Annotated in this window: 43 protein-coding genes and 2 pseudogenes (1 of these 45 running past the window's edge); 15 read left to right on the top strand and 30 right to left on the bottom strand. The window is 53.2% G+C overall.

Annotated features, from left to right (window positions below; genetic code table 11):
• Window positions 1-253: 253 nt before the first annotated feature.
• From C2U53_RS30370 to aspC, 8 genes and pseudogenes are all read left to right on the top strand, one after another.
• A pseudogene (locus C2U53_RS30370) lies at window positions 254-430 on the top strand (ATPase); the annotation flags it as partial.
• Window positions 430-792, top strand: a complete 363-nt coding sequence (locus C2U53_RS19065) for a hypothetical protein (protein WP_023063003.1) — start codon at window positions 430-432, stop codon at window positions 790-792. The pseudogene C2U53_RS30370 and the gene C2U53_RS19065, both read left to right, overlap by 1 nt.
• Before the next feature lie 146 nt (window positions 793-938).
• Window positions 939-1187 (top strand): excisionase family protein, encoded by a 249-nt coding sequence (locus C2U53_RS19060; protein ID WP_048998214.1) that lies wholly within the window; start codon window positions 939-941, stop codon window positions 1185-1187.
• Between the two features lie 44 nt (window positions 1188-1231).
• Window positions 1232-2524, top strand: coding sequence for a site-specific integrase (locus tag C2U53_RS19055; RefSeq protein WP_104446282.1), 1293 nt, complete (start codon window positions 1232-1234; stop codon window positions 2522-2524).
• A gap of 194 nt (window positions 2525-2718) precedes the next feature.
• On the top strand, window positions 2719-3921 hold the full coding sequence (gene pncB, locus C2U53_RS19050; protein WP_043001175.1) for a nicotinate phosphoribosyltransferase: 1203 nt from the start codon (window positions 2719-2721) through the stop codon (window positions 3919-3921).
• A gap of 162 nt (window positions 3922-4083) precedes the next feature.
• Window positions 4084-5493 carry an asparagine--tRNA ligase gene (gene asnS, locus C2U53_RS19045; RefSeq protein ID WP_044256319.1) on the top strand — a complete coding sequence of 470 codons (1410 nt, stop codon included), beginning with the start codon at window positions 4084-4086 and terminating at the stop codon, window positions 5491-5493.
• A 600-nt stretch (window positions 5494-6093) separates the two neighbouring features.
• A pseudogene (ompF, locus tag C2U53_RS19040) lies at window positions 6094-7202 on the top strand (porin OmpF).
• Window positions 7203-7385: 183 nt separating this feature from the next.
• Window positions 7386-8576, top strand: coding sequence for an aspartate transaminase (gene aspC, locus C2U53_RS19035; RefSeq protein ID WP_043001178.1), 1191 nt, complete (start codon window positions 7386-7388; stop codon window positions 8574-8576).
• Between the two features lie 49 nt (window positions 8577-8625).
• Here aspC and C2U53_RS19030 read toward each other — a convergent pair whose 3' ends face one another.
• The 7 genes from C2U53_RS19030 to cmoM form a co-directional block, all read right to left on the bottom strand.
• Entirely contained in the window at window positions 8626-9273 is a 648-nt protein-coding gene (locus C2U53_RS19030; protein WP_044256324.1) for an MBL fold metallo-hydrolase, read from the bottom strand.
• Between the two features lie 19 nt (window positions 9274-9292).
• Entirely contained in the window at window positions 9293-9841 is a 549-nt protein-coding gene (locus C2U53_RS19025; RefSeq protein WP_043001180.1) for a YcbK family protein, read from the bottom strand.
• A 176-nt stretch (window positions 9842-10017) separates the two neighbouring features.
• Window positions 10018-11868: a L,D-transpeptidase gene (gene ldtD / locus C2U53_RS19015; protein WP_044256326.1), complete on the bottom strand. Its 1851-nt coding sequence runs from the start codon at window positions 11866-11868 to the stop codon at window positions 10018-10020.
• 172 nt (window positions 11869-12040) lie between these two features.
• On the bottom strand, window positions 12041-16501 hold the full coding sequence (mukB, locus tag C2U53_RS19010; protein ID WP_104446281.1) for a chromosome partition protein MukB: 4461 nt from the start codon (window positions 16499-16501) through the stop codon (window positions 12041-12043).
• Window positions 16501-17205, bottom strand: a complete 705-nt coding sequence (gene mukE / locus C2U53_RS19005; protein ID WP_043001183.1) for a chromosome partition protein MukE — start codon at window positions 17203-17205, stop codon at window positions 16501-16503. Before mukE ends, mukB begins: the two co-directional genes overlap by 1 nt.
• A complete protein-coding gene (mukF, locus tag C2U53_RS19000; RefSeq protein WP_042320184.1) occupies window positions 17186-18508 on the bottom strand; it encodes a chromosome partition protein MukF in 1323 nt (440 codons plus the stop codon). Before mukF ends, mukE begins: the two co-directional genes overlap by 20 nt.
• Before the next feature lie 3 nt (window positions 18509-18511).
• Window positions 18512-19291, bottom strand: coding sequence for a tRNA uridine 5-oxyacetic acid(34) methyltransferase CmoM (gene cmoM, locus C2U53_RS18995; RefSeq protein ID WP_104446280.1), 780 nt, complete (start codon window positions 19289-19291; stop codon window positions 18512-18514).
• A gap of 135 nt (window positions 19292-19426) precedes the next feature.
• On the opposite strand from cmoM, the gene elyC reads away from it, so the two are divergent.
• Window positions 19427-20206, top strand: a complete 780-nt coding sequence (gene elyC / locus C2U53_RS18990; protein WP_104446279.1) for an envelope biogenesis factor ElyC — start codon at window positions 19427-19429, stop codon at window positions 20204-20206.
• Here elyC and C2U53_RS18985 read toward each other — a convergent pair.
• The 14 genes from C2U53_RS18985 to C2U53_RS18920 all read right to left on the bottom strand — a co-directional run bounded on the left by C2U53_RS18985 (window position 20183) and on the right by C2U53_RS18920 (window position 36028).
• Complete coding sequence (locus C2U53_RS18985) at window positions 20183-21076, bottom strand: YcbJ family phosphotransferase (protein WP_043001187.1); 894 nt, start codon at window positions 21074-21076, stop codon at window positions 20183-20185. The genes elyC and C2U53_RS18985 overlap by 24 nt on opposite strands.
• A 152-nt stretch (window positions 21077-21228) precedes the next feature.
• Complete coding sequence (kdsB, locus tag C2U53_RS18980) at window positions 21229-21975, bottom strand: 3-deoxy-manno-octulosonate cytidylyltransferase (protein WP_104446278.1); 747 nt, start codon at window positions 21973-21975, stop codon at window positions 21229-21231.
• Window positions 21972-22154 carry a protein YcaR gene (gene ycaR / locus C2U53_RS18975; RefSeq protein WP_042320194.1) on the bottom strand — a complete coding sequence of 61 codons (183 nt, stop codon included), beginning with the start codon at window positions 22152-22154 and terminating at the stop codon, window positions 21972-21974. Before ycaR ends, kdsB begins: the two co-directional genes overlap by 4 nt.
• A gap of 51 nt (window positions 22155-22205) precedes the next feature.
• Entirely contained in the window at window positions 22206-23438 is a 1233-nt protein-coding gene (locus tag C2U53_RS18970; protein WP_044265759.1) for a winged helix-turn-helix domain-containing protein, read from the bottom strand.
• A 41-nt stretch (window positions 23439-23479) separates the two neighbouring features.
• A complete protein-coding gene (gene lpxK, locus C2U53_RS18965; protein WP_043001190.1) occupies window positions 23480-24457 on the bottom strand; it encodes a tetraacyldisaccharide 4'-kinase in 978 nt (325 codons plus the stop codon).
• Window positions 24454-26202 (bottom strand): lipid A ABC transporter ATP-binding protein/permease MsbA, encoded by a 1749-nt coding sequence (gene msbA / locus C2U53_RS18960; protein ID WP_043001191.1) that lies wholly within the window; start codon window positions 26200-26202, stop codon window positions 24454-24456. Before msbA ends, lpxK begins: the two co-directional genes overlap by 4 nt.
• Window positions 26203-26238: 36 nt before the next feature.
• Window positions 26239-28503, bottom strand: a complete 2265-nt coding sequence (locus tag C2U53_RS18955; protein WP_104446277.1) for a ComEC family protein — start codon at window positions 28501-28503, stop codon at window positions 26239-26241.
• A gap of 204 nt (window positions 28504-28707) precedes the next feature.
• Window positions 28708-28992 carry an integration host factor subunit beta gene (ihfB, locus tag C2U53_RS18950; RefSeq protein ID WP_002463068.1) on the bottom strand — a complete coding sequence of 95 codons (285 nt, stop codon included), beginning with the start codon at window positions 28990-28992 and terminating at the stop codon, window positions 28708-28710.
• Between the two features lie 147 nt (window positions 28993-29139).
• Window positions 29140-30813 carry a 30S ribosomal protein S1 gene (gene rpsA / locus C2U53_RS18945; RefSeq protein ID WP_042320207.1) on the bottom strand — a complete coding sequence of 558 codons (1674 nt, stop codon included), beginning with the start codon at window positions 30811-30813 and terminating at the stop codon, window positions 29140-29142.
• Between the two features lie 113 nt (window positions 30814-30926).
• The gene (cmk, locus tag C2U53_RS18940) at window positions 30927-31610 is read right to left on the bottom strand and encodes a (d)CMP kinase (RefSeq protein WP_042320210.1); all 684 of its coding nucleotides are present in this window, start codon (window positions 31608-31610) and stop codon (window positions 30927-30929) included.
• Window positions 31611-31782: 172 nt separating this feature from the next.
• Window positions 31783-32544 (bottom strand): M48 family metallopeptidase, encoded by a 762-nt coding sequence (locus tag C2U53_RS18935; protein WP_043001193.1) that lies wholly within the window; start codon window positions 32542-32544, stop codon window positions 31783-31785.
• A gap of 143 nt (window positions 32545-32687) precedes the next feature.
• Window positions 32688-33971 (bottom strand): 3-phosphoshikimate 1-carboxyvinyltransferase, encoded by a 1284-nt coding sequence (gene aroA / locus C2U53_RS18930; RefSeq protein ID WP_043001194.1) that lies wholly within the window; start codon window positions 33969-33971, stop codon window positions 32688-32690.
• A gap of 72 nt (window positions 33972-34043) precedes the next feature.
• Complete coding sequence (serC, locus tag C2U53_RS18925; RefSeq protein WP_043001195.1) at window positions 34044-35132, bottom strand: 3-phosphoserine/phosphohydroxythreonine transaminase; 1089 nt, start codon at window positions 35130-35132, stop codon at window positions 34044-34046.
• A 203-nt stretch (window positions 35133-35335) separates the two neighbouring features.
• Window positions 35336-36028 (bottom strand): DUF421 domain-containing protein, encoded by a 693-nt coding sequence (locus C2U53_RS18920; RefSeq protein WP_043001196.1) that lies wholly within the window; start codon window positions 36026-36028, stop codon window positions 35336-35338.
• A 136-nt stretch (window positions 36029-36164) separates the two neighbouring features.
• Here C2U53_RS18920 and ycaO point away from each other — a divergent pair, with 136 nt between their 5' ends.
• From ycaO to pflA, 4 genes are all read left to right on the top strand, one after another.
• Entirely contained in the window at window positions 36165-37925 is a 1761-nt protein-coding gene (ycaO, locus tag C2U53_RS18915) for a 30S ribosomal protein S12 methylthiotransferase accessory factor YcaO (RefSeq protein WP_104446903.1), read from the top strand.
• Window positions 37926-38330: 405 nt separating this feature from the next.
• Window positions 38331-39188, top strand: coding sequence for a formate transporter FocA (gene focA / locus C2U53_RS18910; protein ID WP_043001197.1), 858 nt, complete (start codon window positions 38331-38333; stop codon window positions 39186-39188).
• A 56-nt stretch (window positions 39189-39244) separates the two neighbouring features.
• A complete protein-coding gene (gene pflB, locus C2U53_RS18905; RefSeq protein WP_043001198.1) occupies window positions 39245-41527 on the top strand; it encodes a formate C-acetyltransferase in 2283 nt (760 codons plus the stop codon).
• 204 nt (window positions 41528-41731) lie between these two features.
• The gene (pflA, locus tag C2U53_RS18900) at window positions 41732-42472 is read left to right on the top strand and encodes a pyruvate formate lyase 1-activating protein (RefSeq protein WP_043001199.1); all 741 of its coding nucleotides are present in this window, start codon (window positions 41732-41734) and stop codon (window positions 42470-42472) included.
• A 115-nt stretch (window positions 42473-42587) separates the two neighbouring features.
• Here the strand turns inward: pflA and C2U53_RS18895 are convergent, their stop codons facing one another.
• Window positions 42588-43736 carry an MFS transporter gene (locus tag C2U53_RS18895; RefSeq protein WP_044265771.1) on the bottom strand — a complete coding sequence of 383 codons (1149 nt, stop codon included), beginning with the start codon at window positions 43734-43736 and terminating at the stop codon, window positions 42588-42590.
• Between the two features lie 313 nt (window positions 43737-44049).
• Between C2U53_RS18895 and ycaC the strand changes: the two genes are divergently transcribed.
• Entirely contained in the window at window positions 44050-44676 is a 627-nt protein-coding gene (ycaC, locus tag C2U53_RS18890) for an isochorismate family cysteine hydrolase YcaC (protein WP_043001201.1), read from the top strand.
• Between the two features lie 192 nt (window positions 44677-44868).
• Here the strand turns inward: ycaC and C2U53_RS18885 are convergent, their stop codons facing one another.
• The 8 genes from C2U53_RS18885 to lrp all read right to left on the bottom strand — a co-directional run bounded on the left by C2U53_RS18885 (window position 44869) and on the right by lrp (window position 57110).
• Window positions 44869-45732 (bottom strand): dimethyl sulfoxide reductase anchor subunit family protein, encoded by an 864-nt coding sequence (locus tag C2U53_RS18885; RefSeq protein ID WP_104446276.1) that lies wholly within the window; start codon window positions 45730-45732, stop codon window positions 44869-44871.
• Window position 45733: 1 nt separating this feature from the next.
• A complete protein-coding gene (gene dmsB, locus C2U53_RS18880; RefSeq protein ID WP_043000749.1) occupies window positions 45734-46351 on the bottom strand; it encodes a dimethylsulfoxide reductase iron-sulfur subunit DmsB in 618 nt (205 codons plus the stop codon).
• Between the two features lie 10 nt (window positions 46352-46361).
• Window positions 46362-48806: a dimethylsulfoxide reductase subunit A gene (dmsA, locus tag C2U53_RS18875; RefSeq protein ID WP_044256344.1), complete on the bottom strand. Its 2445-nt coding sequence runs from the start codon at window positions 48804-48806 to the stop codon at window positions 46362-46364.
• Window positions 48807-49037: 231 nt separating this feature from the next.
• Window positions 49038-50330 (bottom strand): serine--tRNA ligase, encoded by a 1293-nt coding sequence (gene serS, locus C2U53_RS18870; protein ID WP_104446275.1) that lies wholly within the window; start codon window positions 50328-50330, stop codon window positions 49038-49040.
• A 92-nt stretch (window positions 50331-50422) separates the two neighbouring features.
• Window positions 50423-51766 carry a replication-associated recombination protein RarA gene (rarA, locus tag C2U53_RS18865; protein ID WP_043001204.1) on the bottom strand — a complete coding sequence of 448 codons (1344 nt, stop codon included), beginning with the start codon at window positions 51764-51766 and terminating at the stop codon, window positions 50423-50425.
• Between the two features lie 8 nt (window positions 51767-51774).
• The gene (lolA, locus tag C2U53_RS18860; protein WP_042320255.1) at window positions 51775-52386 is read right to left on the bottom strand and encodes an outer membrane lipoprotein chaperone LolA; all 612 of its coding nucleotides are present in this window, start codon (window positions 52384-52386) and stop codon (window positions 51775-51777) included.
• Between the two features lie 111 nt (window positions 52387-52497).
• Entirely contained in the window at window positions 52498-56481 is a 3984-nt protein-coding gene (ftsK, locus tag C2U53_RS18855; RefSeq protein WP_104446274.1) for a DNA translocase FtsK, read from the bottom strand.
• Window positions 56482-56615: 134 nt separating this feature from the next.
• The gene (lrp, locus tag C2U53_RS18850; protein ID WP_000228469.1) at window positions 56616-57110 is read right to left on the bottom strand and encodes a leucine-responsive transcriptional regulator Lrp; all 495 of its coding nucleotides are present in this window, start codon (window positions 57108-57110) and stop codon (window positions 56616-56618) included.
• Window positions 57111-57656: 546 nt separating this feature from the next.
• Between lrp and trxB the strand changes: the two genes are divergently transcribed.
• On the top strand, window positions 57657-57671 hold the 5' portion of the coding sequence (gene trxB / locus C2U53_RS18840) for a thioredoxin-disulfide reductase (RefSeq protein ID WP_043001206.1). It continues 954 nt past the right edge of the window; the window shows 15 of its 969 coding nt (coding positions 1-15); the start codon lies at window positions 57657-57659; its stop codon lies off the right edge, out of view.

Raw genomic sequence — 57671 nt, 5'->3', positions numbered from 1 at the left:
CTATAAGCGCGAAAACAGTGATACCTACGCTGTCGCGATCACCAATGGCAGCCAGGACTATCACGACGCCGTTCTGATGGCGACGATGGAACCGGATATGGCCGGTGATGATGTAGATACCTGGAGCAAAACCGGTTACTACATGGCGGCGGAGATTCAGCGCTTACGCCAGCAGTTGATCGCCCCTTTAAGTATTGGGGAGTTAATTCAGCGTCTTGAATCGCAGACTGGCGACCACTGGGAGAGAGTGGTTTGCGATGTCACTTCTGGTAAACCGTTGACCATCACCCTGCCAGATATCACGTCAAAGGCGTTCTGGAGCGGTACCGGGAAAAGCGAGGTATTCCATCCGGAAAGCTATAAGCGCTGGGTAAAGGAAGCTATAGAACGAGCCTGTGTTATCGCAGGGATCGGTGTGGAGGTGAAGTGATGCAAAAATCATTTATCAATACAGACAATCTGAACTCTGTAAATGACTGCCTCCAGCAACTGGTAATCGCTGAAGAAACACAACTGAGCATTGAAGACCAGTTGTCCAACTCAAACAGTAGTAGTGAATGGAGTGCGTGGCGCAAAAAGGCAGAGAATGCCTTACGGGTTGTAAAAGCGAAGCGTCGCATCATCACAGCCCGTCTTGCTGTTCTCCGCCAGATTGAAAAAGAAAACAACATGCAACTCCACCAGCGACACAACGATTACCTGGTTGCTGAGTTGAAAAAGATTGTTACGCCGTCGTCGTTTGAGCGTTGCGTTCGTCGGGTTGATGAAAAATTGGAGGGATCAATTGAATAAGGCATTTGAAACCTGGGTGCGCCAGCGGTACGGAAACCGCTACGACCTCTCGAGGGATCAGGAGGGGTTCTACTGCCGGGAAGTGGTTAAACGAATGTTTGAAGTCTGGTGCCACTGCCGTGGCCTGAATGTAGTGTGAGGTGGGTATGTCAAATGTGATTATGCTGGTACCTAACGACTGGGTAACTGAAAAAGTTTTGATATCTGTAACCGGGCTTAAGCCCGGTACCATCACCCGCGCTCGTAAGGAGTCATGGCTACTTGGCAGGGAGTACGTTCATGTCTCACCAGATGGAAATCCGAAGCCATCAAGTGAGTGCATGTACAACAGGAAAGCAGTCGATCTCTGGATCGAGGCGCAGAAAAAAAATCAACCAGGTGCGCAAAGAGCATGAAAAGCAGTACACTCGTTGATGCTCCTGGACGTCAGGAGGGCTTAATGGCTAATACATCATACCCGACAGGCGTCGAAAACCACGGCGGTTCACTCCGCATCTGGTTTCTGTATAAAGGTAAACGTGTCAGGGAAAACCTCGGTGTCCCTGATACTGTCAAAAACCGCAAGATAGCCGGTGAGCTTCGTTCCTCGGTTTGTTTTGCAATAAGGATGGGGAATTTTAACTATGCGGAAAAATTCCCAAACTCACCGAACCTTGCCAGGTTTGGTCAGGATAGAAAGGAAATTACTGTGCTGGAGCTTACCGAAAGATGGTCTGAACTGAAGAGAATGGAGATCAGCTCAAACACCATGAGTAGGTATGAATCCATCATAAAAAACATGCTTCCACGTATCGGCGAAAACAAAATGGTTTCTGCGGTGACCACTGAGGATTTACTGTATGTGAGGAAGGAGTTGCTGACGGGTTTTCATGTAATGAAGAAGGATCACCGGACACAGGTGAAAGGTCGAAAGTCGTCCACGGTGAATAATTACATGATGCTGATGGCCGAGATCTTCCAGTTTGGAGCTGATAATGGTTACGCAAAGGAAAACCCGTTTAGCGGAATTAACCGACTCAGGAAGGCAAAGGACGAACCAGATCCACTCACATCTGAAGAGTTCATCAGGTTCATTCAGTCATGCGGCCACCAGCAGATGAGGAATCTCTGGTCGCTTGCCGTCTATACCGGAATGAGGCATGGGGAGTTATGCGGTCTGGCATGGGAAGATATCGATCTAACTGCGGGCACCATTACGGTTAAGCGCAACCTCACTCAAACGTATGAGTTCACCCTGCCAAAAACCGAGGCAGGCACTGACAGGGTGATTTATCTCATTCAACCAGCTATTGATGCCCTGAGGAATCAAGCCCAACTGACGCGCCTTGGCCGGCAGTACGAGGTTGAAGTGAAGTTGCGGGAATATGGCCAGTCAGTCATACATCCATGCACTTTCGTTTTCAGCCCTCAATGCGTCAAACGTGGGCCCAGAAGAGGATATCACTACGCGGTTAATTCGATAAATAAAATTTGGGCGCCGATAATCAAGCGCGCTGGTATTCGTTACCGCAACGCATACCAGTCACGACATACTTATGCGTGCTGGTCATTGTCAGCAGGTGCGAACCCAAACTTTATAGCAACTCAAATGGGGCATACAGATGCACAGATGGTTTACAAGGTGTATGGAAAGTGGATGTCAGAGAAGAGCGCCGAACAGGTTACTCTGCTCAACCAGGCGCTTTCACACATTGCCCCATCACTGCCCCAAAGCATGAAAGTGGCGCAGTAGAAAACCTTAAATTCAAGTGGTTAGCAGACATGTTGCTACATTTTTATAACACGAGGCACGAAATGCACTCGACCCTAACGTCAGCTTATGGTGTGATCAGAGTTCAATAAATCGCTAAACAAGGTATACTCCAGCGGTTTTCTTAGTTGTTTATTGTACTAAACGCTCCCGTGAGAGGATGCTACTGCGCACCTATGACACAATTCGCTTCTCCTGTTCTGCACTCGTTGCTGGATACAGATGCTTATAAGTTGCATATGCAGCAAGCCGTATTTCACCACTACTATGATGTGCAAGTAGCGGCTGAATTTCGTTGCCGAGGCGACGACCTGCTGGGTATTTATGCCGACACCATTCGCGAGCAGGTTAATGCTATGCAGCATCTGCGCCTGCAGGATGAAGAGTACCAGTGGCTCTCCGGCCTGCCCTTCTTCAAAGCGGATTACCTCAACTGGCTGCGCGATTTTCGCTATAACCCGCAACAGGTATCCATCAGCAACGACAACGGGAAGCTGAATATCCGCTTAACTGGCCCATGGCGTGAAGTCATCATGTGGGAAGTCCCACTGCTGGCGGTGATCAGTGAGCTGGTCCATCGGTATCGCTCACCAGAAGTGGGTGTCGCGCAGGCCCTCGATACGCTGGAGACGAAACTAGTCGATTTCTCTGCTTTAACGTCAAGTCTCGATATGTCCCGCTTCCACCTGATGGATTTCGGCACTCGTCGCCGTTTTTCCCGTGAAGTGCAACAGGCTATCGTTAAGCGTTTACAGCAGGAGTCGTGGTTTGTTGGCACCAGTAACTACGATCTGGCGCGTCGTTTGTCGCTAACCCCGATGGGCACACAGGCGCACGAGTGGTTCCAGGCGCATCAACAGATAAGCCCTGAACTGGCAACCAGTCAACGCGCCGCTCTCGCCGCATGGCTGAATGAATATCCGGATCAGCTAGGTATTGCGCTGACCGACTGCATCACAATGGATGCGTTCTTACGCGATTTTGGCAGCGAATTTGCCACCCGTTACCAGGGACTGCGCCATGACTCTGGCGATCCGGTTGAATGGGGTGAAAAAGCTATCGCTCACTATGAAAAGTTAGGTATAGACCCGCACAGCAAAACGCTGGTCTTTTCCGACAATCTGGATCTGAATAAAGCCGTCGATCTTTACCGGCATTTCTCATCCCGCGTGCAGTTGAGTTTTGGTATTGGCACGCGTCTGACGTGCGATATTCCGCAGGTTAAGCCGCTTAACATCGTGATCAAACTGGTGGAGTGCAACGGTAAACCGGTTGCCAAACTGTCTGATAGTCCGGGCAAAACCATTTGCCACGACAAAGCTTTTGTTCGCGCATTGCGCAAAGCGTTTGATTTACCGCATATCAAAAAAGCCAGTTAATCCTGCCAGGGAGCCGCTTCGGCTCCCTTTTAGCATTTATTTCTGAATTCTTTTCTTTTCCTGTTAATTCTACTTGTCTGATTGCAGATGCCAGGTAACATAGGAAATCCCCATTCCGGGGAACATGTGTTTATATATCGGACTATTAACAGAGAGAATATTATGAGCGTTGTGCCTGTAGCCGACGTACTCCAGGGCCGCGTAGCCGTTGACAGCGAAGTCACCGTGCGCGGATGGGTACGTACCCGCCGAGATTCAAAAGCTGGCATCTCCTTCCTCGCCGTTTATGACGGTTCCTGCTTTGATCCTGTACAGGCCGTCATTAATAATTCTCTGCCCAATTACAATGAAGAAGTGCTGCGTCTGACCACCGGCTGCTCCGTTATCGTCACCGGCAAGGTTGTGGCCTCTCCGGGACAAGGACAGAGTTTTGAGATCCAGGCCTCTGAGGTTGAAGTTAGCGGTTGGGTTGAAGATCCAGACACCTACCCGATGGCGGCGAAACGTCACAGCATCGAGTACCTGCGTGAAGTTGCGCACCTGCGTCCGCGTACCAACATGATTGGTGCCGTTGCACGTGTTCGCCACACGCTGGCCCAGGCGCTGCACCGTTTCTTTGATGAGCAGGGCTTCTTCTGGGTTTCCACTCCGCTGATCACCGCATCCGATACCGAAGGTGCTGGTGAGATGTTCCGCGTGTCGACGCTGGATCTGGAAAACCTGCCGCGTGACGATCAGGGCAAAGTGGATTTCGACAAAGACTTCTTTGGTAAAGAGTCCTTCCTGACCGTATCCGGCCAGTTGAACGGTGAAACTTACGCCTGTGCGCTGTCGAAAATCTATACTTTCGGCCCGACTTTCCGTGCGGAAAATTCCAACACCAGCCGTCACCTGGCGGAGTTCTGGATGCTGGAGCCGGAAGTGGCGTTCGCCAACCTGAGCGATATCGCCGGCCTGGCGGAAGGCATGCTGAAATATGCCTTCAAAGCCGTACTGACCGAGCGTGCTGACGACATGAAGTTCTTTGCCGAGCGCGTAGATAAAGAGGCGATTAGCCGTCTGGAACGTTTCATTGAAGCGGATTTCGCCCAGGTAGATTACACCGATGCAATCGTTATTCTGGAAGAGTGCATTAAGAAAGGCAGAAAGTTTGAGAACCCGGTTTACTGGGGTGTCGATCTCTCCTCCGAGCACGAACGTTATCTGGCAGAAGAACACTTTAAGGCACCAGTGGTAGTGAAAAACTATCCGAAAGATATTAAAGCGTTCTATATGCGCCTGAACGAAGATGGAAAAACCGTTGCCGCGATGGACGTTCTGGCGCCGGGTATCGGTGAAATCATCGGTGGTTCTCAGCGTGAAGAGCGTCTGGATGTGCTGGATGCGCGCATGCTTGAAATGGGTCTCAATAAAGAAGATTACTGGTGGTATCGCGATCTGCGCCGCTACGGTACCGTGCCGCACTCCGGCTTCGGTCTCGGCTTTGAGCGCCTGATCGCCTACGTCACCGGCGTACAGAACGTTCGTGACGTGATTGCCTTCCCGCGTACACCGCGTAATGCGACGTTCTAAGATCGTTCACAAAAAGGCCAGCGTTGCTGGCTTTTTTATTGCCTGAAATGTCAGTTTTTGCGAGTAATAAGTAAGCAATTCTAAGATCAACCCCGATATCCCCCACTCCTGTTACCTGATATTACGTTGTAATATTTCTGAACAAAAAATAAACCGTAGTATTCTTGCGGATTAGTATTTACTCATCCATTAGCACGTTTTTTAAACAATCCAACAGCATTCCAGACGTCCAGATAATGCCATAAGCAAAACTGGAAATGTCTATTTTCTGTACATTGTTTTTCTTTTATTCAAATTAAAGATAAGAAAATCATATAAATAGATATAAGTGGTGTGTTCTGGCGCTGAAATCGTTTCGAAATTTGATATCGTTCACAAAGTTCCAAAAATGAAATAATTAGTTACACATTTTTTCTTTCTGAAACTAATTCTTTATCTTTGTAGCACTTTCACGGTAGCGAAACGTTAGTTTGAATGGAAAGATGCCTGTCAGACACATAAAGACACCAAACTCTCATCAATAGTTCCGTAAATTTTTATTGACGTAATTTATTGACGGCAGTGGCAGGTGTCATAAAAAAACCATGAGGGTAATAAATAATGATGAAGCGCAATATTCTGGCAGTGGTTATCCCTGCCCTGCTGGTAGCCGGTGCAGCTAACGCTGCAGAAATCTACAACAAAGACGGCAACAAACTGGACCTGTACGGTAAGCGGTAGGTCTGCACTATTTTTCTGATAACAAAGGCAACGACGGCGACCAGACTTATGCTCGTCTTGGTTTCAAAGGGGAAACTCAGATCAATGACCAACTGACCGGTTACGGCCAGTGGGAATATAACTTCGCCGGTAACAACTCTGAAGGCGGTTCTGACGCACAGAACAACAACAAAACCCGTCTGGCGTTCGCCGGTCTGAAATTCGGTGATGCGGGCTCCTTCGACTATGGTCGTAACTACGGTATCGTTTACGATGCACTGGGTTACACCGATATGCTGCCAGAATTCGGCGGTGATACTGCATACAGCGATAACTTCTTCGTTGGCCGTGTTGGTGGTGTAGCAACTTACCGTAACGCTAACTTCTTCGGTCTGGTTGATGGCCTGAACTTCGGTGTTCAGTACCTGGGCAAAAACGAGCGCGCAAGCAGCTACGAAGTTGACGCTACCGATCCGACCAGCACCAACTTCAGCGATGTTCGTCGTTCTAATGGTGACGGCGTTGGCGGCTCCATCAGCTATGAGTTCGAAGGCTTCGCTGTTGTAGGTGCTTACGGTGCAGCTGACCGTACTAATGCACAGCAAGATCCGGCACTGCGTGGCAGTGGCGAAAAAGCTGAGCAGTGGGCGACCGGTCTGAAATATGACGCGAACAACATCTACCTGGCGACCAACTACGGTGAAACCCGTAACGCTACTCCGATCAGCGGTGGTTTCGCCAACAAAACTCAGGACTTCTTCGTGGTCGCTCAGTACCAGTTCGATTTCGGCCTGCGTCCGTCCATCTCCTACAACAAATCTAAAGCGAAAGACGTAGAAGGTGTCGGTAGCGAAGATCTGGTGAACTACATTGAAGTGGGTGCCACCTACTACTTCAACAAAAACATGTCCACCTATGTTGACTACCAGATCAACCAGATTGATTCTGACAACAAACTGGGCGTGAACTCTGACGACACCGTTGCTCTGGGTATCGTATACCAGTTCTAATAGCAGACCCCTTTGCTAAATGCCTAAAAAACAGGACTTCGGTCCTGTTTTTTTATGCCTGTCAGCAAAATCTTGCGACTTCAAAAAACCTTCAGGCTTTTCATCACTAACGGTTGGCATTTTGTAAATCTACCGTTAACCTGATAACGGATTTCCCTTCTGTAACCACAATGGAACCTCGTCATGTTTGAGAACATTACTGCCGCCCCTGCCGACCCCATTCTGGGTCTGGCCGATCTGTTTCGTGCTGATGACCGTCCTTCGAAAATTAACCTTGGGATCGGTGTCTATAAAGATGAAACTGGCAAAACGCCAGTGCTGACCAGCGTTAAAAAAGCCGAGCAATACTTACTCGAAAATGAAACAACAAAAAACTACCTCGGCATTGACGGTATTCCGGAATTTGGCCGTTGCACGCAGGAGCTGCTGTTCGGCAAAGGTAGTCATCTTATCAATGACAAACGCGCACGCACGGCGCAAACGCCGGGCGGCACCGGCGCGCTACGCGTTGCTGCCGACTTCCTGGCAAAAAATACGGCAGTAAAACGCGTCTGGGTGAGCAACCCAAGCTGGCCGAACCATAAGAGCGTGTTTAACTCCGCCGGGCTGGAAGTACGCGAGTACGCTTATTACGACGCAGAAAACCATTCACTCGACTTCGATGCGCTGCGAAACAGCCTGAGCGAAGCACAGGCGGGCGATGTGGTGCTATTCCACGGTTGCTGCCATAACCCAACCGGTATTGATCCTACGCTTGAGCAGTGGCAAACCCTGGCACAGCTTTCCGTCGAGAAAGGCTGGTTGCCGCTGTTTGACTTCGCGTATCAGGGCTTCGCCCGTGGTCTGGAAGAAGATGCGGAAGGACTGCGCGCGTTCTCCGCGCTGCACAAAGAGCTGATTGTCGCGAGCTCCTACTCCAAGAACTTTGGCCTGTACAACGAACGTGTGGGTGCCTGTACGTTGGTTGCGGCAGATGCGGAAACCGTTGACCGCGCCTTCAGCCAGATGAAATCCGCCATTCGTGCGAACTACTCTAACCCGCCAGCCCACGGCGCATCAGTGGTTGCCACAATTCTCAGCAACGATGCGCTGCGCGCAATCTGGGAACAGGAACTGACCGACATGCGCCAGCGCATTCAGCGTATGCGTCTGCTGTTTGTGAACACCCTGCAAGAGAAAGGGGCTGAACGCGATTTCAGCTTCATCATCAAACAAAACGGCATGTTCTCATTCAGCGGCCTGACCAAAGAGCAGGTTCTGCGTCTGCGTGAAGAGTTTGGCGTTTATGCGGTGGCTTCTGGTCGCGTCAACGTTGCCGGAATGACGCCTGATAACATGGCGCCGCTGTGCGAAGCCATTGTTGCCGTGCTGTAAGACGTGCGATAAAAGCAAAGCCCGCGATAAGCGGGCTTTTTAATGGGGATTACCAGACAGGCATTTCATCCTGCAGGAACGGATTGTGCAACCGTTCATAGCCCAGCGTCGACAGCGGGCCATGACCCGGAATAAACGTCACGTCATCGCCTAACGGCAACAGCTTACGTTTGATCGAGTCAATCAACTGGCTGTGATCGCCGCGCGGGAAATCACTGCGCCCGACTCCACCTTTAAAAATCACGTCGCCTGAGATAAGAAGTTGCGACTGCTCATCAAAGAAAACAACGTGTCCAGGCGTATGGCCCGGGCAATGCAACACCTGTAAAGTCACATTCCCTACGCTGACACGATCTCCTTCGTTAAGCCAACGGTCGGGCGTCAGTGGCTGACATTCGCCGAGGCCAAACATGCGACTCTGTGCAGGCAAACCCTGCAGCCAGAACTCATCTTCTTTTTCCGGACCGATAACCGGTACTCCGTAGTGTTGCGCCAGTTCCGCCGCGGCACCCACATGATCGAGGTGTCCGTGAGTGAGCAGGATCTGCGTCAACGTGATGCCGCTGGCATCCACTTCCTGTTTGATTTTTTCAGCATCGCCGCCGGGATCGACAAGCGCTGCCAGACGCGTTTGCTCACACCAGATCAAAGAACAGTTCTGGGAGAACGCGGTGACCGGAATAATACGATAGTTCATACTGCTCCTGTTTCGTTAATCACCAGTGCCGCGCCGGCCCGGTGTCAATATGCACAAAGTTACTGCGTGGGTAGTATCCTACACCACCTGCGCGCATAGATAACGCGGCTTTGCGAATATTACTTAACGAAATGCCTTCAATATGAAAATCCATGGCCTGGCCTTTGGTGTGATAGCTTTGTTTCGCAACCCCACGGCTGTGCGCACGCAATTCATTGTTGGTATCCAGTGAACGATAACCGGAAATCAGTTGAACGGGCTTACGTGTTCCCAACAGCCCTTGCAGGCGGAAAAGCTGATCGAAGAGTCTGGGATCGATGGACTTCACCTTATTCGCGCGATAGTCACGGAAAAAATGGTTAAGTTTGGCTAATTCATCCTGAATATAAGCTCTGCCATCAAAAAATTCCGCTTTAATTGACTCTCCGGTGTTGAGGTTGCTCAGAGTCAAAATACGCGGACGCGGGGTAGAGAGTGTGGCAAACGCAGGCACAGGCAAGATGGCAGCTCCGAGGGCAGCGCCACCTAACGCCAGCAGTTTGCGGCGATTAGCGTCAAATTTGTCCATGGTTTAAGGTCTACAGGTCAATGTTATCGTCTATATGCTTTAGCGCACGATAGGCACCTTAACTGGCATCAAAGCCGCCGTCAAGTTGGCCCAACCCCAGCAATGACGGGGCTTCTGGGCCGATGCCCCTGTCACTGCCAATTATTACGACAACAGATTAACCAGAACTTCTTCATTTACCTGATTAATTGTTCTGCTTTTGCCACAATTTGTGCGCTGGATCGCGCTGTCAGATCATAATTGTAAATATCTGTACGATACTGGGTACGCCCGTCCGCGCCAACAAACGCCGTCAGGTAATACAGATTGACCGGGATAGTCTGACGAATATTGACGTAGCGCGTGTCGCCCTGCTTCAGCGCATCGGAAATTCGCGTATCGTTCCAGCCCGCATCCTGTAACAGCATGTTTGCCAGTTCAGAAGCCTTGTTCACACGCACGCAACCGGAACTAAGCGCCCGGGAATCCTTCTGGAACAAATTATGGTTAGGCGTGTCGTGCAGATAAATTGCATCGGAACTTGGCATATTGAACTTGTAGCGGCCCAACGAGTTACGCGCTCCCGGCGCCTGCTGGAAACGGAACGGTAAATTTGACGGCGTGATGGTTGACCAGTCAACCTGCCACGGATCAATCGCTTCTCTGCTGTTCCAGCCCCGCATCACGGTATAGCCGTGACGTTCAAGGTAGCCAGGATCGTTCCACAGCTTGGGCAGAATATCCTTACGCGCCAGCGTCGGCGGGACGTTCCATGGCGGATTGACCACCACGTTATTCAGCGCGCTGCTCATCATCGGCGTTTTACGATCGGGACGACCGACAATCACCCTGGACGCCAGCACCTGATTACCATTCTGATAATAAACCAGCGAATACGCCGGAATATTCACCATAATACCCGTCGACAGTTCAGATGGAAGCAAACGCAGACGCTGGATATTGAGCGCCAGTACCCCTGCACGCTGCGCGGGGGTCACGTTCAGCCAGTCGCGGGTAGCCGGGCCAATAGCGCCATCTGCGCCCAACCCTTGCCACGTCTGGAAGCGTTTTACCGCTTCAACCAGCTCTTTATCATACGCAGCACGGACAGCCGGTGCTGGCTTACTGCGCGGCGCAGTCTGTTTTGCCGTGTCAGCGCTCGGGGTTTCAACGGCAACGGCTGACGGGCTGACCACCGCTTCTGACGGGGTCTCATCTCCCGGCAGCGCAATTTTCGGTCCGCCTTCCAGCATCCCGGTACGTTGCAGTATTTCCCGCAGCGCAGGCACGTCGTTGCTCCACTGACCCGGTCGTAGCGTTGCTTTGCCGGTCAGTTGCGGCCATGGACGTGAATCACCCACCAGCGCTAATAGCGACGCGTGCATTGACGCATACTGCGGGTGCTGAGGTGCCAGCCCGGCAATAAACGTCGGAAGTTGTCCATTATCCAGCGCAACCTGCCACTGATTGATGACCGACAGCGGTGGCGTCGCCAGTGCATACGGTTTACTGCTGTACAGCCAGCGGTTGCCTTTGACCGGAATATTGGCGATCAGATGGAGATACCCCATCATCGCATCAGACAACACCAGATCGCGCGCGATGCCGTTAACGGCAGGATCGGTCAGTAACGCCACCCAGGTGGTGAACTGAGGCTGGAAGCCCGCAATAGCGACCTCTGCCAGCTGTTGCTGGAACGCTTTGACGGCTTCGCGATTTTCCCACATGGGTTTCATATCGCGCGCCGCATAAAGCAGTTCAAGCTGATTCATATAGACAGGCGTATAGCCTGAAGGAAGTTGCGACTGAAGCTCAGCTCGCGCCTTTTCCGCCGCCCCCTCAGGGAGTGGCTGCAGACCCGCCATCACCGCCGTTGCGCCAGATTGCGCCTGCGGCTGAGCGAGACTCTGTTCACTGACAACGACAGGGCTGTCGCCAGGTATCACTTCAGGCTCATCAGCCTGAACACTGGACAGTGGAGCGAATACTACGGCCAGGCATAAACTTATTGCCGAGAACCGACGACCACCAATTTTATTAAGCAACATCCCTTGCCCTCTGGTTACATTACGACATGCTCACATCTACCGGAGCTTTCCTACATTATAGAAAGGCTGATATGCGATTGCCTAACCTAATGTAAAGAAGTTTAAAGAAAATGCACCTGAAATCCATAGTTTAAGAAATGCAAAAGACGGCTTTTCAGCCGTCTTTAAGGTTTTAGCTGGCCTCTGACGGGGCATCAGCCTCGCCGGGGAGAGGATCCGGTAACTGCGGCGCAAACCCGCGCAGACCAACCACATGAACGTGTTCCGTATTCTGGAAGACTTTACGCACCAGCTTATAGGTGGTGCCCTTCTCCGGACTGATGTTTTCCGGCGCCGCGATGATGAGCTGCATCTGCAGACGCTCACACAGCTCAAACAACGTCGCGATGGAGCGCGCATCCAGACGGGCGGCTTCATCGAGGAACAGCAGACGGCACGGGGAGATATCTTTCCCGCGCAGACGGCGCGCTTCATCTTCCCAGCTTTGAACCACCATCACCAGGATCGACATCCCGGTCCCGATCGCTTCACCGGTCGATAGCGCACCGGACTCTGCACGCAGCCAGCCGTCAGAACCACGGTTAACTTCCACTTCCATTTCGAGATAGTTACGGTAATCCAGTAACTCCTCGCCAATGGTTTGCGGCGTACGCTGTCCCATGTCGATTTGCGGGTTCAGGCGTTGATAAAGTTTCGCCAGCGCTTCTGAGAAGGTCAGGCGGTTGCTGTTGAACAGATCCTGATGCTGCTCATGCTGTTCAGACAGCACTTCCAGCAGCGTGGCATGGGTTTCACGCACATTCACGTTCAGACGCACGCTGTGAACCTGACCGAACGACACGCTCTGCAACCCCTGGTTGAGCTGACGAATACGGTTCTGCTCGCGCTGGATGGTCTTGCGAATAATGTTCGCCACGCTACGTGAGCTGATCGCCAGTTTCTGTTCACGGGAGGTCAGTTCTTCGGTCAGGCGGCCCAGCTCGATTTCCATCTGTTCGATGGCTTCCACTGGATCGTCGGTACGAATGATATCCTGACGGATACGCTCGCGCAGATGCTGATACACTGCGACAAAGAACTGGATCTTACGTTCCGGACGTTTCGGATCTTCCGACAGACGCAGGACATCACGCAGATGTTCGTTATCAGCGACCGCCAGACGCAGCGCACCCAGCGCCTTATCCGACATGGAGCGCAGATCATCACCGGAAAGATAGGCCAGCTCGCGACGATGCAAACGACGCTCGACGCCGCTGTCTTTCACCAGTCGCATCACGGCGCACCAGCCTGCTTTCGCGGTTACCACCTGCTCACGCATTTCGTGGTAATCGCGTTCCAGTTTGCGCAGTTTGCGGGTCAGGTTATCCATCTCCGCTTCACAGAAGGTAAGCGCTTTTTCGAGCTGGTTACGCCGCGTACGGTTGTTGCTGAGCTGCGAATGCAGTTCATCGCGACGAATGCGCGCACGCTCTTCCGCTCCGCTGTCGGCACGCACGCCAATATCCTGCAATTCACGCTGCAAATCGTTAAGCAGCTCTTTCTTGGTATCGTAAGAGCTTTTCAGCGAAGCCAGAACCTGATTGTACTGACTCAGTTGCGCCGCATGACCACGCAGGGCTTCACGGGCGCGGGTACGTTCAGCTTCCGCATGTTCCAGGCGCTCACGCAGTTTTTCGTTCAGATCGCTGTTGCCGCTGAGCATTTCCGCTGAGTCGGAATAGCCGAAGTGTGCACGACGCTGGACCACTTCGGTCAGCGCAAACGCCTGCTGACGCGCATCGCGCTGCGTCTGCTGGGAGTACGCGTAATCTTCTTTCAGTTGTTCAAACTGTTCCGGGTCGCTCTGCAACACCGACACCATCGGTTCCAGTTTCGCCAGTTGGTTGCCGTGCTGCTGTACAAAGCGCGCGGCTTCTTGCGCTTCATCCAGACGCTCGCGGATCTCTTCGACGCGATCCGCCAGACTGTCGTCAGCCAGCAAATTCAGACGCGGCAGCAGGCGGTTAAGCGCGGCAACGCCCTCTTTCGCCTGTTCGTACTGCAGACGCTGCTGCTGGTTTTCGTTTTCGTGGGCGGTCAACGCACGTTCCAGCTCAACGCGACGGCTGTTGAGCTGGCGAATTTCGGCTTCCGGATCGGATTCAAAAGCCACCGAAAGATGGCTGCCAATGAAGCGGCTGAACGCCTGATGCAGACGCTGCGTTTTCTGAACGTCAAAAGAGAGCGTGGCAAAACGCTCGGATAATCCTTCACGCTCGGCATGCAGCGTTTCGATGCGGTTTTCTCGCGCCGCACGGCCAAACAGCGGTACGGACGGGAAGCGCGAGTAGCGCCACTGGCGATCGGCAATCTTCACCACCACCGCTTTTTCCAGTTCGTCGACGCTGAAGACGCTGTCATCAAATGACTGCGGATCCCCTTCGATCAGATACAAATCTTCCGGGCAATCCGTCAACCCTTCCAGTTGTTCAGCGATCAGGGACAGATCCGGCACCACGATGGCGTGACGCGACGGACCATACAACGCGGAGAAGTACGGCGCATCTTCAAGACTGACGTCGTCATAGATTTCTGACAGCAGCACGCCGCCAAAGCGTTCCGCCAGCGCGTTCAGACGCTGATCTTCCGAGCCACCAGGCTGGCTTAAGCGTTCGATCTCTTCATCGACGGCATTCTTGCGCGCGCCGACTTCGTCGCGTTCCACAATCGCTTCACGCTCTCGTTCGAGCAATTGCTGCAGATATTCGGTCACTTCCTGGCTGGACGTAAACTCTTCACCGCACTGTTCACTCAACTGACTCAGGCTGTTTTGCGCCGCCAGCCAGACGGGGGCACGCTGCATGAGATGCTGAATGCGCGACTGTAGCTGTTCCTGCTCTTGACGCAGCGCCATACGCTGTTCATGCGCGCTGGAAACGTTGTCAGACAGCGAGGCGATACGCGCTTCCAGCTCCTGATGCAGGGCTTCCAGTTCGTCAATGTCGAAATTTTTCCCCTGACGTTTGCAGAATTCCGCCAACAGACGTTCGGCTTCCTGCTGCTCGCGCAGACGCTGTTCCAGTTCGCTCAGTCGCATACGCAGCGACTGCGCCTGTTCCGCCAGGTGACGCTGGTCAACGCCTTCGCGCAGCAGTTCGCGCGCCACGTCCCAGGCTTCATTACGCGCCAGCGGGCCATTGATCGCCACCACCAGCTGATACGCCTGCTCGAACTGACTGTGCGCGGTTTGCGCCACGCTCATTTTCTGTTCCAGCGAGAGCATTTTTTCGGTGGCTTCCTGCTCTTTCGCCTGGAAGGTTTCCAGCCACTCGGCGGCGCTATCGGCCGTCAGATCCGGCAGATGGCACACCGCTCTGGCGCGTTCCAGCGCCGAGATCGCCTGGTTGTACTGGATGGCGCGGGTCTGTTGAACGTCCAGCGCCTGCTGGTAATCCGCCAGTTGGCTTTTCAGCTCATCCACTTCCAGCTCGGCAGCTTCGGCGCGCGCTTCGTTCTCTTCCTGACGATCGGCAGCTTCTGCGACCACTTCATTTTGTTCTTCGAGACGGATCTGCAACTCTTCGAGATCCGCTTCATAACGTTCAATTTTTTCCTGCTGGCGTAGCGCGGTTTGCACCAGGTTCAGGTGATCGCTTGCCGCCTGATAATCGGCTTCGAGATCGCCTTCCGCACCGTTGTGCTCGCCCAACTCACGCGCCATGTCGACGTGTTTATACTGCTCGGCCGCCAGTTGTTTGCGCGACGTGTACAATTCGCGACGGAATTCCAGCGCTTTATCGAGGTGGATCCGGCGCTCATTGGCGTGACGCATATAGTCCGCCGCCACATAGTTGGTGGCTTCGCTAATCAGGTGTTTAAACAGATCGCGATCGGACTGGGTAACGCGAATGGCTTCCAGCGTCAGGCGGTTTTCCCGCAGCGCAGCTTCCATATCCTGGAACGCCTTACGCACCCCGCTGTTTTCCGGCAACAGGTAGTCGCGCAGAGACCGGGTGATCGCGCTGGAAATCCCACCGTACAGCGAGGCTTCAATCAGGCGATAGAATTTACTACGGTCAGACGCAGAGCGCAGACGACGGGCGATGAGGCCCAGATCGAACATCAGCGAATGGTAATCGGTGATCGAGTTGAACTGCTTAAACTGCACGCCTTCCATCGCGTCGAGCTTTTCTTTCAGCTCCGTTAACGGCAGGACGCGCGCCTGACGTTCGTTCAGCGTCTCCGTCACCAGTTGCGTAGGCTGCACAGACATCGGCAGTCCCTGAATGGCAAACGGTTTGATATCGACTTTACGGTCGCGTCCGGCAACCTGCTGCAAGCGCACACCCACCACCACGCGCTGATGGCGCGAGTTGATCGTATCGAGCATCGAATAACAGACACCCGCTTTCAGCTTACCGTGCAGACCTTTGTCGCGTGAGCCGCTGGTCGCGCCTGCTTCCGTGGTGTTACGGAAGTGCAGCAGGGTTAAATCCGGGATTAGCGCCGTGACGAACGCCGCCATGGTAGTGGATTTCCCCGCGCCATTCCCCCCGGAAAGCGTGGTAACCAGTTCATCCAGGTCAAAGGTACGGGCAAAGAAACCGTTCCAGTTAATCAGCGTTAGTGAGCGAAATTTACCGCGTTCAATCATTATTCTTCTTCTCCACTGTCCGGCTGATTCTCTTCGGTCTCATCATTGAGCTGCAGGTGGTTTTCGACCGGCATCGCTTCGCCATCGCGGATCAGGCGACGCTGCGCTTCGCGCGGGTCGTCACCCGTTCGTACATCCGCGCCAAAGCGGAACACCGATTCCGTAATGCGGAATTTGCTGCTGTCGTGCCCCATAAACCACACCATGCCTAAACGGCGCAGGCGGTTTAATGACGAACGCATTTTTTCCTGTAACTTCTGGCGGTCAACGTCGGAGCCGGTTGAGCGGTTATTCACCAGCTTCAACAGTTTGGCTTCGTCAGCCAGCGTCAGCAGCTCGTCGTACAACTCCTGCTGAGTGAAAATCCCCTCGTTCGCCAGCCGCTCCGGACTGAGGTAGAGGTAGCAGAGAATTTTACCGACCATCATGTCCAGTTCAGACAACACGGAACGCGGGATAATGGTCGTTGAACGCGGACGCAGGTAGAAGAAACCTTCCGGCGCGCGGATCAGCTCCACGTTATAGCGGCTGTAAAACTCTTCCAGATAGTCCTGAAAGTCCATCAAAAAGGCATGATTATCCAGTTCATCCAGACCAATGTGGCGGCCTGAACGTAATGCGCTATCCAGCGCCGGAAATAACGGATTCGCCAGCGCCTGCGCCAGCTTAACCGGCATCACTTGTTCAATATTTGTCAATGACATGCGCCTGTACCTTGGCTCCGTAATCATTAATCGGCTGCCATTTGGCTGGCAGTCCGGTGAAGTCTGCTTGCGCTACGCCAAGACGTACCGCCTGATCGATAACAATGCGCGCGACGTCAAAGTGACGCGCACGCGGGTATTGCGCAAGATACTCGCGCACTACCAGACCGAGATCTAACGGCGTCTCTTTCGATTTATAGATAGCCAGTTGGCCTTCGATAATCGCCGCCAGCTGTTCGCGGATCTCGTTAAACTCTTCGTACTCTAAATCCGGCGGAAGTTCCCCGGTGACCTCTTCATCACGCAGCGCCATCTCTTCGTCACGCATATCCAGCAGACGATCGGCGTTGGCATAGGTCAGCGCCCACGGCTCGTCAAAATAGGTCTGTACCGACTGACGTAAGCGCTGGGCAAAGACGCGGTTTTTATCCATATCGATGGCGGTACGGATAAATTTGTGAACGTGGCGGTCATAGCCAATCCACAGATCGATCGACTGCTGACCCCAGCTGATAATACGATCGAGCTTGCTTTGCAGGTCAAACACCAGGCGATCAACAAAATGCAGATCGTCATGAGCCAGCGTCGCATCCTGGATACGCAGCAAATTGGCCTGCAATTTATCGCCTGCCGCTTCCAGCGTATCCTGCAACTCGCGCAGAGTGCCGGAGGTTTCTGACAGTAGCAGTTCACAGCTCGAAATCGCCGCGCGCCAGTCTTTATTCAGCAGTTGCGCGATATCATCTTTCACCTGCTGCTGCTGTTCATCCATGATGCGCTGAGTCAGATCGATACTGTCGAAAATCTCAGCGACCGAATACTTGAGTGGCGCATAGACGTTGCGATGCCAGTGGAACTCATCGCCGCCCTCATCGGCGGCATCCGCCGCGCGCTTGAGCTCACCCGCCACGATCGACAACTGCATTGACAGACGCAGCGTGGAAAATTCACGTTGGCGAATATAGTAATCGGTAATGCCAATGCCGAGCGGCGTCAAACGATAAATCGCGTTCCCTTCTGCCTGCTCACTGGTAAAGCGGTTCAGCAGACGTTGACGCACCATATCGTTGATCGCATTGTTCGCGCGCACGCCAATGGTTTCGCTGGTTTGCTCAAACGCATCACTTACATGGCGGAACGCATCCACCAGTTCGCCTTCACTCATCTCACCGTCCAGGCGCTCGCCATTCAGCGTGGCCACCGCCAGCAGAAACGAGAGTCGGTCTACCGGCAGCGAGATAGAGAAGTCATTTTTTCTGGCCCAGGCAACCAGTTCGGGGACTGTCTGGGAAAATTCACTCATAGGTTATCCTTGCATCTGCGGTTTACGCGCGGTGACGTGAATGTAACGACCCAGGCTGACATACGGCTCCAGGCGACAGTAACGCGTTTCTAATTCAAGCAATATCTCATAACAGTCACGCTGCTGATGTTTCTCACGCAGATAATCATGAAACACGCGCACCCCGGTTTTCCCGGTGATCTGCCAGCCCATCTGTTCCAGCCACTGGTAAACCTCTCCTGGCTCACGCGGATAGTCTGGTGAAAGGGTACGCTTCTTACGTTTGGGCATCCCTATCTGCACGTAGTCAAAGTTCCCCGCCACCATGTTATGCATCAACAGGCCGTTGGCATTGTAGAACATTAACGACAGTACGCCACCGGGACGCAATACCGACCAAAGGGTCTTTAACACGCTGACCGGATCGGCGACCCACTCCAGCACAGCGTGAAACAATATCAGATCAACGGAGCTTTCCAAGTGCGAAGCGACGTCCTGAGCAGCGCATTGTATAAAATGCATGTTGTGGCTCACACCTTTGGCTTCTGCCGCCCGTTGCGCACGGGCGATCATCTCACCGGAGACGTCACACAACGTCACGTGATGACCACGTTCTGCCATTTTAATGGCCGTTTGTCCTTCACCGCCGCCAGCGTCCAGCACACGCAGTGGTTGCGCGCCGAAGTCTGCCAGAATAAGGTCGAGATCCTGCCACAGGATCGCCTGCCTTAGCTGCCCTTTTGTGGTGCCGTAAATATTACGGGAAAACTTCTCAGCAATGTCATCAAAATTGCGATCCCGCATCGGGCTCTCCACAGGCTGGCTTAGCTGTTCTCTGATAAAACCGCTATTTTGTCACACCCGCGCGGAGAATGAACCTCTCTGGTGTAATATCACGATTATTCTTCTGCTGTATGGTCAAAAAAGGAACCAAAAAGGATGCTTTTTACACTGAAGAAAGTGATTGGCGGCATGCTGTTGCCTCTCCCTTTTCTGCTCTTGATGATGGGCATCGGTCTGGCACTGCTGTGGTTTAGCCGTTTTCAGAAAACCGGTAAAGTATTTATCAGCCTCAGTTGGCTGGTACTGTTCCTGCTCAGCCTGCAACCCGTTGCAGACCATCTGCTGCGCCCGATAGAAAATAGCTACCCCACCTGGCAGGATACGCAGAAAGTTGAATACGTCGTCGTGTTAGGCGGCGGCTATACCTGGAACCCGCAGTGGGCGCCCAGTTCTAACCTGATCAACAACAGTTTGCCGCGTCTAAATGAGGGAATACGTCTGTGGCGGGCTAACCCGGGTTCGAAATTGATTTTTACCGGCGCGAATGCCAAAACCAATCCGGTGAGTACGGCAGAAGTTGGCGCACGGGTGGCGCAATCGCTGGGGGTGCCGGAAGAGGATATCATCACGCTCGACAAGCCTAAGGATACGGAGGAAGAAGCCGCTGCCGTGAAGCAGGCTATCGGCGACGCGCCATTCCTGCTGGTCACTTCAGCCTCTCATCTGCCGCGAGCAATGATTTTCTTTCAGCAGGCCGGGTTAAATCCGCTGCCGGCTCCGGCGAATCAACTGGCTATCGATTCCCCGTTGAATCCGTGGGAGCGGGCAATCCCCTCTCCCGTCTGGTTGATGCATAGCGATCGCGCAAGCTACGAGACGCTGGGGAGAGTCTGGCAGCGGTTGAAAGGCTCGTCAGGCGAGCCAGGGCAGGAGTGATTTCGCAGCGAGATCAAAATGAGATCGGTTAAAGCGCCCGGTATTGACCAGTTGCGCCACTTCATCCCATAACACGTATAACCAACGCCGCCAGATGAACGATTCCGCCACTGGCGCGCGTTGCAGGTAGTGCCAGAGTAGTCCTTCCGCCAGCGTGTTATCTACCAGCCGGAACAGTTCGTACTCCCGTGGTGCCCAGAGCATAATACCAGGCCCCACCATCGCCAGAAGCTGGTCGCTCCGGGCGTCTTTTAACATGCTGCGCAGACTGAAATTGCCATGCACCAGCACACAGTTGTCGTTAAAGCCGTCAAACAGCGCGGGCAGACATTCGCGGGTGCGAAACAGAATGCGCTTATCCTGCATGGTTAGCCCGGTGTTGTTGAACTGATTGAGCGTACTCCAGAGCACCTCAACCCGCTGACGATACCAGGAAGGCCAGATATTCTCCTGCGTATTGTCCACCGCACCGACACACCCCCGGCTATCCTGGCGGTGCCAGGCCAGTAACCCTTCGACAATCTGATCTTTGAGCTGCTCCCAACGCTCCGGCGTCCGGGCCGGCGCTTCAACGGGGACGCCACGCAGACGTTCCAGCAGTAAGACATCCGGACCGGGATGTTCATCGTGAGTCATCACCCCATAAATGACCGGCATTCGCACGGTGCCGCTACGCGCTAACATGGTGGTTTTCCAGGCCAGTTGTTGCGCGACCCCCGGCGTGGTGAAACTTTGGGCCATCAGCGGCATTGGGTTGCCCTGGCTGTCATAGAGCGACCACAGTGCTGTGTCGACTTTTTCATTCACGCATTCAATGCGGCTCAGTTTTTCGCCCAGTAAATGACTTAATTCGGCGCGCAGCTGTTCCATTCAGATTGCCCTCATAAAAGCTACTGCTTTTATAATGAGCGCCACACCGACGGATGTCACCCGGATGAGATCAATTGTTGAAAAGAAAAAGCGTGGAAAATCGTAACGGTACGACACTCCTCTCACTAAAGAGCGGAGTGTCGTAAAGAAAATTAACGCATTTCAGCGCGAACGCGCTCGAGGTCTTCTGCGGTATCAACACCGGTACCAGGCACCTCTTTTGCCACAGCCACGTGGATTTTTTCGCCGTACCACAGCACGCGGAGTTGCTCCAGCATCTCGATGTTTTCCAGCGGGCTGGGCTCCCAGCTCACATAGCGACGGATAAATCCGGCGCGATAGCCGTAAATGCCGAGGTGGCGCAGGAAATTATCGCCGACGGTCTCGCGACTTTTCGCAAAACGATCGCGATCCCAGGGGATCGTTGCACGCGAGAAATACAGCGCATAGCCTTCGGCATCCAGTACCACCTTCACTGCATTCGGATTGAACGCCTCTTCCGCGCTATGAATCGGTGCCGCGAGCGTGGCCATTCCAACCTGACGCTGCGCCAGGTTTTCTGCCACCTGGCGAATAATGATGGCCGGGATCATCGGCTCATCACCCTGCACATTGACAATCACGGTGTCATCACGGAAACCACACTTCTCAACCACTTCAGCCAGACGTTCTGTCCCGGACTGGTGATCGACGCGGGTCATGCACACTTCTCCACCCGCCACTTCAACGGCGCGTGCGACCTCTTCATGATCGGTCGCGACAATAATACGCTCAGCGCCGGATTCACGGGCGCGTTCCAGCACATGCACAATCATCGGTTTACCGTTGATGTCCTGCAACGGTTTACCCGGCAGACGCGTGGAGGCGTAGCGGGCAGGAATAATGACGACAAAACTCATGATTTACGCTCATCAGCCGCTAATACACGGGCCTCGGTTTCCAGCAAAACGGGAATGCCATCACGCAGTGGAAAAGCGAGGTTATCCAGTTTGCAGATCAGTTCTTGTTTTTCCTGGTTGTACCAGAGTTTGCCGTTACAGACCGGGCAGGCAACGATTTCAAGCAGTCGATGATCCATAGTTCCTCCAGATGGACCGGGTAATGAATGCAGAGATCTTATCATACTCGCTCATGCGACTGCGTCTATTTCCCACCCCTGTCGACATTGCGTAAATATCCCTGCCGGACAGCGGCCGAGCGTCACGCGAACGGCATTCTGCCAGCGGGCAAAATCGGTTATCGCCTGCTGTAGCCCATTTTGCAGCGTCACTCCTGGCTTTACGCCTTCTTGCAGATAGAGAGAAATCACTTCCAGTACGCCCGTTTTACGGTGCATTTTGGCGTCCATCCGCCCCACCAACTGACCCCGGTGCAGTAAAGGCAGGACAAAATAACCATACTGGCGCTTTGGGGCTGGCGTGTAGCACTCCAGCCGATAGCTGAAATCGAACAGTTGCTCCGCACGTTTGCGATCCCAAACCACCGGATCAAACGGCGACAGTACCGCGCTATGCGTCGCTGTCAGCTTGCCTGCCTGTGCCTGTTCAAGTAGCGGCAGCAAATCCGCATGCAACCACAGCCGACCAAGTTTTTCGACCTCTACCGGAATGATGTACTGCTGTTCAGCCCGCACGTCGCGCCAGTTTTGTAACTCAGGACGTTTCAGGCGGTAGTAATCTGCCAGCCACTGCTCACGAAAAATACCCAGGCTGCGCGCACTGTTGTCCAGCATGACAGATTCTGCTTGCGCCCGGGGTAGCAAATCGCGTTCATCATCCCAGTGCGGCATCACGCGATGCGTGAGATCGTACACGCGCTGGAAATTGCGACGCTCAATCACCATCACTTTTCCTGCCGTAAACAACCCTTCCAGATGCAGCTTGTGCGGCTTCCAGTCCCACCAGCCGCTGTTGCCTTTACGCGGATGCTCAAAGTCAGCCGAGCGTACCGGTCCATTTTGATGAATATGCTGCAACAGTTGCTCAATTTCGCCGGCATGCTCTTCCATCCACGCCGCCTGGTACTTCCAGCCCATTTTTTCAGGTGCCAGCATCCGGTGGCGTATCAGCGTAAAATCACTACGCGGCAGGAAACAGGCCTCATGGGCCCAGTACTCCATCAGTTCACCCTGCGCCAACGCATCATCCAGCCACTGTGGGGTGTAATTGCCCAGTCGACTGAACAACACAAGGTAGGGACTGCGGGCGACAATATTGATGGTATCGATTTGTAGTAGCGACATACGGGTAATCGTCGGCAGGATATCGCTTGCCAACGCGCGACGACGTGGTTTTTTTAACAATCCCTGGGCGGCGAGATGAAGGTTACGGGCATCCGTAAGTGAGAGGTACGGCAACGACATTCATGATTCCCTCATTTGTACGCTGCCGTCATGGTGGTGCGCTAACGTGTCAGCGAGATCAATTTTTCGAGTAATGTCTCAGGTTCAGTCCCCGACAAATGTGCATCGACAGGAAGATACCACCAGTTGTCTTCGGCAAAGGCGCGGCACTTCACGGCGTCCTTCTCCGTCATGACCAGCGTTTGCGACCCGTTTAGTAAGCCGTTGACATCATGCGAAGTCAATGCCTGATGATCCGCCAGAGGAACACATTTTTGCGGCTGTACGCCACAAGACGCTAACGTGGCAAAAAAGCGTGGCGGATGACCAATACCGGCCATTGCCACGACATTTTGCAATTGCGCGACATCACGGCGCTCACCGGTACGCAGGTTCACAGCCTGTCCTGGCGCCAGATGCATCGGGATCTCACCCGCCTGTGGAATACCGCCATTGACAATAACCGCATCCACCGTTTTCAGGCGACCTGCTCGCTCCCGCATCGGACCTGCCGGTAGCCACCAGCCGTTGCCGAAGCGACGAACGCCATCAACCACCACAATCTCGACATCGCGCGCCAGACGGTAGTGCTGAAGACCATCATCAGTAACGATAATCTGCACATCGTGATGCGCCAGAATCGCTTTTACCGCGTCAGCCCGGTTGGGCGATACGGCAACTGGCGCGCCGGTGCGCTGATAAATCAGCACCGGCTCATCACCCGCTTCCGCCGTGGTGGTTTCGGCATTCAGCAGCAAGGGATAGGACGCGGCTTTGCCGCCATATCCACGAGAAACTACCCCAACGCGAAGACCGCGCTGCTGAAGTTGTTCCACCAACCAGATCACTACCGGCGTTTTGCCATTGCCACCTGCCGTCAAATTACCGACCACCACCACCGGCACCGGTGCACGCCAGGCGCGTTTGATCCCGAGCGTGTAGCACAGACGGATCGCCCCGCTCACCAGGCCGTATAGCCAGGAAAGTGGGAGTAACAGTCGCCACAAGGGCGACTCACCGGACCAGAAGCGTGCGATCATTGACCAAATTGCATTTTGTGCAGTTGCGCGTAAACGCCACGGTGTTCCAGCAGCTCGTTGTGCGTACCGCGCTCCACAATCAGCCCATCTTCCACGACCACAATTTCATCGGCCTGTTCGATAGTTGAAAGGCGGTGCGCAATCACCAGCGAGGTGCGGTTTTTCTGCAGTTCGTCCAGCGCCGCCTGAATGGCGCGTTCAGATTCGGTATCCAGCGCTGACGTGGCTTCATCAAGGATCAGAATCGGGCTGTCGCGCAGTAAGGCGCGCGCGATGGCGATACGTTGACGTTGACCACCGGAAAGCAGCACGCCGTTTTCACCGATCACCGTATCAAGGCCGTTATCCATCTTATTGATAAAGTCCATGGCATAAGCCATACGAGCCGCTTCTTCGATCTCCTCACGGCTATACTGCTCAGTTCGCGCGTAGGCGATGTTATTCGCCACCGTGTCGTTGAACAGATGTACGTTCTGCGACACCAGCGCGACCTGATTACGTAACGAGGCCAGGGTGTATTCCCGCAGATCGTGACCATCCATCAGGATTTCACCTTCATTGATGTCATAGAAACGCGTGATCAGACTGGCAATGGTTGATTTGCCGGAACCTGAACGCCCCACCAGCGCAACGGTTTTGCCCGCCGGAATTTTCAGGTTGATGTTACGCAGCGCCGGTACTTCGCGCCCCGGATAGGTAAAGGTGACATTGCGGAATTCCAGATCGCCGGTCGCACGCTCAATCACACGTTTACCTTCGTCTTTTTCCTGCTCGCTATCCAGGATGGCAAATAAAGTCTGGCATGCGGCCATCCCACGCTGGAACTGGGCGTTAACGTTAGTCAACGATTTCAACGGACGCATCAGGGCGATCATTGAGGAGAAGACCACGGTGATCGTCCCTGCCGTCAGGCTGTCCATCACGCTTGGGAAGCTAGCTGCGTACAGCACAAACGCCAGCGCCAGTGAAGCGATCAACTGGATGACAGGATCGGAAATGGAAGAAGCAGAAACCATCTTCATCCCCTGCAAACGCATCTTGTTACTGACTTTGTCGAAGCGCTTCGTTTCCACTCCCTGACCACCGAAGATCAGTACCTCTTTGTGGCCTTTCAGCATCTGCTCCGCGCTGGTTGTCACCTGCCCCATCGTATTCTGCATATTCTTACTGATAGCACGAAAACGTTTGGAGACTACGCGAATCGCGATCGACACAATAGGTGCCAGCACAACCAGGATTATCGACAACTGCCAGCTGTAATAGAACATCATGATGAACAGGCCGATAATCGATGCACCTTCACGCACAACGGTAATCAGCGCACCGGAAGACGAAGAGGCTACCTGTTCAGAATCATAAGTAATACGAGACAGCAGCGTCCCGGTAGACTGTTTGTCAAAGAAGGAAACCGGCATTCCCATCATATGACCGAACAGGCGACGACGCATGGTCATCACCACTTTGCCGGATACCCAGGAAATACAGTAGCTGGAGATATAGCTGGTGATACCACGTAAAATCATCAGCCCAATAACCACCAGCGGCATCCAAAGCAACACTGAGCGATCTGTTTTACCAAAACCATCGTCCAGTAATGGTTTGAGGAGCGATAACATGAAGGTATCGCTGGCCGCGTTGAGGATTAACGCAACACCCGCCACGATCAGACCCGATTTGAAAGGCGCAATGGTTGGCCACAGTCGGCGAAACGTCTGCCACGTAGAGAGATCTTTATCGTTATGCATTCAAGAAACCAGCATCTGTTGAAATAGCCGCATATTCTACCCGTTATCGTCTGACACGCCAAACCACTGATGATACCAACGAGGTAAAATTTGCTCCCGCAGGCTGATGGCCTGCCAGCCCTGTGTTGAAAAATCCAGCGAAATTTGCCCCTGATGCGGGGTATCACACCACCGGTAACCCTGTTGCAGATAACGTTGCTTCACCTTCCATGACGGCAATCGCCAGGCGTTATAGCGTGAGGCGGAGACCAGCGCCACGTTGCCACTAACGCGCTGAAGTAGCGCCAGTGAAGAAGAGGTACTGCTGCCATGGTGTGGTACCTGGATTGCCGTCGCCGAAAGATGCTGCCAGTAATGACTGAGCATTTTCAGTTCCGCGGGGGACTCTATATCGCCCGTCAGCAGAATACTGTGCGTACCATCATCAATCTTTACGACGCAAGAGTGATTATTCCCCTGCGTCGGGTCTCCTTTTAACGGCCAGTGCACGCTAAAACGCAGTCCCTGCCATTGCCACGTCTCACCGCGGTAACACGGCAGATGCCCCTGCCAGCCTAACGGACTGCGCACCCAAAGCGCTGGCCAGGTTGTCTGCAAAGAGTGTAGTCCACCGCGATGGTCGAGATGCTCATGGCTGAGAATAATCCCCTCTGGCTGCAAGTGGTGCCAGCGCAGCCACGGAATGATTATCTGCTGGGCGCTGTCACCTCCCGGCCAGGCCAGCCCGGTATCGTAGAGTAACGCTTTACCATTACGGGCGATAACTATCGCTAACCCCTGCCCGACATCCAGCATGTGCACCTGCCAGGCGTCAGTGCGCACCGGACTCCAGAACGGCCAGCTCAGCAACGCCAGCGTCGCCAGACACAGGCCGGGGAAAACGCGCCAGGCGATAAATCGCCAACCGGGTAGCATCAGCCAGGGGACAAAGACCAGCCACTGCCAACGGGCATCAATGTTGATCCACCCCGCAGGCAAGTGATTGAGCGCCCAGAATAGTGCAGCCAGTGAGCGATCGGCCAGATACCAGAGTCCGCCCTCAAGAAGCAGCGGACCAGTGAGATGGACCACCATTCCGGCGAGGATCAGCGGGACGCTGACAAACGTAACCAGCGGGACAGCAAACAGATTCGCAGCAAACGACGTCAGGCTGATACCGTGGAACAGTGCGATTTGTAGCGGCATTAGCAGCAAGGTAATCCCCAGTTGCAGGTGTGCCAGTTCAACCAGCAAGCGCCCGGCACGTGATGTGGGACAGGCGGGGCAAGGAAACCATTGGTACCAGAATAACAGCGCCGCAACGGCAAAGGCCGAAAGCCACAGGCTTTGCGAGATCACGGCGACGGGATCAACAACCAGAATAGCCGCCAGACAGCAGCACCAGACTGACCATCCGCTCCATTGCCGCCCGCATAATTTCAGTGCTCCCCACACCAGCAGCGCCACCACCGTACGTAGCGCCGGTGGTTGTAACCCGGTCAGCCAGGCGTAAAACGCTGCGCAAATTAGCCCGCCAATCACAGGATGTTGCCAGCGAATTGCACCGACCGGCAGCAGAAACTGCACGCCGCGAATCAGAGCAGCTGCCAGTAAAGCCGCAAAAGCAATATGCAGGCCGGAAATTGCCATCAGATGCGCCGTGCCGGTATCGCGCATGATCGCTTTGACTTCCTGTGGCACCAGCAGGCGCTCCCCCATCCCCAGACCTAGTATTACCTGCTGCCAGGGATAGTTTTCCAGAGAATCCGTTAACGAGGCGAGATAGCGCGCTCGCCAGCTGCATTTGCTATCGACAATCTTTGCCTGTAAAAATCGGCCAGTGAGCGGCTGATGCTGTGCCAGGGCATAACGCTGACTATCAAATCCGCCGTCATTCAACTCGCCGTGCATGGCACGGACCTTCAGCGTCATCGCCCAACGTTGTCCCGCGCACGGCGCGATTGGCAAATATTGGTTATAAAGCACAATACCGACGGCAGGGAAAAGCCGATGCCCATTAAGATGCGTGATCAGCCCGGCATGTGTCGTCATGCTATCCGTGGCCGTCAGCTCAACGATGGTCTCCTGCGTGGCGGCGGGTAACGTATTTCCCGCCCACAGCGACTGTTTCGCCGCCATGACGCCCCAGAGAAAAAACAGCAGGAGAAGCCCAGCGTACTGTGCCACTTTCCAGCGGAGCAGACCGAGCAGACAGGCCAGCACAAACAGGATGCTAACAAGCCATCCCCCCGGCAGCGCAGGTAGCAAAAATAAAGGGAAAATTCCCCCTAATGCACACAGACTGACCGTCGTTAATTTCATACACACCTCCGTGTTGGCGGCAGTGTGCAGGTCTGAGCCGGGATTGTCAGGAGGAGAATGAAGGATTTACGGCCATGATTCCGCGATTTTCATCGCCGCCCGGCAATGTGCAACATGAAATGCGAGCGGCATTCCAGGGTTGAAAAGCAGGCAAGAAAAAAGCACCGTAAAGGTGCTTTTCTGAGGTTACGTTGTGCGAAAAACTTAACCGTAAATATTGGCGCGATCGCGCAGTTCTTTACCCGGCTTAAAGTGCGGAACGTATTTCCCTTCCAGATCCACTTTGTCGCCAGTCTTCGGGTTACGCCCGGTACGTGGTGCACGGTAGTGCAAAGAAAAGCTGCCGAAACCGCGGATTTCAATACGCTCGCCCTGTGCAAGAGTCGAGGCCATATGCTCCAGCATCTCTTTGACCGCATCTTCAACCGCTTTCGCGGGAATATGAGATTGCTGAGTGGCAAGTCTTTCAATCAATTCTGACTTGGTCATGATTCCTCCGGTTCCAATAAGCTGCTGCTGTTGCATTGATTAAGGGCGGCCGTAGCCGCCCTTTGTCATTGATTACAGAACGAATTCTATAATCTGTCAAGTATTCTCATCTGACTTCGGGACGAAACCTCCCAAAGTATCAAAGAATTACTCGCCTTTAGCTGCTTTGAAAGCTTCAGCCATTGCGTTGTTGGAGAAGTTTGCATCTTCCTGTTTGTTAACAGTTGCGATGGCATCTTTCTCATCAGCTTCGTCTTTAGCACGAACAGACAGGCTGATTGCACGGTTCTTACGGTCAACGCCGGTGAATTTAGCTTCAACGTCGTCACCCACGCTCAGAACCAGGGTAGCGTCTTCAACGCGGTCACGGGATGCTTCAGAAGCGCGCAGGTAACCTTCAACGCCGTCAGCCAGTTCTACGGTTGCGCCTTTCGCGTCAACTGCAGTCACTTTACCGTTTACGATTGCGCCTTTCTTGTTCAGTGCAACCCAGTTGTTGAACGGATCTTCTGCCAGCTGTTTAACGCCCAGAGAGATACGCTCGCGCTCTGCGTCAACCTGCAGAACAACTGCTGCGATTTCGTCGCCTTTTTTGTATTCACGAACTGCTTCTTCGCCTGCAACGTTCCAGGAGATGTCAGACAGGTGAACCAGGCCGTCGATGCCGCCGTCCAGGCCGATGAAGATACCGAAGTCAGTGATAGACTTGATTTTACCTTCAACGCGGTCGCCCTTGTTGTGGGTTTCCGCGAACTGCTGCCATGGGTTAGATTTGCACTGCTTCAGGCCCAGGGAGATACGACGACGTTCTTCGTCGATATCCAGAACCATAACTTCCACTACGTCGCCAACGTTAACAACTTTGGACGGATGGATGTTTTTGTTGGTCCAGTCCATTTCGGAAACGTGAACCAGCCCTTCAACGCCTTCTTCGATTTCAACGAAGCAGCCGTAGTCGGTCAGGTTGGTTACGCGACCGGTCAGTTTAGTACCTTCCGGATAACGCTTAGCGATAGCTACCCACGGATCTTCGCCCAGCTGTTTCAGGCCCAGAGATACACGGGTACGTTCGCGGTCGAACTTCAGCACTTTAACAGTGATTTCGTCGCCAACGTTTACGATTTCGCTCGGATGCTTAACGCGTTTCCATGCCATATCGGTGATGTGCAGCAGGCCGTCAACGCCACCCAGATCAACGAATGCACCGTAGTCAGTGAGGTTCTTAACGATACCTTTAACTTCCATGCCTTCCTGCAGGTTTTCCAGCAGCTGATCGCGCTCTGCGCTGTTTTCGGATTCGATCACGGCACGACGAGAAACAACAACGTTGTTGCGTTTCTGATCCAGCTTGATGACTTTGAATTCAAGCTCTTTGCCTTCCAGGTGCAGCGTATCGCGCACCGGACGAACGTCTACCAGTGAACCTGGCAGGAACGCACGAATACCGTTCAGCTCAACAGTGAAGCCGCCCTTAACTTTGCCGTTGATAACACCGGTAACAGTTTCAGCATCTTCGTAAGCTTTTTCCAGCGTGATCCATGCTTCGTGACGTTTCGCTTTTTCACGAGACAGCAGTGTTTCACCGAAGCCGTCTTCTACTGCATCCAGAGCAACATCAACTTCGTCGCCCACCTGGATTTCCAGTTCGCCAGCCGCGTTTTTGAACTGTTCTGCAGGAATTGCAGATTCAGATTTCAGGCCTGCATCAACCAGAACAACGTCTTTGTCGATAGCAACAACAACACCGCGAACGATGGAACCCGGACGGGTTTCGATTTCTTTTAAGGATTCTTCAAACAGTTGAGCAAAAGATTCAGTCATGTTTAATCTTCAGGTTTCATATTTAACGTCCACCTGGCTCCGTGCCGGATGGGGTTGTTTAACATACCCGCTGTCATTCCATTGCAACGGGGGTACTGCAAATTCGGTCGCTCTTAAGCGAGTGCCAGTTTTTGGCGCGCGTATTGTAGCGCTTTTTCAATCACTTGCTCAATGCTTAATCGTGTGGAATCTAAAACTAAAGCATCAGCAGCGGGAACCAACGGCGCTACAGCACGGTTTCGGTCGCGATCGTCACGTTCTTTGATCTCGGCCAAAAGGCGTTCAAAGTTAACACTAAAGCCCTTCTCCTGCAACTGTAGCATACGGCGATGTGCACGTTCTTCCGAGGAGGCGTCAAGGAAAATTTTGACCGGCGCATCCGGGAAAACCACCGTCCCCATATCACGTCCATCAGCGATCAGTCCCGGTGCTTCACGGAAAGCACGTTGACGACGCAGTAGTGCCTCACGTACGCGAGGGAATGCGGCGACCTGAGAGGCGGCATTGGCGACTTCCTGCGTACGGATTTCACCGCTGACGTCTTCCCCTTCAAGGATCACTTCCAGATTTCCGTCGGTTGAAACAAAGCGGACATCGAGATGGGTTGCCAGCGGAACCAGCGCGTCTTCCGATGCAACATCAACATGATGATGTAATGCCGCCAGCGCCAGCACGCGATAGATTGCGCCAGAGTCCAACAGATGCCATTGCAATGCTTCCGCCATCGCTTTGCACAAGGTGCCTTTTCCTGCACCGCTTGGGCCATCAATGGTAATTACCGGGGCAATTGCCGTCATCTTTATCTCCTTAAACAGGCGTTCTGTTAACGTAAACGCCGCGCATTATACGCGCCAACGCCCACAATCGTTAACGTTGTGTGCAAAAACCGATTTAGTCTGTCACCAGGTGAAGAATAATTGCGCAATTATAGCGGGCCGGGGAGAAACCAGCCCGAAAGATGACAATGTTTTACTTTTTATCTTCAGCGATACGGTCACGCATATGCTGAGCACGGTCGGCTGACGCCGGGTGGGAATCCATCAGGGATTTAGCGTGGCCGGCATCCATTGTGGCTAACTTATCGAATGCGCTCACTAACCCCTGCGTATTGATGCCACGTTTTTTCATCAGGTCATAGGAGAAGTCATCAGCCTCAGATTCCTGACTGCGGGAGAACGCCGAGTTGATCACCCCTTCAGCCAAATCGCCTAACTGCGACTGAGAGAGTTGTGAAGCCACGCCACTGGTGGCAGAAATAGCATCACGCGCGGCCAGGGTAGCATAAGCCGTCTGCATTGCTTTGCGGGAATGCCCTAAAGAGACGTGACCTAACTCGTGACCTAATACCCCTTCGATTTCATTATCGGTCATCAGATCCATCAAACCGGAATAAACGCGGACACAGCCGTTCGCCATTGCCCACGCATTGACGTCAGAAGTAATGTAGACCTTATAATCGACCGGAGTACCATCAATATTATTTCCCAGAGCTTTGGCAATCTTACCCAGACGCCTGGTGTATTTACTGCTTTTTCCCGCAAGTTGATTCTGGCTATCCATCTGTTTGCAGGCGTTGCTGGACAACGTTTTGACATCGGTATCAGAAAGCGTGGCTGCTTTATAGGCCGACATGCCCGAACTGGCGAGCATGTCACCATTAACGCCATTTTTACATCCCGCCAGCAGCGCTGCGGATACTGCAATAGTAATCAGGAGTGATTTATTTTTCATGCTAATCTTCCGTTGATATTTATAATAAAACGCATATAAATCAAAATATTAAATCATCAACACGTTAGCATTAGCAGTAACAGGAAAAAAGTACAGATACAGACGATATCGCGCCAGCCAGTTGACCGGCGCGAAGAGAGAAATCAGGCAGGGGTACTGATACGCGCCAACTGTTCGAAATAGTCAGGGAAGGTTTTGGCGGTACATTTCGGGTCAAGGATCGTAACCGGCGTATCAGATAACGCCACCAGCGAGAAACACATCGCCATACGGTGATCGTTATAGGTGCTAATGTCGGCAAACTTCAGGTGTGCCGGCGGCGTGATGCGAATAAAATCATGCCCCTCTTCCACTTCCGCGCCGACTTTGCGCAGTTCGGTCGCCATCGCAAACAGACGGTCAGTTTCTTTCACCCGCCAGTTGTAAATGTTGCGAAGCGTTGTCGTACCTTTGGCAAACAACGCGGCTGTCGCGATAGTCATGGCGGCATCCGGAATATGGTTCATGTCCATATCGATGGCATTCAGTTCGCCACGGGTACAGGCGATAAAGTCGTCACCCCAGGTGACGGTCGCGCCCATTTTCTCCAACACATCGGCAAAACGGATATCGCCCTGCATGCTGTTGCGGCCAATCCCGGTCACTTTCACCGTTCCACCTTTAATGGCGCCTGCCGCGAGGAAATAGGAGGCCGATGAAGCATCTCCTTCAACCAGATAATGACCTGGAGAGTGGTACTGCTGACCGCCTTTGACCACAAAGCGCTGATAGCTCTGGTTCTCTATCTCAACGCCAAAAGTTTTCATCAGGTTCAGCGTGATATCAATATACGGTTTCGACACCAGATCGCCTTTGATACTTATCACCGTATCCTGGGGTGCCAGAGGCGCGGTCATCAGCAGCGCAGTGAGAAACTGGCTGGAGACGCTGCCGTCAACCTCAACCTGTCCGCCGGTAAATCCGCCACGCAGTCGAAGCGGCGGATAGTTTTCCTGCTCCAGATACTCAATGTTCGCCCCGCCCTGACGCAGCGCATCCACCAGATGACCAATCGGGCGCTCTTTCATACGCGGTTCACCGGTCAGCACAATATCGTTTGCGCCAAGGCACAGTGCGGCGGCCAGCGGTCGCATTGCCGTTCCGGCATTGCCCAGAAACAGCTCTAATGCGCCTTCGGCGTGCAGCGGGCCTGCGTTACCCGTGATTTCACAGCGGGTGCGATCCGCAGAAAGAGTGTAATCAATCCCCAACGCACTCAGGGCATTGAGCATATGGCGAACGTCATCGCTGTCTAACAGGTTGATCAGCTCTGTGGTGCCATGAGCTAACGCCGCCAGTAACAGCGCGCGGTTTGATACGCTCTTCGAGCCTGGCAGATTAATCGTGCCATCGACCCGTGCGATGGGTTGTAACGTCAGGGATTCCATGAAACTCAACTCTCAAAAGACAGAAATAAAAACCCCACAGACAAGGCTGTGGGGATGAAAAGAGACACCTGATTAGCCGCGACGGCGCTCGAAATCAGTCATGAAATCGGCAAGCGCTTTTACCCCTTCCAGCGGCATCGCGTTATAAATGGAGGCACGCATTCCGCCGACAACGCGGTGGCCTTTCAGCGCGTGCAGGCCCGCAGCAAAAGACTCTTCCAGGAAGAGCTTATCCAGCGCGCTGTCAGCTAACTGGAACGGCACGTTCATACGTGAACGGTTCGCTTTCGCGACATCGTTACGATAGAAGTCACTGTTATCAATCACACCGTACAGCAGTTCTGCTTTTTGCTGATTGATTTTATCCATCGCCGCCACGCCGCCATTGGCTTTCAGCCATTTGAACACCAGGCCGGAAAGATACCAGGCGAAGGTCGGCGGCGTATTGAACATCGAGTCATTGTCGTTCAGAACGGAATAATCGAGGATCGACGGACACGCCACATTCGCTTTACCCAGTAAATCTTCGCGTACGATGACGATAGTCAAACCCGCCGGGCCAATGTTCTTCTGTGCGCCCGCATAAATGATGCCATAGCGTGAAACATCCAGCGGTCCGGAGAGAATGGTTGAGGAGAAATCAGCGGTCACCACCACATCGGAACCAAAATTGGGCGTTTCGTTAATTGCGATGCCATCGATGGTTTCGTTCGGGCAGTAATGCAGATACGCTGCATCAGCAGAAGGCTGCCACTCACTCATCGGCTTCACGCCGCGCAGGCCATCGACCGAAACTTTGGCGTCAATCACATTCGGCGTGCAGTATTTTTTCGCTTCTTTGACGGCGCTGGCTGCCCAGTAGCCTGCATCAACGTAGTCTGCCGTGGTTTTGTCGCCCAGAATGTTCAGCGGAATGGCAGAAAACTGGCCACGACCACCGCCGTGACAAAACAGCACTTTGTAGTTGGAGGGGATATTCAACAGATCGCGAAAATCCTGCTCCGCTTCTTGCGCGACCTGGATGAATTCTTTGCCGCGGTGGCTCACTTCCATGACGGACGTACCAAGACCGTTCCAGTCACAAAGATCCTTTTGAGCCAGTTTAAGCACGTCTGCCGGTAACATTGCCGGACCTGAACTAAAATTGAAGACCTGAGCCATTTCCCCTCACCACGTTGCGTTGTTATTAACCCAATCTCTTTTCGTACATGAACAGAGATTGGGTATAAGTTATTCCTGTGGATATCGGTTTTATCATTCAGTGACACGCGCCGCAATGGCTAAAACAAACTCGAGTAAAAATGAGTGTTCGCTCACACAACAGAATCTTCGGGATTGACGATAAAAGACCGATATTTTTGCTGTCAGACGACCCGTTTTGCCCGACTGGCCTTCGACCATTCTGGATTTTTACACCGCGGGCACGCCTGACGATCGCCGGCTTTCATTGTGATCACTTCACTGCATCGCACACAGGAATACTCTCCCGCTTCAGGAACGACTTTATAACGTTGCGTACAATACTTCGGCAAAATGCTTAAGCCAGGCTTTACCTCACTGTCTTCAAAGAAATAAACGCTGATCTGACCATTCGTTTCAAGGATCGCCAGGCGCACCTGTCCCAGTTGCTCAACGCCATTCAGTCGCAGCTCCATGAAAAACTCGAACTCGGTCATATTTGACTGGTTCAGTTTTTCCCACGCCAGCTCGCCATCTTCAATAATCACGACGGGCTTACCTTCCAGTAAATCTTCCAGTTTTTCACTGCGCGCCATCAGCCACATCACCAGACGGTACAGCAGCGCGAGGGTAATGAAGACCACCAGTACTGGCAACATCGGGACATCATCATAAAAGGCCACGTCACCCGCCGCCGACCCCAGCGTTAAAATAATCAGCACTTCGAAGAGCGACATCTGTCGCACGCCGCGTCGTCCTGTGAGTTTGAGAAACAGATAGACCAGTACGAAGGTATACAGACTGCGTAAAGCCACTTCACCGAGGAATTCCATCGGCACTTTATCGAGTGCCATCCGTTGTAAATCAAACGCTTTCATTTTTATGCTCTTATGGTGGATCACTGCCTACAAGCATAGCCAAAACTTTTATTTGCGCCGCGTCAGTGGCGGCGATAGCGTCAGTCACGTAAAACCCGTATCATTGCGCGCTTTCCGTACGACAAAAGTGATTTTCATGACGCAAACATTTATTCCCGGCAAAGACGCCGCACTGGAAGACTCCATCGCTCGCTTCCAGCAAAAACTGCTCGACCTCGGTTTCCATATTGAAGAGGCCTCGTGGCTGAACCCGGTGCCAAACGTCTGGTCCGTACACATTCGCGATAAAGAGTGTGCGCTGTGCTTTACCAACGGCAAAGGGGCGACGAAAAAGGCCGCGCTGGCCTCGGCGTTGGGCGAATATTTTGAGCGTCTGTCAACCAACTATTTCTTTGCCGATTTCTGGCTGGGTGAAACCATCGCCAATGGCCCGTTCGTGCATTATCCGAACGAGAAATGGTTCCCGCTGACCGAAAATGATGACGTGCTGGACGGTCTGCTGGATGCCCGCCTGCGCGCCTTCTACGATCCCGAGAATGAACTGACCGGCAGCATGCTGATCGACCTGCAGTCTGGCAACGAAGAGCGTGGTATCTGCGGCCTGCCATTTACCCGCCAGTCGGATAACCAGACCGTCTATATTCCAATGAACATTATCGGCAACCTGTACGTCTCAAACGGGATGTCCGCCGGTAACACCCGTAACGAAGCGCGCGTGCAAGGGTTATCTGAAGTCTTTGAGCGTTACGTGAAGAATCGCATTATTGCCGAAAGCATCAGCCTGCCGGAAATTCCAGCCGACGTGCTGGCACGCTACCCGGCGGTTGTGGAATCTATTGCAACGCTGGAAGCGGAAGGTTTCCCCATCTTTGCTTACGACGGCTCTCTGGGCGGTCAGTATCCGGTGATCTGCGTTGTGCTGTTCAATCCGGCTAACGGCACCTGCTTCGCCTCTTTCGGCGCACACCCTGATTTTGGCGTCGCACTGGAACGTACCGTGACGGAACTACTGCAGGGCCGTGGTCTGAAAGATCTCGACGTCTTCACACCGCCGACCTTCGACGATGAAGAAGTGGCTGAGCATACCAACCTGGAAACACACTTCATTGACTCCAGCGGTCTGATCTCCTGGGATCTGTTCAAGCAGGATGCCGACTACCCGTTCGTTGACTGGAGTTTCTCCGGCACCACAGAAGAAGAGTTTGCCACCCTGATGGCGATCTTCAACGCGGAAGATAAAGAGGTGTACATCGCCGATTACGAACATCTCGGTGTCTACGCCTGTCGGATCATCGTTCCGGGGATGTCTGATATTTATCCTGCTGAAGATCTGTGGTTAGCCAATAACGCCATGGGCGTCCATCTGCGCGAGACCCTGCTCTCACTGCCGAATAGTCGCTGGGATAAAGAAGACTATCTCAACCTGATTGAGCAACTCGATGAAGAAGGGTTTGATGATTTCACCCGCGTTCGTGAACTGTTAGGCCTGGCTACCGGTTCAGATAACGGCTGGTACACCCTGCGTATTGGGGAACTGAAAGCGATGCTGGCGCTGGCAGGTGGTGATCTGGAACAGGCACTGATCTGGACCGAATGGACGATGGAATTTAATACGTCGATCTTTAGCGCCGAGCGGGCGAATTATTACCGTTGCCTGCAAACGCTGTTACTGCTGTCACAGGAAGAAGAACGTGAACCGCTGCAATATCTGAACGCGTTTGTCCGTATGTATGGCGCAAATGCTGTCGAAGCCGCCAGTGCAGCATTGAGCGGTGAAGCCGCCTTTTATGGTCTGCAGCCGGTTGACAGCGATCTGCACGCATTCGCATCACACCAGTCACTGTTGAAGGCCTATGAGAAGTTGCAGCGTGCAAAATCTTCATTTTGGTCAAAATAAAGCCAATCAACCTACGCTGAGTAGGTTTAAATAATCGTCTGGGCTATATTACGGGGCGCGCTAAGCGCCCCTTTTTATTTATTTTTGAATATCCCAAAATAAATGTAATAACAAGGTTAAATGTTGGTGGTTGATATTACATAATTTAATAGATAGTTGTTACTTTATCTGCCAATTACTCCATATTAATTAACTGGCTAACAGACGTAGGAAGGAAAATTTTCAACTCATTTGCTAAAATTTAAAATTTATTTTTATCATAAAAATCAAATAATTACTCCGTAATTGCATAAAAACCATGCGTATTACGGGCCTATAAGCCAGGCGGGATATGATCTACATCAATTTCTCATCTATAATGCTTTGTTAGTATCTCGTCGCCGACTTAATAAAGAGAGAGTTAGTGTGAAAGCTGACAACCCTTTTGATCTTTTACTCCCTGCAGCAATGGCCAAAGTGGCCGAAGAGGCAGGTGTCTATAAAGCAACGAAACATCCGCTTAAGACTTTCTTCCTGGCAATTACTGCCGGTGTGTTCATTTCCATCGCCTTTGTTTTCTATATCACTGCAACGACCGGTACAGGTACGATGCCGTTTGGTATGGCGAAACTGATTGGCGGTATCTGCTTCTCTCTGGGGTTGATTCTTTGCGTCATCTGCGGTGCAGACCTCTTTACGTCAACCGTGTTGATTGTCGTTGCCAAAGCCAGTGGCCGAATCACCTGGGGTCAGTTGGCAAAAAACTGGCTCAACGTCTATTTTGGTAACCTGATTGGTTGCTTGCTCTTTGTGCTATTGATGTGGCTTTCCGGCGAATATATGGTCGCCAACGGCCAGTGGGGACTGAACGTCCTGCAAACCGCCGACCACAAAATGCACCATACTTTTGTTGAAGCCGTCAGCCTCGGTATCCTCGCAAACCTGATGGTATGCCTGGCTGTATGGATGAGCTACTCAGGCCGTAGCCTGATGGATAAAGCGTTTATCATGGTATTACCGGTTGCGATGTTTGTTGCCAGTGGTTTTGAGCACAGTATCGCAAACATGTTTATGATCCCGATGGGTATTGTAATCCGTGATCTCGCAACACCGGAGTTCTGGAGCGCAGTTGGCTCGACGCCGGAAAGTTTTTCTCACCTGACCGCGATGAACTTCATCACTGATAACCTGATTCCGGTTACGATCGGTAACATTATCGGCGGGGGTTTGTTGGTTGGGTTGACATACTGGGTCATTTATCTGCGTGACAACGATCATCATTAATTGATGTCGCGATACACGCAGTAAATAAAAAATCCACTTAAGAAGGTAGGTGTTACATGTCCGAGCTTAATGAAAAGTTAGCCACAGCCTGGGAAGGTTTTACCAAAGGTGACTGGCAGAATGAAGTAAACGTCCGTGACTTCATTCAGAAAAACTACACTCCGTACGAGGGTGACGAGTCCTTCCTGGCTGGCGCGACTGATGCGACCACTGCACTGTGGGACAGCGTAATGGAAGGCGTTAAACAGGAAAACCGCACTCACGCGCCTGTTGACTTTGACACCTCTGTTGCTTCCACCATCACTTCTCACGACGCTGGCTACATCAATAAAGCGCTCGAGAAAATTGTTGGTCTGCAAACTGAAGCTCCGCTGAAACGTGCGATCATCCCGTTCGGTGGTATCAAAATGGTTGAAGGTTCCTGCAAAGCGTACAACCGCGAACTGGACCCGATGCTGAAAAAAATCTTCACTGAATATCGTAAAACCCACAACCAGGGCGTTTTCGATGTTTACACCAAAGACATTCTGAACTGCCGTAAATCCGGTGTTCTGACTGGTCTGCCGGATGCCTATGGCCGTGGCCGTATCATCGGTGACTACCGTCGCGTTGCGCTGTACGGTATCGACTTCCTGATGAAAGACAAATACGCTCAGTTCGTTTCCCTGCAGTCTGACCTGGAAAACGGCGTAAACCTGGAAGCGACTATCCGTCTGCGTGAAGAAATTGCTGAACAGCACCGTGCGCTGGGTCAGATCAAAGAGATGGCTGCGAAATATGGCTGCGATATCTCTGGTCCGGCAACCAACGCTCAGGAAGCGATTCAGTGGACTTACTTCGGTTACCTGGCTGCGGTTAAATCTCAGAACGGCGCGGCAATGTCCTTCGGTCGTGTCTCCACCTTCCTGGATGCATACATCGAACGTGACCTGAAAGCAGGCAAAATCACTGAACAAGACGCTCAGGAAATGATTGACCACCTGGTCATGAAACTGCGTATGGTTCGTTTCCTGCGTACGCCTGAATATGATGAACTGTTCTCCGGCGACCCGATTTGGGCAACGGAATCCATCGGTGGTATGGGCGTTGATGGCCGTACTCTGGTTACCAAAAACAGCTTCCGCTTCCTGAACACCCTGTACACCATGGGTCCGTCTCCGGAGCCGAACATCACCGTTCTGTGGTCTGAAAAACTGCCTCTGAACTTCAAGAAATTCGCCGCTAAAGTGTCCATCGACACCTCTTCTCTGCAGTACGAGAACGATGACCTTATGCGTCCGGACTTCAACAACGACGACTACGCTATCGCTTGCTGCGTAAGCCCAATGGTTGTTGGTAAACAAATGCAGTTCTTCGGTGCGCGTGCAAACCTGGCGAAAACCATGCTGTACGCGATCAACGGCGGCGTTGATGAAAAACTGAAAATGCAGGTTGGCCCGAAATCTGAGCCAATCAAAGGCGACGTGCTGAACTATGACGAAGTCATGGAGCGCATGGACCACTTCATGGACTGGCTGGCTAAGCAGTATGTCACCGCGCTGAACGTTATCCACTACATGCACGACAAGTACAGCTACGAAGCCTCTCTGATGGCGCTGCACGATCGTGATGTTATTCGCACCATGGCATGTGGTATCGCAGGTCTGTCCGTTGCGGCTGACTCCCTGTCTGCTATCAAATATGCGAAAGTTAAACCGATTCGTGACGAAGACGGTCTGGCTATCGACTTCGAAATCGAAGGCGAATACCCGCAGTTTGGTAACAACGACGCGCGCGTTGATGACATGGCGGTTGACCTGGTTGAACGTTTCATGAAGAAAATTCAGAAACTCAAAACCTACCGTGATGCTATCCCGACGCAGTCTGTTCTGACCATCACCTCTAACGTTGTGTATGGTAAGAAAACCGGTAACACCCCAGATGGTCGTCGTGCTGGCGCGCCGTTCGGACCAGGTGCTAACCCGATGCACGGTCGTGACCAGAAAGGTGCTGTTGCCTCTCTGACTTCTGTTGCTAAACTGCCGTTTGCTTACGCGAAAGATGGTATCTCTTATACCTTCTCTATCGTTCCGAACGCACTGGGTAAAGACGACGAAGTTCGTAAGACTAACCTGGCCGGTCTGATGGATGGTTACTTCCACCATGAAGCGTCCATCGAAGGTGGTCAGCACCTGAACGTGAACGTGATGAACCGTGAAATGCTGCTGGACGCGATGGAACATCCGGAAAAATATCCGCAGTTGACCATCCGTGTATCTGGTTATGCAGTACGCTTTAACTCCCTGACGAAAGAACAGCAGCAGGACGTTATTACCCGTACCTTCACTCAGACCATGTAATGTGTTTTGACTGAAATCACGCGGTAAAAGGCGTACAATAAAGGCTCCACGTAAGTGGGGCCTTTTTAACAGGTCGTTTCCCGACTGCAGCCTGTTTTGTCAGCTATCTATACTCAATGGATAACCGCCAAAACAGACTCGACACAGCCAATGAGCTGTGCACCAACACGGCCCCGGATGGGCCACATCTGGAGAAACACCGCAATGTCAGTTATTGGTCGCATTCACTCCTTTGAATCCTGTGGTACCGTTGACGGCCCAGGCATCCGCTTTATTACTTTCTTCCAGGGCTGCCTGATGCGCTGTCTGTATTGCCACAACCGCGATACGTGGGACACGCATGGCGGTAAAGAAGTCACCGTTGAAGAACTGATGAAAGAGGTCGTGACCTATCGCCACTTTATGAACGCATCCGGCGGCGGCGTAACGGCGTCAGGCGGTGAAGCCATCCTGCAAGCGGAATTTGTCCGTGACTGGTTTCGTGCCTGTAAGCAAGAAGGTATCCATACCTGTCTGGATACCAATGGTTTTGTTCGCCGCTACGACCCGGTGATTGATGAACTGCTGGAAGTCACCGACCTGGTGATGCTCGACCTCAAGCAGATGAATGATGAGATCCACCAGAACCTGGTCGGCGTTTCCAACCACCGTACGCTGGAGTTCGCCCGCTATCTGGCAAACAAAAATATCAACGTGTGGATCCGTTACGTCGTGGTACCTGGCTGGTCCGACGATGACGACTCAGCGCACCGACTCGGTGAATTTACCCGCGATATGGGCAACGTTGAAAAAATTGAGCTCCTGCCCTATCACGAACTGGGTAAACATAAATGGGTGGCGATGGGCGAAGAGTACAAACTCGATGGTGTACATCCACCGAAGAAAGAAACGATGGAACGCGTTAAAGGCATTCTTGAGCAGTACGGGCATAAAGTGATGTATTGATTGCGTCTTTTAAAAAGGCTATCCGACGGGTAGCCTTTTTGCTTTCTGTCGGGGAATACAGAAAATTAACCAAAACAGGATGCAATAACACACATTGCTTCCTGTTGACGCTGAATTAAACGTGAGCAACCGGGTTCGGAGTATGTCCGGCATTGCGCAGCAGCATCAGCAAATAAATAAACGACACGCTGGCAATCATAATAAACAGAAGATTATCGGAATAATTCTGCATCAACATGGCGGTGAAGGAAGGCCCTAACAGGCTGCCAACGGTGTAGCTTAGCAGCAGCGCCTGGTTCATCGCCACCAGTTGATGATGTTCCACTTTTTCACAGGCCCAGGCCATCGCCACCGGATAGAGCGTAAAACCGGCCGCCCCCAGGATAAAGAGCGCAGGTGCCATCGCTGCCTGGCTTAACATCGCGATGCTTCCGAGGATGACCACAAACACCTGCACGCGCAGTACCAGCAGTCGACCAAACTTATCCGCCAGTCTCCCGATTGGCCACTGCCCGAGGATCCCCGCGCTAACCAGCACCGCCATCCAGAAACCGATACTGGCATTACTCATGCCCTGATGATTGAGATAGAGCGGCATCAGGCCGTACAGCGAACCCAGGACAATCCCAGAAATGATGCAGCCGTTAACGCCCAGCCGCGCCTGACGCAGTTTCAGCATTGCGGTAATTGGCGTGTCGTTGTGTTCATCAGACTGTTGATTCAGGATGCGGGTAAAGAGCAGCGGTAAAATCCCTGCCAGAATCAGTCCCGTCGCCCACGGCAGCACATTCATCAGTTCCGTCGAGACTTTGCTGACCAGCAGTTGTCCGAGGAAGGTCCCCACATAATAGACCATCATGTAGGCCGCCAGCAGGCGACCGCGGTTACGTGATGTCCCGCTGCACATCAGCGCACTCTCCACAACCACCCAGATCATCGCGCAGCCAATGCCCGCGACAAAGCGCCATGCCAGCCAGCTCCAGAAGCCGACCATCACCCCGAGGCCCACACAACCGGCCGCAAAAATCAGCGAGGCAAGATAGTAACTACGGTTAAACCCGAAGCGTTTGATTAAAACCCCTGTCAACAGCGTCCCGACCAGGTTACCGGTGAAATAGGACGAACTGATCATACCCACCTGCCACGTCGGCAGGTTTTCCTGGGCGAGCCAAAGCGGGACGAGCGTGTTCAGCACCGCAATCGCCAGGGTCAGCAGAAGTAGACCAGCCAGCAAAAGCAAGACAGGTCGGGTATAGGTGGACATGAGTATAAACCGTGAGGAAGTTCAAATTTCACGCGCATCATGCCACCAACAAAAACATTGTCAATCGGCGGAAACCGTGGTGTGGCGGCCCTTTTCCGTCTTCGATTGAATTTATTGGTTAAGATTATGTATTACTGATAACCAATCAACTACAGGTGACTGTTTTTATTGATTTAACGCAAAGGTATTCCGTTTCGATCAGTCGAAAAATCTCATAGTCCCGGCAGGTTTTTTTTTCCGTTCTATGCTTTGAATGAACCATACGCACCTGAATGAATTCGAGCGCAGAGTTGACTCAAGCAAGGAGAAGAGAATGACCAGGCCTTATGTTCGTCTCGATAAAAATGACGCAGCGGTTCTTCTGGTGGATCACCAGGCCGGATTGCTGTCACTGGTCAGGGATATTGACCCTGATAAATTCAAAAACAACGTGCTCGCGCTGGGTGATTTAGCCAAATACTTCAAGCTGCCTACCATCCTCACCACCAGTTTCGAAACCGGACCAAACGGCCCGCTGGTCCCCGAATTAAAAGCCCAGTTTCCTGATGCCCCGTACATTGCGAGGCCAGGGAATATCAACGCCTGGGATAATGAAGACTTCGTGAAGGCCGTCAAAGCCACGGGGAAAAAGCAGTTGATCATTGCGGGTGTAGTGACCGAAGTTTGTGTGGCATTTCCGGCGCTGTCAGCCATTGAAGAAGGTTTTGATGTCTTCGTCGTCACCGACGCGTCGGGTACGTTTAATGAAATTACCCGTCATTCGGCGTGGGATAGAATGTCGCAGGCCGGTGCTCAGCTCATGACATGGTTTGGTGTGGCCTGTGAACTGCACCGTGACTGGCGTAATGATATTGAGGGGTTGGCGACGCTGTTCTCCAACCACATTCCGGATTATCGCAACCTGATGACCAGCTACGATACGTTGACTAAACAGAAATAGTAAAACCGGGGCGAAAGCCCCGGTGAGAGTGATGACAAACTTCATCCCGATACCGGAAAAGTAAAGATCACCTCATTAAAAACCAAGAAAATCAATTCATTGATTTTCGGCTGATAACCACAAGGAAGGAAAAACCACGCTTTTTCTTTCCTTGTCAGTAATCTGACCGGGGCGAAAGCCCCGGTTATTCACTTAGCTGGCAACCGCCATACCGACGGTCATATGCAGACCGTAGAATACGCCGCGACCAATCAGTTCTCCCACCAGCAGCAGAATAAAGGCCACTGACAGCAGCGGAACCGCAGGCTGATACCCTTTCAACTGCGGAACAATCCAGCAGCACAAGGCCAGCGCCAGCACCCCAATCCGCCAGGCCATCAACGCCCCGTAGTCAGGTACCAACGCAGAAGCCTGCTGAATAGAGCTGTGAATGGTCGCCAGTTCTGTGCCCTGCATCACCGACATGATGGCACTGACCACCAGCGCCAGCAGTGAAACCGCAGACAACAGACGCATCGCCCAGCCATCGACTCCCGCCACGCGCAGCAGCAGATAGCCCAGCAGTGGCCCCCCCATCAGCAGAGTCAGGAAGAAGCCCAGCGGCGTCCAGACGCTGTACCAGGTCGGTACGGTATCAATGCTGTTATAGACGCGCACCATCATCCAGACGAACAGTACACCCAGCACCATCGTCAGCAGCAACCACAGGTTACGCAGAGCCGGAGAGAGCTTTTTCAACACCGCCAGCAGCCAGCCGATCCCGCCAACCGCAAAGAAAATCGAACCGCTGGCAATTTCATTACTCAGCGCCGATGAACCGACACGGTTAAGCGAGTTAAACGCCCGCATTGGCGAGCCAAGGTGCAGCATAGATGCGATAAAGCCAATCCCCATCAGCACCCACAGCGCAAACATGCAGGTAATCACGCGCTGTTGCGTTTCGGCCCGCAGGTCGCCTTTCATTAGCGCCAGCGCCAGGACAATGAAGCCACCGACCACACATTGTCCGAAGACCGTGAAGATCATCAGCGGCCATTCATGCCATCCACTTCCCATCTTACACCTCCTTCGGATTCGCCAGATAACCGGTGGTATCCCCGGTCGGGCGGCTGTTGGCATTCGGTTTGATCACAATACTCGGCTTCGTAAAGTGTGCGCCAGGCAGCGGAGCAACCGCCGCCAGATCGCCGTGTTTCTGACGCAGTTCGTCGACAGGACCGAAATCCAGCGCACGTAGCGGACAAGACTCGACACAGATCGGTTTCTTGCCTTCCGCCACCCGGTCATGACAGCCGTCGCATTTGGTCATGTGGCCTTTGGCGGCGTTGTACTGCGGCGCGCCGTACGGACAGGCCATATGGCAATAACGACAGCCGATGCAGACATCTTCATCCACCACCACAAAGCCGTCTTCCCGTTTGTGCATCGCCCCGCTCGGACAGACCTTGGTACAGGCCGGATCTTCACAGTGGTTACAGGCAATAGAGAGATAATAGGCAAACACGTTCTGGTGCCAGACGCCGTTGTCTTCCTGCCAGTCTCCGCCCGCATATTCATAAATGCGGCGGAAGCTGACATCCGGGGTTAAGTCTTTGTAATCTTTACAGGCCAGTTCGCAGGTTTTACAACCGGTGCAACGGCTGGAATCAATAAAAAATCCATACTGGGTTGTCATCGGTTACTCCTTACACCTTCTCAACCTGAACAAGGTTCGTATGTGACGGGTTCCCCTTCGCCAGAGGAGACGGGCGCTGGGTGGTCAATACGTTGATACAGCCCCCCTGGTCAATGCGTTTGGCATCCGGGTCATACCAGGCCCCTTCCCCTAGCGCAACCACACCCGGCATCATCCGCGGCGTCACTTTCGCCTCAATATGTAGCTCTCCGCGACCATTGAAGATGCGCACCTTGTCGCCATTACGGATACCGCGTTTTTGCGCGTCCAGCGGGTTGATCCACATCTCCTGGCGGCACGACGCCTTCAGGACATCCACGTTGCCATAGGTGGAGTGAACGCGAGATTTATAGTGGAAGCCCGTGAGCTGCAATGGATAATCTTTGGTCAACGGATCGTTGTAGTTCTCAAAACCTGGCGTGTAGATCGGCAATGGATCGATGACATCGCCTTCCGGTAGTTCCCAGGTGGCGGCAATCTTAGCCAGTTCCTGCGAGTAGATCTCGATTTTACCTGACGGCGTGGTCAACGGATTGGCCTGCGGATCGTCACGGAACGCCTTATAGGCCACGTGATGTCCTTCCGGATCGCGCTGCTTGAACAGACCCTGCTTACGGAATTCCTCAAAGGTCGGCAGCGCCGGAATAGCTTTACGCGACTGTTCGTACAGATGACGCATCCATTCTTCCTGAGTGCGTCCTTCGGTAAACTGCTGCTCGACACCCAGACGCTTCGCCAGCTCGCTGGTCATTTCATAGATGGTTTTGCATTCAAAACGCGGCTTAATGGCCTGATCGGCGAAAATCACATAAGACATATTCCCGCAGGAAGCATCCAGCGCGAAGTCCATCTGTTCAGAAGCCGTGCAGTCCGGCAGCAGGATATCGGCATACTTCGCTGACGACGTCATGTGGCAGTCGATGACGACAATCATTTCGCACTTCTTGTCATCCTGCAGGATGTCGTGCGTGCGGTTGATCTCTGAGTGCTGGTTGATAAGACAGTTACCGGCGTAGTTCCAGATCATCTTAATCGGCACGTCGAGTTTATCTTTGCCGCGCACGCCATCACGCAGCGCAGTCATTTCCGGACCACGTTCAATCGCGTCGGTCCACATAAACATCGAGATACTGGTTTCTACCGGGTTTTCCAGCGTTGGCATCCGTACAAATGGCAGACCGTAAGAGCCTTCACGTGCACCGCTGTTGCCGCCGTTGATCCCGACGTTACCGGTTAAAATGGCCAACATTGAAATGGCACGGGTGGCGATTTCACCGTTCGCATGGCGCTGCGGTCCCCATCCCTGGCTGATATAGGCTGGTTTTGCGCTGCCGATTTCTCGCGCCAGTTTGATAATACGGTCTGCCGGAATGCCGGTAATTTGCGCTGCCCACTCAGGCGTTTTTGGCGTACCGTCAGTCCCCTGCCCGAGAATATAAGCCTTATAGTGGCCATTCTTCGGCGCGCTGGCTGGCAACGTTTTCTCGTCGTAGCCCACACAGTACTTATCGAGGAACGGCTGATCGACCATATTCTCAGTAATCAGCACATAAGCCAGCGCATTCACCAGCGCCGCATCGGTACCCGGACGAATCGGGATCCATTCATCTTCACGACCGGCCCCGGTATCGGTATAGCGCGGATCGATAATAATCATCCGGGCATTCGATTTCTGTCGCGCCTGTTCCAGATAGTAGGTCACCCCACCGCCGCTCATACGGGTTTCGCCAGGGTTGTTACCGAACAGCACTACCAGCTTACTGTTTTCGATGTCCGATGGGCTGTTACCATCCGCCCAACCGCCATAGGTGTAGTTCAGACCCGCCGCGATTTGTGCGGAAGAGTAGTCGCCGTAGTGGTTCAAATAACCGCCGCAGCAGTTCATCAGACGCGCCACCAGGGTATTTCCCGGCGGCCAGGAACGGGTCATCGTACCGCCCAGCGTACCGGTGCCGTAGTTCAGATAGATAGACTCGTTACCGTAGTCTTTAATCAGACGCTGCATGTTGCTGGCGATGATGTCGTAAGCCTCATCCCAGGTGATGCGCTCGAATTTGCCTTCTCCGCGTTTACCGACGCGTTTCATCGGGTATTTCAGACGATCCGGGTTATAGACGCGACGACGCATGGAACGTCCACGCAGACAGGCACGCACCTGATGCAAACCGTCGTAGTTGTCATCACCGGTGTTGTCGGTTTCAACGTATTTGATTTCGCCATCCACAACATGCATGCGCAACGGGCAACGACTCCCGCAGTTTACGGTACAGGCGCTCCAGACGACTTTTTCGCTGGCTTGTGCCGGACTCAGGGCTTCGGCAGCATTAGCGATACGGGTAAATGGCAGGGTAAACGCGCTGCTGGCCATCGCCAGTCCGCCAATCGCCGTCGTTTTGACCAAACCGCGACGACTCACCTCCGCTGCCATCACGGCATCAGGGATCTTCGTTTTCATAAAGGCTCACTCTGCTTGCTTACAGTAAAAAACAGAAATTGATATTATTATTTGAGTAGTTAAGCAACGTTATATAGTTCTACATACAACGTATTTACAGGATAACAGTGCAAAATGCTGAATTTCATTCGAAAGTAATATTACCCCTAAGGGGGTAATGATTATTGTCCGGCGTCAAACAGGCATAAAAAAAGCGCCCAAAGGCGCTTTTTAGAAAGAGTGAAGCGAGGATTAACCGATATATTCCAGTTCGTTCATGTACGGACGCAACACTTCCGGCACTTCGATACGGCCATCAGCCTGCTGGTAGTTTTCCATCACCGCCACCAGCGTACGACCAACCGCCAGACCAGAACCGTTCAGAGTATGCACCAGACGGGTCTTTTTGTCGGACTTGCTGCGGCAGCGAGCCTGCATACGGCGCGCCTGGAAATCCCAGACGTTAGAGCAGGATGAAATCTCGCGGTAGGTATTCTGCGCCGGTACCCACACTTCCAGATCGTAGGTTTTGCATGCGCCAAAGCCCATGTCGCCGGTGCAAAGAATGATTTTGCGATAGGGCAGACCCAGCAGTTGCAGCACTTTTTCCGCATGACCGGTCATCTCTTCCAGCGCTGCCATTGAATCTTCCGGGCGGACGATCTGTACCATTTCAACTTTGTCGAACTGGTGCATACGGATCAGGCCACGGGTATCACGACCGTAGGAACCCGCTTCAGAGCGGAAGCACGGTGTGTGCGCCGTCATTTTGATCGGCAGTTGGTCTTCGTCGATGATCTCATCACGCACCAGGTTGGTCAGCGGCACTTCTGCCGTCGGAATCAACGCGTAGTTGCTGCTGTCAGCCTCTTCTTCCAGCGGACGCGTGTGGAACAGATCGCCGGCAAATTTCGGCAACTGCCCCGTGCCGTACAGGGTGTCATGGTTGACCAGATACGGCACATAGTTTTCGCTGTAGCCATGCTGTTCGGTATGCAGATCGAGCATAAATTGCGAGAGCGCACGGTGCATACGGGCAATCTGCCCTTTCATCACCACGAAGCGGGAACCCGTCAGCTTAACGGCAGCAGCGAAATCCAGACCGGAATGCATTTCGCCCAGCGTGACGTGATCGCGAACCTCAAAGTCGAACTCGCGCGGGGTACCCCAGCGGCTGACTTCAACGTTATCGTTCTCGTCTTTACCGACCGGCACTTCGTCTGCAGGCAGGTTAGGAATGGCCAGCGCGATATCGCGGATCTCAGCCTGTAAAACATCCAGCTCCGCTTTTGCGGCATCCAGCTCTTCGCCCAGTTTGTTCACTTCCAGACGTAAAGGCTCGATATCTTCCCCGCGCGCTTTCGCCTGGCCGATGGATTTCGATCGAGAGTTACGCTCTGCCTGCAGGTTTTCAGTATTGACCTGCAAAACTTTACGACGCTCTTCAAGAGCGCGCAGCTTATCTACATCCAGCTTAAAGCCCCGGCGTGCCAGTTTTTCAGCGACTGCGTCTGGCTCATTACGCAGCAGATTGGGATCGAGCATGCTTATCCTGTGCTTATCGAATTGAAATGGGAAAATGTGACCACAGCCTGCGGTCACAGGGATACAGTGCCAACATTACCGCAACGCCTGCGCTAACGGTAGCGTTTTATAGGGCTATTTTGATCCTGTCCGGCGAGCCAGGCGAGCTTTTCGCCAATCTTGCCCTCAAGACCTCTGTTTGTGGGGTGATAATAGCGTGTTTGCGCCATCTCCGGCGGGAAATATTCCTCACCTGCGGCATAAGCATTCGGTTCGTCATGTGCATAACGATATTCCTGGCCGTAACCCATCTCTTTCATCAACTTCGTCGGCGCATTGCGCAGATGAACAGGTACGTCATAGTCAGGACGTTCGCGGGCATCGGAGAGCGCCGCTTTAAAGGCGGTATACACCGCATTGCTTTTCGGTGCACAGGCCAGATAAACAATCGCCTGGGCGATGGCGCGCTCGCCTTCAGCAGGCCCCACACGCGTGAAGCAGTCCCAGGCGGAAATCGCCACCTGCATCGCACGCGGATCGGCATTGCCCACATCTTCGGAAGCAATCGCCAGGCAACGGCGCGCGACATACAGCGGATCCCCCCCTGCCGTAATGATTCGCGCATACCAGTAAAGTGCCGCATCCGGCGCGCTGCCGCGAACTGATTTATGCAATGCGGAAATGAGATCGTAGAAGCGGTCGCCTTTGTTATCAAAACGCGCGCTGCGCTCACCGGCGATTTCGGTCAACAATGCGGGAAGCAGTACTCGCTTGCCGCTATCATCCACTTCGGCCATATCAGCCATCATTTCCAGGGTGTTCAATGCGCGGCGCGCATCACCATTGACCAGTTCCGCGATGGCTTTGCGGGTATCATCCGGCAGAACGATATCCTGGCCACCATAGCCCCGCGCCTTGTCTTCCATCGCCTGACGGAGAACCTGTTCGATATCTTCCGTGGTCAGCGATTTGAGCAAATAGACGCGCGCCCGCGACAACAGCGCGGAATTCAGTTCAAACGACGGGTTTTCGGTGGTTGCCCCGATAAAGGTGATCGTGCCGTCTTCAATATGCGGTAAGAACGCATCCTGTTGGCTTTTATTAAAGCGATGAACTTCGTCAACAAACAGAATAGTGCGACGCCCGGCATGACGATTCTGACGGGCGCGTTCGATGGCTTCGCGGATCTCTTTCACGCCGGAGGTGACCGCCGATATCCGCTCAACGTCGGCATCGGCGTAGCGGGCAATCACTTCAGCGAGTGTCGTTTTCCCGGTTCCCGGCGGTCCCCACAAGATCATGGAGTGCAGATGTCCGGCTTCAATCGCACGCGGCAACGGTTTACCCGCAGCCAGCAGGTGCTGCTGACCAATATACTGCGCTAAATTTTCTGGCCGCATCCGCGCGGCCAGTGGCTGAAAGGTATTATCAGAAAAATCGAGCGACAGGTTGCTCACGCAGGCCTCTACTTACGTTGGTCGTCTACCGTTACGCCTTGCGGTGGAGTAAAGGTGAACTTCGATGCGTCAACGGTGCCATTCTGCTGTGATTTCAGCTGATAGCTGCTGCGCTGGTCATCCTGCTCCACGGCGCTGAACTGATGAATAGTCCCGTCACGGCCCACATTGATGGTGAACTGTTTCAGGTTACCGTTGCTGGTTTTCGGCGTCAGGACGAAGTCGTCACCGTTCTGCTTGATATTGTACTGTTGCCAGTCGCTGGACTGGTTGCGGGCAATCAGCATAAACGGCGTGTTGCCGGTGGCGTCTTTCAGCCAGGTCGCGGTGGCCTGCTCAACAAACGGGTTGAAGAACCACAGCGTTTTCCCATCAGAAACCAGAATGCTTTCATCAGGCTGCGTCATGTGCCAGTTAAACAGGTTCGGACGCTTCACCCACAAATCACCCTGACCTTCCTGAACAGCAGCGCCGCTGCCATCAGTCACTTTCTGTGTGAAGCTGGCGTGGAAGCTGCTTACTTTATCCAGGCGACTTTTCAGATCGCTGGCGGCATCCGCCCAAACGCTGCTTACCACGAATCCTGAGAGTAATGCACAGGTGATTGCGATTTTTTTCATTGTTATTCCTCAAAATACGTCACTCCCGACCGGGAGATCCCTCTGCTATCCATTCCAGGCCAAAAATCAGCGTGAGGAAAGAAGACAATACTGAATTACGTAACTTTGCACTTAGTCAAACGGTGGTGGCGCCAGCACTTCACGATTGCCGTTATGGCCTTGTTCGCTGACGATTCCCTGCGCTTCCATCTGTTCGATAATGCGCGCCGCACGGTTGTAGCCAATACGGAACTGGCGCTGTACGCCGGAGATGGACGCTTTACGTTTCTCTGTCACAAAGTTGACAGCCTGATCGAATAACGGATCCAGCTCTTCGCCACCGTCAAAGCCACCGCCGCCGCCTTCGCTTTCGCTGTCGGAGGTGATGCCATCCACATACTGCGGACGCCCACGCGCCTTCCAGTCCTGCACCACCGCATGCACTTCCTGGTCACGGACAAATGCGCCGTGAACACGCACCGGCATGGTGGAGTTTGGCCCGGAGTAAAGCATATCCCCCATCCCCAGCAGCGATTCTGCACCGCCCTGATCGAGGATAGTACGCGAGTCAATCTTACTGGACACGGTGAAGGCAATACGTGTCGGTATGTTGGCTTTAATAAGACCGGTAATGACGTCAACCGATGGACGCTGTGTCGCCAGCACCAGGTGGATCCCGGCCGCACGGGCTTTTTGCGCCAGTCGGGCAATCAGCTCTTCAACTTTCTTACCGACGGTCATCATCAGGTCGGCAAATTCGTCAACCAGTACAACGATATACGGCAGTTTTTCCAGTACCGGATGCTGCGCATCCATACTGTCGCCCGGTTTCCAGTACGGGTCCGGAATTGGACGTCCCATCCGCGCGGCTTCGGCTATCTTCTCGTTGTAACCCGCAAGATTACGCACGCCCAGCGCAGACATCAGCTTGTAACGGCGTTCCATCTCGTTAACGCTCCAGCGCAGGGCGTTGGCGGCGTCTTTCATATCCGTGACGACTTCCGTCAGCAGATGCGGAATGCCTTCGTAAACCGACAGCTCCAGCATTTTCGGGTCGATCATGATGAAACGAACGTCTTCCGGCTGCGCCTTGTAAAGCATGCTGAGGATCATGGCGTTCACCCCAACCGATTTACCCGAACCGGTTGTTCCCGCCACCAGCAGGTGCGGCATTTTCGCCAGATCGGCTACCACCGGATCGCCGGCAATATCTTTACCCAACACGACGGTCAGCGGCGACGGGTTTTCACGGAACTTCGCGTTATCCAGCACTTCACGCAGGTAAACGGTCTGCCGTTTTTTGTTCGGCAATTCCAGGCCTACGTATGGTTTACCCGGAATCACTTCCACCACGCGCACCGCGACAGTCGACAACGAACGCGCCAGGTCACGAGAAAGGTTGGAAATACGCGCCGCTTTCACACCCGGCGCCAGATTCAGTTCAAAACGGGTGATCACCGGACCTGGCGAGTAATTCACCACATCGGCCTTGATGCGGAAATCAGCCAGGCGAGCTTCAACCAGGCGCGCCATTTGTTCCAGCGCGAAGGTATCAACCGGCTCCACTTCACTCGGTGGCTGCGTCAGCAGATCCAGTGAAGGCAGTGGCGTCGTCGGTTTCTGCAGCGGACGGCTGTCACCATTGCGCATCAGCAGCGGGTGAATCAGGCTTTCCTGCGGCTGAGGTGCAGCAGGTTGCTGCGGCGCTACCAGCTGTTGCGGCTGCTGATACTGTGGCTGCGGAGCTACCGGCTGTTGTGGCTGTTGATACTGCGGCTGCGGCGCTACCGGCTGTTGTGACTGTTGATACTGTGGCTGCGGCGCTACCGGCTGTTGCGGCTGCTGATACTGCGGCTGTGGCGCTACCGGCTGTTGCGGCTGCTGATACTGCGGCGTTGTGGGTGGCTGAACAGGCGCAGACTCCGGCATAACGCCCGGTGTAAACAGCGGCTCATGCGGGCCGTTATCGACCAGCGTTTTCATGGGTGAAAACTCAAAATCATCCAGCGAGAATGGATTCGCTCCGGCAGGTTGCTCACCGGCGTAGCGCTGTTGCTGTGAAGAGGCAAACTGGCGCGCCAGTTCAGCTTCCGCAGCGGCATCTTCATCGTCGGCCTGCGTCGCCTCATGCTGATACTCGTCGCCATAACGACTTTGCTGTGACTGAGCAAACTGACGAGCCAGTTCGTCCTGTTGCATGGCGTCGATTTCATCATCGCTATACTGCGGATCGTGTTGACCGGCTTCACGCGCTCTCTCCTCAGCCATACGCTGAGAAGGCAATTTAATACCATACGATGCCAGCTCACGGCGTGTCGGTACACGTACGCGATTGGGACGAGGCAGTTGCGGGCCAATCCCTTCTTTCACCTGCGGACGCGGCGCTCCGCCATTCGCGAGGCTGAAGACTGGCGCTGCAGCTGCCGCAGTCGCACCGGCTGATAAGGTCGCATCCTTCACGCTTGCAGCGATCGGCGCAATGGTCGCAGCGGTGTCAACAGGCGGTATAGAAGGCGCAGTTGACGGTGCAGGAACCACCGGTTCCGGCGCGTTAACAGGTTCAGGAATCGGCTGATACCACGCGGCCAGTTGCTCACGTTCACGCGCACGCTTCTCTTCCACTTCTTCAAAGTAGTACAGCGGCGGGCGCGCAGGTTTTGTCTCTTCGACTACCGGCTCAGGCTCAGTAATCGGAGCTTGCGGAACCACAGGTTCCTGTGGCGATAAAGGCTCCGGCTGATACGCTGGCTGATGATAAACCGGCTGCTGGACAGGCTCGGGTTGATAAACCGGCTCGGGCTGCCAGGGTTGCTCTACCGTAGCTTGCGGTTGCTGCCACGGTTGTTGCGGTACGCCTGGCTGCGGATAACCAGCTTCAGGAGCCACAGACGCAGCATTTTGCGGTTCAGTCGGAACAGGCTGTTGCCATGTCTCATACTGCGCCTGCTGCGGCTGCGCGTACGGGTTGTGCGACGGATAGCCTTCCGGCGCAGGAGCAATCACCGGCTCGCCGGTTTGCGGGCCTGGTACGGGTTGCCATGCAACCGCAGGTTGTACAGGAACGGTTTCTGCGCCTGGTACGGGCGGCGTTTGCATAATCGGATCGACCGGCGCAGCCCAGGCCTGAGTCGCAGCCGTAGCAGCCGCCGCAGCGGCGACGGGTTCGGTCACCGAATGACCGTTTAACAGCGGATCGTATTCATCATATTCCGGCTGTGTCGCACGATGCCCGGAGAACAGCACATCGCCAGGATCGGCCGCGACGCCGCGCGCGCTGTAGGCTATCTCATCGTCATCATCCATGCGTCTGCCGGAGAAGAGCGCCGCATCCGTCTGACGGCCATGCGGATTGATAAATTTTTCAGCCAGACGTTTACGGCGCGCCAGCGCACCGCGAAGAATACGCGCCCGACGGGATTCACGTTTCCCGCCCTCGACTTCATCTTCATACTCTTCATCGTCTTCGTATTCGTCGTCTTCTACCCAGGTATCATCACGACGGGTACGGTTGCTGGCAAAGGTCAGAATATTGAGCAGCCAGCCGCCAAGTTTTTCGGCGATGCTAACCCAGGACCAGCCGGTAAAGAGCGTCAGCCCTGCCGCCCACACGCATAGAAGCGTAATGGTGCCACCACTGCTGTGCAGCAGCGGTTGCAGCGTGGTACTCAACAGACTGCCAATCACCCCGCCGGAGGCGAAGTACCAGATGTCATCGGCATTAATAGCGGCCAGACCACAGGAGGTAAGGATAAGCGCCAGCACGCCAATGATGCGCAGCGAGACGGCAAAATAGTCGATATAGTCATCGGTCGCCTGGTGACGCCAGGCAAACCAGCAGCCGCCCACAATGATGACAGGAATGGTGTACGCCATTATCCCAAAGATAAAGAACAGGGTATCCGCCAGCCATGCCCCCGGCGCCCCGCCCAAATTATGGATAGGCTCATGCCAGGCCGTTTGCGACCAACTGGGATCAGAAGGATTAAAGCTCAGTAAGGCTGCCATCAGCCAGACGGCAAAAAGGGCAATAAGAATCAGCAACGCCTCCAGAAGTCGGCGCCCGCTGCTTAACTTTGTCAATGTGACTTCTTTGTCTTCAGTGTATTCCTGGCTCAAAAAAGGCTCTCCAGGTTTCGGGCTTTTCCTGCCCGATGCTAAAACGGACAACAGCACCGGGTTACCCCGGCACTGTTGCTGTATGGATTAACAGGAGTGTAATCAAAATACGCCGATTTTGCACCTGTTCCGTATTAGCGCGTCTTAATAACCAGACGATTACTCTGTTTGACTTCTTCCATTACCACGTAAGTACGGGTGTCATTGACGCCAGGCAGACGCAGCAGGGTTTCCCCCAGCAGCTTACGGTAAGCTGACATGTCCGGCACACGTGTTTTCAACAGGTAGTCGAAATCGCCAGACACCAAATGACACTCTTGAATTTCTTCAAGTTTTTGTACTGCGGCGTTGAATTGTTCAAACACATCCGGAGCGCCACGATTCAGAGTAATCTCAACAAATACCAGAAGTGATGCATCCAGATAATGCGGGTTTAACAGCGCTGTATAGCCCTGAATGAAACCCTGTCTTTCCAGACGACGCACACGCTCAAGGCAGGGCGTCGGGGAAAGTCCCACTCGTTTAGAAAGCTCGACGTTAGAAATACGCCCATCCTTTTGCAGCTCATTAAGAATGTTACGATCAATACGGTCGAGATCTTTGCCAGGGCGCTTCTTGCTATCTACCATTATTATTGTCTCTCTGTATTCCTTCCCTACTCCTGCCTGACTCATCAAACATCATTGTCGAGAGTCGATGCCCATCACAATAGACCGAACCCAAGAGGATTAGCGGCGCGCAATGCCTGGGTCTATAGTGAGAAGACCGTTGCCTGACGGCAGCTATCGACATCACGAATGGCGTCTGTCCACACCATGCGTAGATTTCGCTAGCCCGGTAAACATGGTATTTATATGCATGATTATGCGGCACACACACAACACTGTTTTTTTCTTCCTCGAATGTTTTCGCAAAACAGCAGGTGATTGTCAAAGCAAAACATCGATTTTTAGTACAACATGCCAGTTATTCATTAGGCGTTAAGATGATTCATCATTTTATCACCTTATAACTGAGGGATTTTAAGTAGAATTCGTTATGGCGTGACTGCAGATTTGTTCACTCATTGGCCTCGTCTATTCCACAAATTGTTAACAAAATCGCTATACCCTTTTTTTACGCCGTCAAATTCCCTACAATCCAGCCCATTGCCTGCCAACAACAATGAGGATCTCATGGGCACGACCAAA

The organism is Citrobacter sp. CFNIH10, from assembly GCF_002934585.1.
GTDB lineage: Bacteria > Pseudomonadota > Gammaproteobacteria > Enterobacterales > Enterobacteriaceae > Citrobacter_A > Citrobacter_A amalonaticus.
The sequence above is the reverse complement of the archived record's forward strand: the minus strand, read 5'-3'. Positions and strand labels throughout refer to the sequence as shown.

Bases quoted from the DNA above. Each gene is read 5' to 3' on its own strand.
- asnS (WP_044256319.1), top strand. From the start codon at position 4,084: ATGAGCGTTGTGCCTGTAGCCGACGTACTCCAGGGCCGCGTAGCCGTT.
- serS (WP_104446275.1), bottom strand. From the start codon at position 50,330: ATGCTCGATCCCAATCTGCTGCGTAATGAGCCAGACGCAGTCGCTGAA.
- pncB (WP_043001175.1), top strand. From the start codon at position 2,719: ATGACACAATTCGCTTCTCCTGTTCTGCACTCGTTGCTGGATACAGAT.
- lolA (WP_042320255.1), bottom strand. From the start codon at position 52,386: ATGAAAAAAATCGCAATCACCTGTGCATTACTCTCAGGATTCGTGGTA.
- ihfB (WP_002463068.1), bottom strand. From the start codon at position 28,992: ATGACCAAGTCAGAATTGATTGAAAGACTTGCCACTCAGCAATCTCAT.
- msbA (WP_043001191.1), bottom strand. From the start codon at position 26,202: ATGCATAACGATAAAGATCTCTCTACGTGGCAGACGTTTCGCCGACTG.
- C2U53_RS18920 (WP_043001196.1), bottom strand. From the start codon at position 36,028: ATGAAAGCGTTTGATTTACAACGGATGGCACTCGATAAAGTGCCGATG.
- kdsB (WP_104446278.1), bottom strand. From the start codon at position 21,975: ATGAGTTTTGTCGTCATTATTCCTGCCCGCTACGCCTCCACGCGTCTG.
- aspC (WP_043001178.1), top strand. From the start codon at position 7,386: ATGTTTGAGAACATTACTGCCGCCCCTGCCGACCCCATTCTGGGTCTG.
- elyC (WP_104446279.1), top strand. From the start codon at position 19,427: ATGCTTTTTACACTGAAGAAAGTGATTGGCGGCATGCTGTTGCCTCTC.
- C2U53_RS18985 (WP_043001187.1), bottom strand. From the start codon at position 21,076: ATGGAACAGCTGCGCGCCGAATTAAGTCATTTACTGGGCGAAAAACTG.
- dmsB (WP_043000749.1), bottom strand. From the start codon at position 46,351: ATGACAACCCAGTATGGATTTTTTATTGATTCCAGCCGTTGCACCGGT.
- mukB (WP_104446281.1), bottom strand. From the start codon at position 16,501: ATGATTGAACGCGGTAAATTTCGCTCACTAACGCTGATTAACTGGAAC.
- pflA (WP_043001199.1), top strand. From the start codon at position 41,732: ATGTCAGTTATTGGTCGCATTCACTCCTTTGAATCCTGTGGTACCGTT.
- cmoM (WP_104446280.1), bottom strand. From the start codon at position 19,291: ATGCGGGATCGCAATTTTGATGACATTGCTGAGAAGTTTTCCCGTAAT.
- ycaR (WP_042320194.1), bottom strand. From the start codon at position 22,154: ATGGATCATCGACTGCTTGAAATCGTTGCCTGCCCGGTCTGTAACGGC.
- C2U53_RS19030 (WP_044256324.1), bottom strand. From the start codon at position 9,273: ATGAACTATCGTATTATTCCGGTCACCGCGTTCTCCCAGAACTGTTCT.
- mukF (WP_042320184.1), bottom strand. From the start codon at position 18,508: ATGAGTGAATTTTCCCAGACAGTCCCCGAACTGGTTGCCTGGGCCAGA.
- C2U53_RS19065 (WP_023063003.1), top strand. From the start codon at position 430: ATGCAAAAATCATTTATCAATACAGACAATCTGAACTCTGTAAATGAC.
- pflB (WP_043001198.1), top strand. From the start codon at position 39,245: ATGTCCGAGCTTAATGAAAAGTTAGCCACAGCCTGGGAAGGTTTTACC.
- C2U53_RS19055 (WP_104446282.1), top strand. From the start codon at position 1,232: ATGGCTAATACATCATACCCGACAGGCGTCGAAAACCACGGCGGTTCA.
- ycaC (WP_043001201.1), top strand. From the start codon at position 44,050: ATGACCAGGCCTTATGTTCGTCTCGATAAAAATGACGCAGCGGTTCTT.
- cmk (WP_042320210.1), bottom strand. From the start codon at position 31,610: ATGACGGCAATTGCCCCGGTAATTACCATTGATGGCCCAAGCGGTGCA.
- C2U53_RS19025 (WP_043001180.1), bottom strand. From the start codon at position 9,841: ATGGACAAATTTGACGCTAATCGCCGCAAACTGCTGGCGTTAGGTGGC.
- ldtD (WP_044256326.1), bottom strand. From the start codon at position 11,868: ATGTTGCTTAATAAAATTGGTGGTCGTCGGTTCTCGGCAATAAGTTTA.
- mukE (WP_043001183.1), bottom strand. From the start codon at position 17,205: ATGTCATTGACAAATATTGAACAAGTGATGCCGGTTAAGCTGGCGCAG.
- lpxK (WP_043001190.1), bottom strand. From the start codon at position 24,457: ATGATCGCACGCTTCTGGTCCGGTGAGTCGCCCTTGTGGCGACTGTTA.
- ycaO (WP_104446903.1), top strand. From the start codon at position 36,165: ATGACGCAAACATTTATTCCCGGCAAAGACGCCGCACTGGAAGACTCC.
- lrp (WP_000228469.1), bottom strand. From the start codon at position 57,110: ATGGTAGATAGCAAGAAGCGCCCTGGCAAAGATCTCGACCGTATTGAT.
- serC (WP_043001195.1), bottom strand. From the start codon at position 35,132: ATGGCTCAGGTCTTCAATTTTAGTTCAGGTCCGGCAATGTTACCGGCA.
- rpsA (WP_042320207.1), bottom strand. From the start codon at position 30,813: ATGACTGAATCTTTTGCTCAACTGTTTGAAGAATCCTTAAAAGAAATC.
- C2U53_RS19060 (WP_048998214.1), top strand. From the start codon at position 939: ATGTCAAATGTGATTATGCTGGTACCTAACGACTGGGTAACTGAAAAA.
- aroA (WP_043001194.1), bottom strand. From the start codon at position 33,971: ATGGAATCCCTGACGTTACAACCCATCGCACGGGTCGATGGCACGATT.
- C2U53_RS18955 (WP_104446277.1), bottom strand. From the start codon at position 28,503: ATGAAATTAACGACGGTCAGTCTGTGTGCATTAGGGGGAATTTTCCCT.
- C2U53_RS18895 (WP_044265771.1), bottom strand. From the start codon at position 43,736: ATGTCCACCTATACCCGACCTGTCTTGCTTTTGCTGGCTGGTCTACTT.
- dmsA (WP_044256344.1), bottom strand. From the start codon at position 48,806: ATGAAAACGAAGATCCCTGATGCCGTGATGGCAGCGGAGGTGAGTCGT.
- C2U53_RS18935 (WP_043001193.1), bottom strand. From the start codon at position 32,544: ATGAAAAATAAATCACTCCTGATTACTATTGCAGTATCCGCAGCGCTG.
- C2U53_RS18970 (WP_044265759.1), bottom strand. From the start codon at position 23,438: ATGTCGTTGCCGTACCTCTCACTTACGGATGCCCGTAACCTTCATCTC.
- C2U53_RS18885 (WP_104446276.1), bottom strand. From the start codon at position 45,732: ATGGGAAGTGGATGGCATGAATGGCCGCTGATGATCTTCACGGTCTTC.